Raw genomic sequence first — 55,518 nt, forward strand, 5'->3', positions numbered from 1 at the left:
GCGCCAGTTTACCGGAATCGTCCGACGGACGTCCAAAAACCGGCGCGTGTGAAGCAATCAAGCTGGCAGGGGCGGAATGCGTAGGCATCCCACCCCAGACGCATCATCAACGACGCATCACTTTCTCGGACGGGGTCAGCGCCTCGATGTAGGCCGGACGCGAGAAGATACGCTCGGCATACTTCATCAGCGGCGCAGCGGTCTTCGACAGCTCGATGCCGTAGTGGTCCAGGCGCCAGAGCAGCGGGGCGATCGCCACGTCCAGCATCGAGAACTCGTCACCCAGCATGTACTTGTTCTTCAGGAACAGCGGAGCCAGCGTGGTCAGGCGATCGCGGATTTCCGCACGCGCCTTGTCGTGGTTCTTGTCGTTCGCCTTGTTGCGCTCGCTTTCCAGCGTGTGCACGTGGACGAACAGCTCTTTCTCGAAGTTGAACAGCATCAGGCGGGCACGGGCGCGCATCAGCGGGTCGGCCGGCATCAGCTGCGGGTGCGGGAAGCGCTCGTCGATGTACTCGTTGATGATGTTCGATTCGTACAGGATGAGTTCGCGCTCGACCAGGATCGGTACCTGGCCGTATGGGTTCATCGTCGAAATATCTTCCGGCTTGTTGAACAGGTCAACGTCGCGGACCTCGAAGTCCATGCCCTTTTCGAACAGGACGAGGCGGCAGCGTTGGGAGAACGGGCACGTGGTGCCGGAGTAGAGAACCATCATGGTTTATAGTTCCTTAAGAAACAAAGGGGTGTAGCGCAGAGCACTCACCCCAGAGAAATGATTGCCCGTATTATAGCCAACCGGGCAATGAAAGCGAATTACTTCACTTGTTTCCAGTACGATTCGTTCAAACGCCAGGTCAAAAACACGAACACGGACAGGAACAACAGCACGATCACACCCAGCTTTTTGCGGGTAGCCTGGGCCGGTTCGGCCATCCAGACCATGTACGCGACCAGGTCGGCGGTGGCGGCATCGAAGTCCTGCTGGCTCATGGTGCCCGGCGATACTTGCTCGAAGCCGGCGAACTTGTGCACCGTTTTGCCTGGCTCATGCGGATCGGCTTCCTCGGCGAACCTGGCGGTGCGAATTCCCTGCTGCTGCCACATCGCATGTGGCATCGCAACATTTGGCACCACCATATTGTTCCACCCGGTCGGGCGGGTTTCGTCCTGATAGAAGCTGCGCAGATAGGTGTACAGGTAGTCGGCGCCCGAGCCGGCCGGCGAGGCTTTGGCGCGCGCGATCACCGACAGATCCGGCGGCACCGCGCCGAACCAGGCCGCAGCATCTTTCGGGCGCATCGCCGTTGTCATCATGTCGCCGACCTTGTCGGCAGAAAACAACAGATTGTCACGAATCTGGTCTTCCGACAGGCCCAGGTCGCGCAGGCGGTTGTAACGCATCGAGGCCGCCGCATGGCAATTCAGGCAATAGTTGACGAAGATCTTGGCGCCGTTCTGCAGCGAGGCCATGTCATTGCGGTCCGGTGCGCGGTCCAGCGGGATGCCGCCCTCGGCGGCGAAAGCCAGTCCCGGCACCAGCGCCAGGACTGCAATCAGTTTCTTTGCAAACAATTTCATGTCGTGTCCTTGTGCTCTTGTCCGGTGATCAATGCGGGGTGAAGGTGACACGGGTCGGCACCGGCTTGAAGGTGCCCATCGTGCTCCACCACGGCATCAGGAGGAAGAACGCAAAGTAAGCCAGCGTGCACACTTGCGACAGGATGGTGAAGGCCGGGGTCGGCAGCTGGGTGCCAAGGTAGCCCAGCGTCACGAACACCAGCGCAAAGAGGGCATAGATCCAGCGGTGCCAGCTCGGACGGTAGCGCAGCGATTTCGCCGGCGAGTGGTCGAGCCACGGCAGGCCGGCGATGATCATCACCGACGAACCGAACAGCACCACGCCCCAGAATTTCGCGTCCAGCACCTGCGGCAGCATGCCGATGATCAGCAGCAGGCCGACCACGGCGATGATCGCCTTGGTGCGGAAGGCCAGGCGCGATTTCAGCCAGATGAAGGCCACGTACAGGGCGACGCTGATCATCAGCACGTACATGAAGTCGGCCGTGGTCGCGCGCAGCACCGAGTAGAACGGGGTGAAGTACCAGGTCGGCGCGATGTGCGGCGGCGTCTTCATCGAGTCGGCCGGCAGGAAGTTGTTGTACTCCAGGAAGTAGCCGCCCATCTCGGGTGCGAAGAACACGACTGCCGAGAACAGCAGCAGGAATACCGACACGCCGAACAGGTCCTTGGTGGTGTAGTAGGGGTGCGACGGAATGGCGTCCAGCGGATGGCCGTCCGGGCCCAGATGCTCCTTGACTTCGATGCCGTCCGGGTTGCTCGAGCCGACTTCGTGCAGCGCCGTCAGGTGGGCGGCCACCAGGCCCAGGATCACCAGCGGCAGCGCGATCACGTGGAAGGCGAAGAAGCGGTTCAGGGTGGCGTCGGAGACGACGTAGTCGCCGCGGATCCACAGCGACAGGTCTTCGCCGATCACGGGGATGGCGCCGAACAGGTTCACGATCACCTGGGCGCCCCAGTACGACATCTGCCCCCATGGCAGCAGGTAGCCGAAGAAGGCCTCGGCCATCAGGCACAGGAAGATGCCGAAGCCGAACAGCCAGACCAGCTCGCGCGGCTTGCGGTAAGAGCCGTACATCAGCCCGCGCGCCATGTGCAGGTAGACCACGATGAAGAAGGCCGAGGCGCCGGTCGAGTGCAGGTAGCGCACCAGCCAGCCCCACGGCACTTCGCGCATGATGTATTCGACCGAGCCGAAGGCCAGCGCGGCGTCCGGCTTGTAGTGCATCGTCAGGAAGATGCCGGTGACGATCTGCAGCACCAGCACCAGGGCCGACAGCGAACCGAACAGATACCAGACGTTGAAATTCTTGGGAGCGTAGTACTTGCCCCATTGATCGTTCCACAGTTTCGATGCCGGGAAGCGGTCGTCGACCCAGGCCAGGGCTTTCTGGGCCACCGGTGCGTCGGCGGGTAGCTTGGTCTCCTTGAATGCGCCCATTGTTATGCCTCGCCTTTCTCGTCTTTGCCGATCACCAGCTTGTTATCGGACAGATACATGTACGGGGGGACATCCATATTCGTCGGCGCCGGCTTGTTCTTGAACACGCGCGCAGACAGGTCGAAGGTCGAGCCGTGGCAGGGGCACAGGAAGCCGCCCGGCCAGTTGTCGGGCAGGTTCGGCTGCGGGCCGGCGGAAAGGCGCGAGGAGGGCGAGCAGCCCAGGTGGGAGCAGATGCCGACAGTGACCAGCACTTCCTTGTGCTCGGCGCGCGAGCGGAACGGGTTCTTGGCGTATTCCGGCATCGGCAGCTGGAACACATTATCGGAGGCGGGATCGGCCAGTTCGCCCTGGTCCTTCTCGAGCGTGGCCATCATTGCGGGGGTGCGGCGCAGGATCCAGACCGGTTTGCCGCGCCATTCGACGACTTTCATTTCACCCGGAGCGACGTCGGAGATATCGACTTCAACCGGGGCTCCCGCCGCTTTTGCGCGTTCGGAAGGCTGGAAGGTGCTGACCAGGGCTCCCGCCGTGGACACGCCGACTACGCCGCCAGCCGCGCATGTCGCGACCAGCAATCCGCGTCGGCCCGGATCGACCTGCTTTTCATTACTCATACCAACCCCACTCCGTGAATATACGAATTTTAAGAATTAATAGCGAGCTTCCAGCATCCAAAATTATATGTGAACGGCAATACCTGAGGGAAAAAAATTGTCTGGGCTACACGCTTTAGCAGAATGGTCTTTTGTGCTCCTGCAGCATTCGGCCGAAAGACAGCCTCCGGAGCGTTCGGGTATCATGCAATTGCTTGTATCAATAACAATGGGAGAAGTCCAATGGCGATGCTGGAAGAGTTCAAGAAGTTTGCGATGCGCGGCAATGTCATCGACCTTGCCGTCGGCGTGATCATCGGCGGCGCGTTTGCGCGCATCACCGATTCGCTGGTCAAGGACGTGGTCATGCCGCCGATCGGCGCGGTCCTCGGTGGCCTCGACTTCGCCAACTATTATATTCCTCTCAATAACCAGGGCTATCACCTCCCCTTGGCAGAAGCGCAAAAGGCCGGTGCTGTATTGGCGTACGGTAATTTCCTGACCATTTTGCTGAACTTTATCCTGCTGGCCTTCATCATCTTCCAGATGGTGCGTGTGATTAACCGCCTGCGCGGCCCGGCCGAAGAGGCCAAACCTGCTGCTCCAGTGACGCCGGAAGACATCGTCCTGCTGCGCGAAATCCGGGATTCCCTTAAAAAGTGAAAGACGATCTGGTCCACGACATCCGGCGTCCGCAGCCCAAGCGGCCGCTTTTGCGACGCCTTTGGCTGCTGTTCGCGCAAGCGGTGACGATTGCGCTGGCGGCCTGGTTCGTGGTGGCCGCCATGCGGCCCGAATGGCTCGACAGGCCAGACACGGTCGCGGTCGGCACGCCGGGCAATCCGGTGCCGATGCTGCAGGCGCCGCCGCGGGCGGCGGGCGGCAGCTTCCGCAATGCCGCGGCCAAGGCGATGCCGGCCGTGGTCAATATTTACACGAGCAAGGCGTCGCGCCAGTCGCATCCACTGCTGCGCGACCCGTTCTTCCGCCGCTTCTTCGGCGACCGCGCGCCGCCCGACGAGCAACTGGCCAGCCTCGGCTCCGGCGTCATCGTCAGCAGCGACGGTTATATCCTGACCAATTTCCACGTGATCGACGGCGCCGACGCGATCGAAGTCGGCCTGGCCGATGGCCGCAAGGCCGCGGCGCGCCTGGTCGGCACCGATCCCGAGACCGACCTGGCCGTGATCCGCGTGAGCGAGCGCAACCTGCCGGTGATGGTGCTGGGCGATCCCGAGCAGGCGCGCGTGGGCGACGTGGTGTTGGCGATCGGTAACCCGTTCGGCGTCGGCCAGACTGTCACCCTGGGCATCATCTCGGCCCTGGGCCGCAACAACCTGCACATCAATCACTTCGAGAATTTCATCCAGACCGATGCCGCGATCAATTTCGGCAACTCGGGCGGGGCCCTGGTCGATACCGAAGGCAATTTGCTGGGCATTAACGCGGCAATCTATTCGCAGACTGGCGGCTCGGTCGGGATCGGCTTCGCGATTCCCGTGTCGACCGCCAAGACCGTGCTCGATTCGATCGTCAAGCACGGCAGCGTGGTGCGCGGCTGGATCGGCATCGAATCGCAGGACATCACGCCCGAGCTGGCCGACAGTTTTGGCCTGGCCAAGCGCAGCGGCGCCATCATCGCCGGCGTGGTGCGCGGCGGGCCGGCCGACCGCGCCGGCATCGTGCCGGGCGATATCCTGGTGGCCGTGGCCGGCGAGCCGATCGCGGACACCAGCGAGATGCTGAACCTGATCGCCCAGCTCGAGCCCGGCGCCAAGACGCAAATGACGATCCTGCGCAAGCGGCGCGAAGCCACGGTCGACGTGACGGTGGGCCGCCGGCCGCGCCAGGCGCCCTGAACTTTTCTTTCGACACCTGAACCACCATGCATCTGCGCGACCTGACGCAATTTCTCAGCGAACTGAGCGAAAACAATAACCGGCCCTGGTTTCTTTGGAATAAACCGCGCTACGACATCCTGCGCACCGAATTCGAAGAAACGGTCACGGAACTGATCAAGGCCCTGACGAAGTTCGACAAGCAGGTGGCGGCCTGCAATCCCAAGAAGGCGATGTTCCGGATCCACCGCGACACCCGCTTTTCGAAGGACAAGACGCCGTATAAAACCCGCTTCTCGGCCGGCATCACCCCGCACGACAAGCGCCGCCCGAGCGCGGGCGGCGGCTCGACCTATTATTTTCAACTCGAGCGCGACGGCACCCTGGGCTTCGGCGTGGGAGAGTACCTGCCGCCGCCGGCGCGCCTGAAGGCGATCCGCGAGCACGTGGTCAACGATGCGACGGGTTTCGCCAAAGTATTGAAGAATAAGAATCTTCGCGCCACCTATAACGACATGCTGGAAGAGGACAAGTTGCAGCGTCCACCCAAGGGCTTCGATCCCGATCATCCGCATGTCGATTACCTGAAACTGAAAAGCTTCTTCGTGTGGACCGAGGTGAAACTGGACCTGAATGCACCGGATCAACTGGTGCCGCGGTTGGCGCAAGGATTCCAGGACGCCTATGCGCTGGTCAGCTGGCTGCGCAGCGTGCCGGAACCGCAAGAGGAAGCGACAAGCACATAGAGGAGGGCGACATGGCCTTGCATCACGCAGTATCCGGCGAAAAGATTGCTTTGCAACGCGGCGACGACGACATCGCCCATTTCACCTCGGTGGCCCTGGTCAAGACCGAGCACATGGAACTGATCCGACTGGTGTTGCCGGTCGAACGGCCGATTCCCGAGCACCGGGTCGATGGCGAAGTGACCATCGTCTGCCTGGAGGGCGAGATCGCGATCGACGCCCACGACAAGACGACCACCCTGCAGCCGAACGAGATGGTTTATCTGGCGGGCAGCGTGCCGCACACGGTGCGCGCGCTGAAGGATGCGGTGGCCTTGATGACCATCCTGATGGGGCCGGAACGTTCGGGCGGCCCGAGCGACGACCCGAGCGGGGCGCCGCCGAAGTGAGGTACCGCGTGGACGGCAAAGCCGTCCACCACGGCTGCAATACCAATTACGCCAGCTCCACCCGCGGATCCCGCGCCAGCAACTGCGCCGCCATCTGCGCCGCATCCACGCCGTCGAACAGCACGCTGGCCACCGCCTCGGTGATCGGCATGTCGACCCCCATCCGGCGCGCCAGTTCGCGCACCGCCTTGGCGCAGGGCACGCCTTCGGCCACATGGCCCAGTTCCGCCACGATCGTGTCCAGCGCCTTGCCTTCGGCCAGCGCCAGGCCGACCCGCCGGTTGCGCGACAGGTCGCCGGTGCAGGTCAGGATCAGGTCGCCCATCCCCGACAGGCCCATGAAGGTGCCCGGCTGGGCGCCGAGCGCCAGCCCCAGGCGGGTGATCTCGGCCAGGCCGCGCGTGATCAGCGCCGCGCGCGCGTTCAGGCCCAGTCCCAGGCCGTCGGCGGCGCCGGTGGCGATCGCCATCACGTTCTTGACCGCGCCGCCCACTTCCACGCCGATCAGGTCGTCGTGCGAATAGACGCGCAGGTTGTCGCCATGGGCCGCGGCCACCACGCGTTCGCGCAGCTCGGCCGAGCTCGATGCCACGGTCAGCGCGCACGGCAGGCCGCGCGCGACTTCTTGCGCGAACGAAGGGCCGGACAGCGCCGCGCCCGGGACGCTGTCGCCCAGCACCTGCGCCACCACCTGGTGCGGCAGCAGGCCGGTGCCGGCTTCGAAGCCCTTGCACAGCCAGACGACGTTCGGGATCGGGCGGCCACGCAATTGCTCCAGCAGCGGACGCAGGCCGGCCACCGGGCAGGCCAGGATCAGCAGCGGCGCGTCTTGCGCGGCGCCGGGCGCCACGTGGGCAAGCGCCGCCTCGAAGTCGGCGCTCACGCGCAACGCTGACGGCAGCGGGTGGCCCGGCAAATAGGCCAGGTTGTCGCGCGCCGCGTCGGTATCCGCCATTTGTTGCGGATTGCGGCCCCACAGCAGCACGTCGTGGCGTGCGGCCAGCGCGATGGCGACGGCGGTGCCCCAGGCGCCGGCGCCGAGGACGGTGATCTTGGTAGTGGGTTTGTTCTGTTGCATGGAACTCCTGGAGTGGATTTACAGGCCCCAGATGTCCGAGACCTTGATATAGCCAATGACGCCGTCGCGATGGCGCACGCGCGCCCAGACAATGGCATGGGGATCGACCAGTTCAAGTAAAACGCCCTTGTCGGCCGTCATCAGGACCGCCGAGGTTGCGTCCGGGCCGGAATGGACCCGGCCGCCGGGCGTGCGTACCAGCACATTGCGTTGCGCGCTCAGCGACCTGGCTGGGGTCCAGGCCACGTCGCCGTTCATGTCGCGCACCTTGACCCAGTCGCCATAGGCGATCATGACCTGGAGCGGCATGCCGGGCGGCGCCAGATAGAGTTTGTTGCCCTTGGCCGATGGCGTTCCGTACAGGATCGCCGGGGCGGCGCCGACCGTCTTGAAATCGAAGGCGTGAGCACTCGGCGCGGCCAGCACTGTCATCGCCAACAGTGGAGCAGCTGCAAGTGGTCGGGGAAAGCGCATGGCGGGCCTGGATTGTGGGTGAACCGCGACGCCGGAAGGCTGGCGCGGACGCGGCCTTGGCCGCATCCGCGAGATGATGCTTAGTTTGCCGGTGCGGCGGCAGCTGCTTCGGCCATGGCCGCGGCGCGCTGCTGGTAGAACGCTTCGAAGTTGATCTCGGCCAGGTGCACTGGCGGGAAACCGGCGCGGCTGATCACGTCGGCGATGTTCGCGCGCAGGTATGGGTAGATGATGTTCGGGCAGCCGATGCCCAGCAGCGGATCCATCTGCTCTGCAGGGATGTTGCGGGCTTCGAAGATGCCAGCCTGCTTGCCTTCCACCAGGAACGCGACCTTGTCCTTGACCTTGGCGGTGACGGTGATCGTCACGGTCGACTCGTAGATGCCTTCGGCGATGCTTTCGGCGCCGACGTCGAGCGACACTTCGATTGCCGGCGCTTCCTGTTCCAGGAAGATCGATGGCGAATTCGGTTGCTCCAGCGACATGTCTTTCAGGTAGACGCGTTGGATTTGGAATACTGGTTGCAGGTTTTCGTCAGACATGGAACGCTTTCTAATAATAGTGGGGAGCAGGAGGCTACTCCGGGTGCTTTGGTCGAGCGCGGCTATGGGGCCGGGCCCGACTTCGGGTCAAACGCGACGACAATTGTAGCAAAACCAACTTGGAAGCAATAGCGGCTTTGCCGTCCGCCGCCGCGTTCAGCCCAATTAGCTTACTCGCCCTTGAGCATCGGGTCCAGGCGTCCGGCCTGGTCCAGCGCATACAAATCGTCGAAACCGCCGACGTGGGTGTCGCCAACGTAGATCTGTGGAACGGTGCGGCGGCCGGTGCGCTGCATCATGATCTGGCGCTGTTCCGGGTCGAGGTCGACGCGGATGCGTTCGATGTCATGCACGCCCTTGGCTTCGAGCAGGCGCTCGGCGCGCACGCAATAGGGGCAGGCTGCGGTGTGGTAGAGAACGACGTGGGCTGTCATGCTGAATCCTTTCATGTCTGCCGGCCCGGAACAGGGGCCGGCGGGTTTACTTGGTGACCGGCAGGCCTGCAGCCGTCCAGGCCGCCAGACCGCCTTCCAGGCTGTGGACGTCTTCGAAGCCGGCCGCCTGCAACTGGCGCGCGGCCTTGTCGCCACGGGCGCCGCTCTGGCACACCACCACGACGGTACGGTTCTTCGACTTGTCCAGTTCGCCGATGCGATTGCCCAAGTCTGCCAGCGGGATGTGTTTCGCGTCGCGCAGGTGGCCTGCCGCGAATTCTTCCGCGCTGCGTACGTCGACCACGGTGGTCTTGCCGCGGTTGATCATCTGCGTCACCTGCAGCGGCGTCGCGCGTTTTCCGCGCGGCGTCAGTGCCGGCCACAGCAGGGCGACACCCGAAATCACGGCGATCGCAACAACGAAGATATTATCGAGTAAGAAATTCACAAGGGTTCCGATTGGTTGAACTGAATCGGGGCATTATAAAATAGATGCCGGACCGGACTTCAACCAGAATTTTTTCGAGAAGAAGAGACTAATGTACAAGATCGTATTCATGCGCCATGGCGAATCCACCTGGAACCTGGAAAACCGTTTCACCGGCTGGACCGACGTCGACCTGACCGAAAAAGGCGTGGCCGAGGCGAAAACCGCCGGCCGCGTGCTCAAGGAAGCCGGCTTCACCTTCGACGTGGCCTATACCTCGGTGCTCAAGCGCGCCATCCGCACCCTGTGGCTGGCGATGGACGAGATGGACATGATGTACCTTCCCGTCAAGAACGACTGGCGCCTGAACGAGCGCCACTACGGCGCCCTCCAGGGCCTCGATAAAGCCGAGACCGCCGCCAAGTTCGGCGACGAGCAGGTGCTGGTCTGGCGTCGCAGCTACGACACCCCGCCGCCGGCGCTCGAGAAGGACGACGAGCGCACCTCGTTCGGCGACCCGCGCTATGCAGCGCTCACCGACGAGCAGATCCCGCTGACCGAATGCCTGAAGGACACCGTGGCGCGCGTGATGCCGGCCTGGAACGACGAAATCGCCCCCGCCATCCGCGCCGGCAAGAAAATCCTGATCTCGGCCCACGGCAACAGCCTGCGCGCCATCATCAAGATGCTGGACAATATCAGCGACGCCGACATCGTCGGCCTGAACATCCCCAACGGCCAGCCGCTGGTGTATGAGCTGGACGCCGACCTGAAGCCGATCAAGCACTACTACCTGGGCGACCAGGAAGCGATCGCCGCCGCCATGGCGGCCGTGGCCAACCAAGGGAAGGCAAAGTAAGTCTTGCATTTGCCATTCACGAAGGGAGCCGGTAGCGTACTCCTGGGTACGCTGCTGGCGGTCGCGCTGTCCGGCGCGTTCGCAACGGATGCATGGGCCCAGCGCCAGACCGAGCGCAGCCGCCAGAAGGCGGCGGCCGAGAAGCAGCGCGCCGGCATCCAGCAACAACTGCAGGCGATCAAGCGCGACATCAGCCAGACCGAAAGCGCCAAGGAAGACGCGGCCGACACGCTGGCCGAGTCCGAGGCCGCCATTTCCAACGCCAACCGGGCGCTGCGCGACCTGCAGGAAGAGCAGGGCGCCACCAACACGCGCCTGCAAGACCTGGCCGCGCAGCAGGAACAGCTGAACCAGACCATCGCCGCCCAGCAAAAGCAGCTGGCCAGGCTGCTGCGCGAACACTATGTGGCTGGCAACGAAGACCGGATCAAGCTGCTGCTGTCCGGCGACAACCCGAACCGCATCAGCCGCGACTTGCAGCTGATGGCCTATGTTTCGCAGGCCCAGGCGCGCCTGCTGGATTCGCTGCGCGGCAACCTGGCGCAAGTCGAGGCCAACCGCGACAAGGTCGAGAATGCCAAGCAAGAGCTGGAAGAAATCGCCCAGGAACAGCTCGACCAGAAGGCGCTGCTGGAAAAAGAAAAGGCCAAGCGCGCCGCGCTGCTCAACAACCTGTCGACCCGCCTGGCCGACCAGCGCAAGCAGGCCGACCGCCTGGAGCGCGACGAAGAACGCATGTCGGGGCTGGTCACCCGCCTCGAGCGCCTGATCCGCGAGCAGGAAGAAGCCGAGCGCAAGCGCCAGGCCGCCCTGGCGGCGAAACGCGCCAAGGCCAAGGCCGCCGCGGAAGCGCGAGCCAGGGCGCTGGCGGCGGCGCGCGCCAAGGCGGCGGCCGAGAAGGCCGAGCGCGACCGCGAACGCGAGCGCATCGCGCGCGAAAACGCCAAGCCGGGCGCCAAGCCGAAGCCGATGCCCGAACCGATCAAGGAAGCGCCGATCGTGGCCGAGGAGCCGGTCGAGGAAGACACCCGGTCGAACGAACCGGCGCCGCCGATGCTGGGGCCGGCCGCGCCGAGCGGCTCGTTCGCGTCGCTCAAGGGCCGCATGGCCAGCCCGGTCAACGGCAGCGTCGTGGCCCGCTTCGGTGGACGCCGCGGCGACGGCCCGACCTGGAAGGGCAATTTCATCAAGGCCGCGGAAGGCGCCGAGGTGCGCGCCGTGGCCCCGGGTCGGGTGGTGCACGCCGACTGGATGCGCGGCTTCGGCAACCTGATCATCGTCGACCACGGCGACGGTTACCTGTCGATCTACGGCAATAACCAGTCGCTGCTCAAGCGTCCCGGCGACAGCGTGCGCGCCGGCGAGGCGGTGGCCAGTGCCGGCAATACCGGTGGCAACGAGGAATCGGGGCTATACTTTGAGCTCAGGCATCGCGGCAAGGCCATCGACCCGGCGGGCTGGGTCCGGTTCTAGGTACAACAAGGGTCAACATGGGCATGAAAGCAAAGCATTTCGGGCTGGTCGGCGTGGGCGTCCTGGTCGGCGTGGCGGCATCGTTCCAGCTGTCGGCCCATGCGCAAAAGGCCGGCGCGCCCTTGCCGCTCGACGAGCTGCGCCAGCTGGCCGACGTGTATGGCCTGATCAAGACCGACTACGTCGAGCCGGTGGAAGATAAAAAGCTGCTGTCGGAAGCGATCGGCGGCATGGTCGCCTCGCTCGATCCGCATTCGGTCTACCTCGATCCCAAGGCCTTCCGCGACATGCGCGAAGCGGTGCAGGGCAAGTTCGTGGGCGTCGGCGTCGAGATCTCGAACGAGGACGGCTACATCAAGGTGGTGTCGCCGATCGAGGATACGCCTGCCTTCAAGGCCGGCATCAAGCCGGGCGACCTGATCACCCGCATCGACAACGTCCCCGTGCGCAATATGTCGTCCGACGAGGCGATCAAGCGCATGCGCGGCAAGGTCGGCAGCAAGGTCACGCTCACCATTGCCCGTCCCGGCGAAGACAAGCCCTGGGTGGTGCCGATCGCGCGCCAGGAAATCAAGGTGGTCAGCGTCAAGGCCAAGATGGTCGAGCCCGGCTATGCCTGGCTGCGCATCAGCCAGTTCCAGGAAAACACCCTGGACGAGCTGGCCAAGAAAACCAAGGAACTGTACGCCGAACAACCCGACATCAAGGGCCTGGTGCTCGACCTGCGCAACGACCCGGGCGGCCTGCTGCCGGGCGCGATCGGCGTCTCGGCCGCCTTCCTGCCGCAGCCGGACCAGGTGATCGTGTCCACCAAGGGCCAGGTGGCGGACTCGAACCAGGAATTCTATGGCCGGCGCGAGTTCTATGCCCAGCGCGGCGACCCGCTGGCGGGCTTGCCGGCCGGCCTCAAATCGGTGCCGATGGTGGTGCTGGTCAATGGCGGCTCGGCATCGGCTTCCGAAATCGTGGCCGGCGCGCTGCAGGATTACCAGCGCGCGATCGTGATGGGTAGCCGCACCTTCGGCAAGGGCTCGGTGCAGACCTTGCGGCAACTGTCGGAAGATACCGCGATCAAGCTGACCACGGCGCGCTACTACACGCCGAAAGGGCGGCCGATCCAGGCCACCGGCATCGAACCCGATATGCGGGTCGACGAGAGTGCCGAGGGCGACCTGCTGAACGCCCTGCGCGTGCGCGAAGCGGACCTGCAGCGCCACCTGGCGGCCGAAGGCGAGAAGAAAGAAGCGGCGTCCAGGGACCAGAACCCCAGCCTGGCGCAGCAGCAGCGCGCGCTGGCGCTGCTGAAGGACCGCAAGCCGATCGAGTTCGGCGGCCAGGACGATTTCCAGCTGGCGCAGGCGATCAAGCACTTCAAGGGCTTGCCGGTGCAACTGGCCAGGGGCGTGCCCGACGAAGACAAACCCGCGCCGGCGCCGTTGCCGGGGGCGGAGCATAAATTGCCCGAATTGAAGGCACCGCCGAAGAAATGATGTCGGGGTGACCCCATGAACGACAACCAGCTCCTGCGCTACTCGCGCCACATCCTGCTCGACGACATCGGCATCGAAGGCCAGCAGCGCCTGCTCGAGGCCCATGCCCTGGTGATCGGCGCCGGCGGCCTCGGTTCGCCGGCCGCGCTGTACCTGGCATCTGGCGGCATCGGCCGCATCACCCTGGTCGACGACGACACGGTCGACCTCACCAACCTGCAGCGCCAGGTCATGCACACGACCGAGCGCATCGGCCAGCCCAAGGTCGATTCCGGGCGCGCGGCCCTGCTGGCGATCAATCCCGAGATCGAGGTCGTCGCCCTGAACGAACGGGCCGGTCCCGAGCGCCTGCTGGCGCTGGCCCGCACGGCCACCGTCGTGCTCGACTGCAGCGACAACTTCGCCACCCGCCACGCCGTCAACCGCGCCTGCGTCGCTGCCGGCGTGCCGCTGGTGTCGGGGGCGGCGATCCGCTTCGACGGCCAGCTGTCCGTGTTCGACCCGCGCCAGCCCGACGCCCCGTGCTATGCCTGCCTGTTCCCTGAAGACAGCGGCTTTGAAGACGTTGCGTGCAGCACCATGGGGGTGTTCGCCCCGCTGGTCGGCATCGTCGGCGCGGTCCAGGCCGCCGAAGCGATGAAGCTGATCGCGGGCGTCGGCGCGCCCCTGGTCGGCCGCCTTCTCATGCTGGACGGGAAATTCATGGAATGGACTGGCGTCAAGGTGGCGCGCAATCCCGACTGCCCGGTGTGCGCCAGGCGCTAGCCAGGTTTGATGAGGACACGCTTAACGGCGCGGATCCAAGGTGTCGTGACGAGCGTAGGTAGCTTACAATTGCACACCCGCTGCCGGTAGCGATGTAATCGTTCGCACAGTAATTGTACGCAGATTCATCCGCAGTATTATCTTGTCATATTTCGGCCGTATACTGTCCCGGCTCTACCGATTCACCAGCCTACTCACACTGCATATGAATTTCCAACGTACACAACGTCGCGCCCGCGGCTTTACCCTGGTCGAGATCATGGTCGTCGTGGTCATCATCGGCATCCTCGGCGCCCTGGTCGTGCCTAAATTGCTGGGCCGCACGGGCGAGTCGCGCGTCACTGCCGCCAAGGTCGACATCGCCACCATGATGCAGGCCCTCAAGCTGTACAAGCTCGACAACCAGCGCTATCCGACCACCGAGCAGGGCTTGAATGCCCTGATCGCCAAGCCGACCTCCGGCCCGGCCGCCAACGGCTGGAAAGAAGGCGGCTATATCGAGAAGCTGCCGAAGGACCCGTGGGGCAACGCCTACCAATACCTGTCGCCGGGCGTGAAAGGCGAGATCGACGTGTTCTCCTACGGCGCCGACGGGCAGCCGGGCGGCAACGGCGAGGACGCCGACGTCGGTTCCTGGCACTAAGCCTTTCCCATGCCGGCCTGGCGCGCGCGGGGCGCATCCTCCGGCTTCACCCTGGTGGAGCTGCTGGTCGTGATGGTCATCATCGGCATCACGCTGGGACTGGCTACGCTGAACGCCATCCCGAGCCCGCGCCAGGATCTCGAAAACGAGGCCAGGCGCATCGCGCTGCTGCTGCAGCTGGCGCGCGACGAAGCCATCGTGCGCAACCGCCTGGTCGCGTTCGAGGCCAACGGCGAGCGCTACCGCTTCATGGTGCGCGGCGACACCGGCTGGGAACCGGTCACGCGCGACGACCTGCTGCGCGAGCGCAGCTTCAAGAATCCGCCGCTGCGGCTCGTGCTCGAGCCGTCCGGCACGGGGGGCCCGGATATGCTGCGCATCACCTTCGGACGCGAGCCGGTCGACCGTCCCTTCGTGCTGACCCTGGCCTCGGGCGCCAACGCGGTCGCGATCCGCGCCGACGGCGTCGGCCACTTTACCGTCGAATGAAGCACATCATGTTCTCTCGCCGCGCCTCGCGCCACGCCTTCGGATTCACCCTGCTCGAAGTGCTGGTGGCGCTGGTCATCGTCGGCACCGCGCTGGCCGCCGGCCTGCGCGCGGTGGGCAGCCTGACGTCCAACAGCGCCGGCCTGCGCGCCTCGATGATGGCGACCTGGTCGGCCGAGAACCGGCTGGTGCAGATCCGCCTGGGCCGCGAGTTTCCCGCGATCGGCAAGCGCAGCTTTCCCTGCCCGCAAGGCGACCTGAACCTGGTATGTGAAGAAGAAGTGCTGTCTAGCCCCAATCCACTGTTGCGCAGGATCGAAGTCTCGGTGTTCGACGCCGACAACCCGGGACGCCGCATTGTCAAACTCATCCAACTGGTCCTGAGGCCTTCCCCGATATGAACGCCAGGTCGCGGCATGCAGGCTTCACGCTGGTCGAACTCCTGGTGGCGATCGGCATCCTCGCCATGGTGGCCGTGCTCGGCTGGCGCGGGCTGGACGGCATCGTGCGCGCGCGCGTGGCGCTCACGCACGAAATGGAAATCACGCGCGGCATGCAGCTGGCCTTCGCCCAGATGCAGAACGATTGCGAGAACGCGGCCGGCAACGACATCATGCGCGGCCGCCCGGCCTTGCTGTGGGATGCCGACCGCCTGACCCTGGTGCGCAAGGTGTTCGTCGAACACGAGCCGTCGCGCCTGCAGGTGGTCAGCTACCGCGTGGTCAACGGCCAGCTGATGCGGCGCGAGTCGCCCGGCACGCGCGACCTCGACCACATCGCCCAGCTGTGGCAGGCGCTCGCGTCCGATGCGCCGGCCGAGAATGCGCCGTCGGTCGTGCTGCAGGTCGGCGTGGGCGGCATGCAGGTGCAGGGCTGGCAAAACAATGCCTGGCGTAATGAGCCGACCGCGGTCGGCGGCAATGGCGAGCAGGAACCCCCGCCTGTCGATCCGGGCCTGGGCCCGGCCCGCTCGCGCGAACCCACCGGCGTGCAGGTGGCGCTCACCGTGCAGGGCCTGGGCCAGCCGATGGTCAAGTCTTTCCTGCTGGGAGGCACCTGATGCGGCCCGTGCCCCTTCCGCGCCGCCAGCGCGGCGTCGCCGTGGTCACCGCACTGCTCCTGACCACGCTGGCGATCTCGATCGTCGCCAGCCTGTTCTGGCAGCAGCAGGTGCAGGTACGCTCGATGGAAAACCAGCGCTTGCAGTTGCAGACCAAGTGGATCCAGCGCGGCGCCCTCGACTGGGCCAGCGTGATCCTGCGCCAGCCTTTCGGCGGACGCATCTCGCTCGAGCAGGTGTGGGCCACGCCGCTGGCCGAAACCCGGCTCGACCAGTACATCGAACGCGAGCGGGTGCAGGGAGAAAATTTCAATGCATCCCTGTCGGGTCAGGTATACGACGCGACGGCGCGATACAATCTGAACAACCTGGCAACGGGCGGCAAGCGCGAACCGATCGAGACCGAGGTGCTCGGCCGCCTGCTGACCAATCTGCGGCAAGAGCCGCGGCTGGCGCGGCCGATTGCCGATTTCGTCGCCGCCGGCCAGGCGCTGACGGTGGATCCGGACGCGGCGGGCAACAATAACACTGCGCAGACGCCGCGCAAGGGCAACCCGATGCCGCTCATGCGGGTGGACGACCTGCTGGCGGTGCAGGGCGTCAAGCCCGAGACGGTCGAGGCCTTGCGTCCGTTCGTGATCGTGCTGCCGGCGCAAGGGACGACGGTGAACGTGAACACGGCGCCGGCCGAGGTGCTGGCGGCGGTCCTGGCTGGCTGTTCGACCTCCCAGGCCAATGCCCTGGTCGAGCAGCGCAAGCGGGTGCCGTGGAACGACGTCCAGCAGTTTTTGAGCGAAGTGCAATGCAGGGATGAAGCGGTGGAACAGCCAAAGATCAGCATCACCAGCAATTACTTCCTGGTGCAGAGCCGCATCCGCCTCGACCGCGCGGCGCTGGACGCGGAGTCGCTGGTGCAGAAAGGCAGCCTGGCCAACCTTGGCCCCGCCAATGGTGTGACCGTGATCTGGACCCGCCAGAACTAGAAGAAAGCGAGACGGTTTGACTACTCTTTATATCCGGCATCCGGCCAGGAGCGAAGGCGAAGGCGCCTTATGCCGGTTCGCGATGGTCGGCGATAACGGCGCCATCGGACAGCAGGGCGAAGGCGCGCTGCGCAACCTGGGCGATGTGGTCGCGGCCAGCCGGCGCGTGGTGCTGATCCTGGCCGCCAGCGACGTCACCCTGCTGGCGGTGCAGGCGCCGCCGCTGGCCGGCGCGCGCCTGCGCGCGGCGCTGCCGGCCCTGGTCGAAGAATATATCCTGGGCGATCCGCTCGATTGCGTGCTGGTGGCCGGCCCGGCCATGGCCGACGGCCGCCGTCCGGTGGCCGTGGTGCAGCAGGCCTGGCTCGAGCCGCTGGTGCGCAAGTTGCTGGAAATGGGCGCGCGCGCGGTGGTGGCCGTGCCCGAACAATTGTGCCTGCCCCTGCATCCAGGCAGCGTGAGCGCCGCCTTCGGCAAGGGCGAACTGATCCTGCGCCAGAGCCAGTACGAAGGCCTGGGCCTGGCGCTCGACGGCGCCCCGGTGGTGGCCCTGCAGACGGCGCGCGCGCTGGCGGGCGATGCGCCGCTGGTGCTGTATGTCGAGCACGAGCAACTGGGCGAGTACCAGGCGCTGCTGGCCGAGGCCGGCCCCGGCGTCACCCTCGAGAGCGACAACTGGGCGCACTGGATCGCCGGCGCCCGCGGCAGCAACAACGGCGGCGCCGTCGGCCCCGCGCTCGACCTGGTGCCCGGCCTGGGCACGGCCGGCGTGGCCCGGCGCGACTGGCGCCGCTGGCGCTGGCCGATCCGGCTTGTCCTGGCGGCGCTGGTGGTCAACGTCATCGGCCTGAACGTCGAGTGGCTGGGGCTGAAGCGCGAGGCCGACGCCGTGCGCCAGCAGATGAGCCAGACGTTCCGCTCGGTGTATCCGGGCCAGCCGGCGATCGACCCGGTGGCGCAGATGCAGCAGAACATCGCGCGCGCCAGGGCCGGCAGCGGCGAGGTGGGCGGCGACGAATTCACCTGGATGGCGGCTGCCTTCGGCGAAGCCATCGGCGGCCTCGGCGCGCCGCCTGCGATTGCATCAATGGAGTTTCGCGAACGCGCCCTCACGGTGCGCGTCAAACCCGAGTCTGCCAATCCCGGCGCCGCAGACCAGCTGCGCCCGGCCCTGGCGGCACGCCACCTCAGCCTGGAAGCGCCCGACGCCAACACCTGGTTGATCCGCAGCACTGGCGCCTCGCAACCTGGAGTTACGCAATGAATGTCGCCGGCAAAATCAGCGGGCTGCGCGAACGCGCCACCGCCTACTGGATCGCGCGCACCGAGCAGGAGCGCAAGTTCCTGCTGGTCGGCGGCGCCGTCGCCGCGCTGGCGCTGTTCTATCTCGTCCTGCTCGAGCCCGCGCTCGAAGGGCGCGAACAATTGCGCCGTTCCTTGCCCGAACTGCGCCAGCAGGCGGCCCAGCTCGAGGCGCTTGCCGGCGAAGCCCGGGCCGCCGCCAGCGAGCCGGCGCCCGCCGTCACGCCAGTCACGAACGAGTCGCTCACCGCCAGCATGGCGGGGCGCGGCCTCAAGCCGGCCTCGCTGTCGGTCAGCGGCGAGTTCACCAAGGTTCAGCTCAACAATGTTTCCTTTGCCAACCTGATGGCCTGGCTCGACGCCCAGCGGCGCGAGAGCCGCCTGATGGTGCAGGACGCCCAATTCAGCGCCCAGACCGCGCTGGGCCAGGTCGACGCCACGCTCACGCTGCGCCAGCGCAGCGATCCGGCTTCATGAGGCGGGCGCTGACGTGGGGCCTGCTGGTCATCCTGGCGGTAGTGGCGACGGTGCTGGCTTTCCTGCCGGCGGCCTGGCTCGGCCCGATGGTCGAGCGCCAGACCGGCGGTCGATTGACGCTGGGGGATGCGCAGGGTACGCTTTGGCGCGGCTCAGCCTTTATCGGCGGGGCGCCGGGACCGGGCGGGTCGGTCACGCCCTTGCTGCCGGGCCGTTTTTCCTGGACCTTGTCGCCGCTGGTGGTGCTAGGCCAGGTCAGCATGAGCCTGGAAAATCCCCAGGCGCTGGCCAACCCGGTGCGGATCGAAGGCAGCTGGTCGCGCTGGCAGGTCAATGCCGGCGAGCTGCTGCTGCCGGCCGAGGGCTTGTCGGGCCTGGGCGCGCCGCTCAATACGCTGGCGCCGAGCGGCCGCATCCGGCTGTCCTGGAACGCGCTCGACCTGTTGCGCCAGCAGAATACCGTGACGGTGCAGGGGCGCACCGTCCTGTCGATGAGCGATATGGGTGCGCGCATGTCGCCCATCAAGCCGCTTGGCAGTTATGAAATGATCATGGACTGGCGTGGACCGCAGGCCGATTTGACCCTGCGCACCGTGCGCGGCGCTTTGCTGCTGTCGGGCTCGGGTGTACTGCAAAATGGACGCCTGCGCTTTTCGGGCCAGGCCAGCGCCGCCGACGGCTATGAGGACCAGCTCGGGACCATGTTGAACCTGCTGGGCCAGCGCCGGATGGTGAACGGCAAAAACGTAATCGCACTCGAGTTCAGATAATGAAGAAAACAGACCGCTCCACCTTCGCGCACCTCGACTTTTCGGCCATGCAGCTGCCGGCCTTGCGCCGCCTTGCGGCCGGCGCCATGCTGTGCTGCGCCGCCACGATGGTCGCGCTGCCGCTGCCCGCGCTGGCCCAGGACAGCGCGAACGCCGCCGCTTTGAGCTTCGTCAATGCCGACATCGAGTCGGTGATCAAGGCCATCGGTCACTACACCGGCATGACCTTCATCATCGACCCGCGGGTCAAGGGCACGCTCACCCTGGTGTCCGAGAAATCGCTGAGCAAGACCGAAGCCTTCGGCCTGCTCACCTCGACCCTGCGCCTGCAGGGCTTCGCGGTGGTCACCAGCGGCGACGGCTACGCCAAGGTGGTGCCCGAGGCCGAGGCCAAGCTGCAGTCTTCGCCGACCCAGGTCGGCGGCGTGCGCTCCAGCAAGGCCACCGGCGACCAGATCGCGACCCAGGTGTTTTATCTGTCCTACGAGTCGGCCGCCAACCTCACCGCCGTGCTGCGTCCGCTGATTTCGCCCAATAACTCCATCATGGCGAACCCGGGCAACAACACGCTGGTCATCACCGACTATGCCGACAACCTGCGCCGCCTGGCGCGCATCATCGCCGCGCTCGACGCGCCGGTGGCGGCCGACCTCGACGTGATCCCGATCCGCAACGCGATCGCCAGCGACATCGCCCAGCTCGTCACGCGCCTGATGGAACCGGCCGCCGGCGGCGATTCGGGCCGGGTCACGGTGCTGGCCGATCCGCGCACCAACTCGGTCGTGATCCGCGCGCCGTCGCAGGCGCGCGCCAACCTGGCCAAGAGCCTGATCGCCCGCCTGGATCAAGAGAGCTCGAGCAAGGGCAATATCCACGTGGTCTATCTCAAGAACGCGGAAGCCACGCGCGTGGCCCAGACCCTGCGCGCCGTGGTGTCGCAAGACACCTCGGCCCTGCAGGTGCAGCAGGGCACCCAGGGCAGCTCGATCCAGTCCGGCATCGGCAGCCAGGCGGGCCAGGGCGGATTGGGCGGGCAGGGCGGCCTCGGCGGCCAACAGGGCCTGCAGGGCAGCACCGGCATTGGTGGTACTGGCAACAGCGCCGGCCAGCAGGGGCAGCAAGGAGCCCAGGGCGGCGGCCAGGGTTCGGGCTTCATCCAGGCCGACGCCTCGACCAACAGCCTGATCATCACCGCGCCGGATGCGGTGTACCGCAACCTGCGCTCCGTGATCGACCAGCTCGACGTGCGCCGGGCCCAGGTCTACATCGAGGCGCTGGTGGTCGAGGTCACGTCCAATAAAGCTTCCGAATTCGGCGTGCAGTGGGTCGGCGCCACCGGCGACTCCGACAGCAAATACCGTTTCGGCGGCCTGCAGAACTTCACCGGCGGCGGTTCCAGCAACAGCATCGTCAACCTGGCGCTGGCGGCGGCCCAGGGCACGAGCAGCACCACCGGCACCACGACGCCGGTCCTGCCGACCGGCCTGACCTTCGGCCTGTTCCGCCAGGTGGGCGGCGAGCTGGGCCTGGGCGCGGTGGCGCGTGCGCTGGAATCCGACGGCAACGCCAACATCCTGTCGACGCCGAACATGATCACGCTCGACAATGAGCTGGCGACCATCAAGGTTGGCCAGAACGTGCCGATCATCACCGGTTCGTTCGCCACCAACAGCACCACCGGCGGCGGCAACCCGTTCCAGACCGTCGACCGGCAAGACGTGGGCCTGCTGCTGCGCGTGCGGCCGCAGATCTCGGAAGGCGGTACCATCAAGATGGCGATCTACCACGAGAACTCGAGCGTGGACGCCTCGACCCGCAACGCCGAATCCGGCCTGACCACGAACGTGCGCGCGATCGAGAGCAATGTGCTGGCTGACGACGGCCAGATCATCGTGCTCGGCGGCCTGATCGAGGACAGCGAAGGCGATGGCGAAGAAAAAGTGCGCGGCCTGGGCGACATCCCGGTGATCGGCAACCTGTTCAAGTACCGCACCCGCAGCCGCGTGAAGACCAACCTGATGGTGTTCCTGCGGCCGGTCGTGGTGCGCAGCAAGGAAGCCTCGAATTCGATCGCGATGGACCGCTACGACTACATGCGCGCGGCCGGCGCCGCCGCCCAGCCCGAATCGTCGGCGCTGCTGCGCGACCTTGGCGCGCCGCAACTGCCGCCGCTGGTGAACGGCCAGCCGCCGGTCGGCGGCGGCATGGCGACCGTGCCGGTCCAGCGCCAGCCGGCGCCGAACGCGGCGCCGGGCGCATCCAACGATGGCGCGGCGTCGCGGCATCAGGGCACTGCGCCGGGAACCGCGCCGGGGGCGGGCGTGTCTGAACCAGGATCGGGCGCGGTCATGCCCGGCGCGGCAGTGCCAAACGCGCCAACCCGTCCGGTGCAGCAACCGAACGGAAATTAAATCATGAACAATCTCTTGCCCTACGCCTTCGCCCGCGACCACGGCGTGCTGGCGCGCGGTAATGGCGAACCGGGCCAGAGCGTCGAAGTGCTGGTGTCCAGCGCCACCGCGCCAGCGGCCATCGCCGAGGTCTCGCGCCGTTTCGGCCGCATCCAGCTGCGCCGCCTCGACCGTGACGAGCTCGACGCGGCCATCGCCGGCGCCTATGCCGGCGGCGGCGGCGACGCGTCGCAGGTGGTCGACGAATTCGACGCCGACCTCGACCTGACCAAGCTGCTGCAGGACGTGCCCGCCATCGAAGACCTGCTGGAATCGTCCGACGATGCGCCGGTGATCCGCATGATCAATGCGCTGCTCACGCAATCGCTGCGCGAAGGCGCGTCCGACATCCACATCGAGCCATTCGAGCAGACTTCGGTGGTGCGCTTTCGGATCGACGGCGCGCTGCGCGACATCGTGCGCCCCAAGAAGGCGATCCACGCCTCGCTGATCTCGCGTATCAAGATCATGTCGCAGCTCGACATCGCCGAGAAGCGCCTCCCGCAGGATGGCCGCATCACCCTGCGCGTGGGCGGTAAACCAGTCGACGTGCGCGTCTCGACGCTGCCGACCGGCCACGGCGAACGCGCCGTGCTGCGTTTGCTGGATAAAGAAGCAGGGCGCCTCGACCTGTCGCACCTGGGCATGGCCGAGGACATGCTGCCGCAGTTCGACCGCCTGATCAACCAGCCGCACGGCATCGTGCTGGTGACCGGCCCGACCGGTTCCGGCAAGACCACCACCCTGTACGCGGCGCTGTCGCGCCTGAACGCGTCCACCACCAATATCATGACGGTGGAAGACCCGATCGAGTACGACCTGAACGGCGTCGGCCAAACGCAAGTCAACGCCCGCATCGACATGACGTTCGCGAAAGCGCTGCGCGCCATCCTGCGCCAAGATCCCGATGTGATCATGATCGGCGAGATCCGCGACCTGGAGACGGCGCAGATCGCGGTGCAAGCCTCGCTCACGGGCCACCTGGTGCTGGCCACGCTGCACACCAACGATGCCGCCTCGGCGGTGACGCGCTTGCTGGACATGGGCATCGAACCGTTCCTGCTGTCCTCGTCGCTGCTGGGCGTGATGGCCCAGCGCCTGGTGCGCAAGCTCTGCTCGCAGTGCAAGACCTTCGACGGTTCCACCTGGCATGCGGTCGGCTGCGAGCGCTGCGGCCATACGGGCTATCATGGCCGGGTCGGCGTCTACGAGCTGCTCGAAACCACCGAGCAGATCCGTTCCCAGATCCACAACCGCGCCTCCGAAGCCGAGATCCGCGATGCGGCGCTGGCAACCGGCATGAAGACCATGCGCGACGACGGCGAACGCTGGCTGGCGGACGGCACCACCACGCGCGCCGAACTGGTGCGGGTGACAAAGGATTAAGATGCGGATGGGAACTGACTGATGCCGGCATTTCGCTACGAAGCCGTCGACGCCGGCGGCGCCACCCGCAAGGGCGTGGTCAACGCCGACAGCCCGCGCGCGGCGCGCGCCGACCTGCGCACGCAAGGCCTGACGCCGCTCAACGTCGAGGCGATCACCGCCCAGGTCGACGCCTCGGGCGTCACCCGCGCGCGCGGCATCGGCGAGCGCCTGTCGCAGAACGAGCTGGCCCTGTTCACGCGCCAGCTGGCCAGCCTGCTGGAGGCCGGCCTGCCGCTCGAGCAAGCCTTCACCGCGCTGCTGGAGCAGGCCGAGCGCGCCTATATGCGCGACCTGATCGCCTCGATCCGCTCCGAAGTCATCGGCGGCTCGCCATTCTCCACCGCGCTGTCGCACCACCCGCGCGACTTCGCCGAGATCTACCGGGCGCTGGTCGCCTCGGGCGAGCAGATCGGCCAGCTCTCGCGCGTGCTGTCGCGCCTGGCCGACTACATCGAGCGCCGCAACGCCCTGGTGCAGAAGGTGCGGCTGGCCTTCACCTATCCGGCGATCGTGACCGTGGTCGCGTTCGCGATCGTGATCTTCCTGCTCACCTATGTGGTGCCGCAGATCGTCTCGGTGTTCGCCAACACCAAGCAGAAGCTGCCCTTCCTCACCGTGGTCATGCTGGCCGTGTCCGACTTCGTGCGCGCCTACGGCATCTATTGCGCGATCCTGATCGGCGGCGCGTTCTGGCTGTGGCGGCGCGCGCTGCGCAATCCCGACCTCAAGCGGCGCTGGCACACCTGGCTGCTGACGGCGCCCATCTACGGCAAGTTCGAGCGCAGCCTCAATACGGCGCGCTTCGCCAGCACGCTGGCGATCACCACCGGTTCCGGCGTGCCCATCCTGCGCGCGCTCGACACCAGCCGCGAAACCCTGTCCAACGTGGCGATGCGCGAGCTGGTCGAGCAGGCCACCGGCAGCGTGCGCGAAGGCGTGAGCCTGGCGCGCGCGCTGTCGGCGCAAAAACATTTCCCGCCGATGCTGGTGCACATGATCCGCGCCGGCGAGATCACCGGCGAACTGCCGGCCATGCTCGAGCGCGCCGCCAATTCGCAGCAGGCCGACCTCGAGCGCCGCACGCTCACCATCGCCGGCCTGCTCGAGCCGGTGCTGATCCTGGCCATGGGCCTGGTCGTGCTGCTGATCGTGCTGGCGGTGCTGATGCCGATCATCGAAATCAACCAGCTGGTGCAGTAAAACAATGGCAGTCAATAATATGAACAAACGTTTGCCTCTTCTTCTCAGCCTGCTTGCCCTGATCCTGCTGGCGGCCTCGATCGCCTACTGGGTGCTGCAGCTGTACAAGCCGGAGCAGCGGCCGCTGGCGGCGGCGCCGGTCGCCACCCAGCCCCCGCCGAGCCCGGAGGCGGCGGCAACGCTGTTCGGCGGCCAGCCGACCGCGGTGATTTCCAATTTCCAGCTCACTGGCGTGGTGTCGGCCGGCGCCGACAGCGCGGTCATCCTGGTGGCCGACGGCCAGCCGCCGAAAGCGGTGCGCATCGGCCGCGAGATCGCGCCGGGCGTGACCGTGGCCGAAGTGCACCGGCGCTACGTGATGCTGTCGGATGGCGGCGTGATGAAGCGGGTGGAACTGGCGCCCGATACCGGCCAGTCGACGTCGATCATGCCGCCGGAACCGCGCGTGATGCCAGAGCAGATGCCGCAACCGATGACCGCGGCGCCTGGCGTGGAACCGCAAACCGCGCCGGGCGTGGTCAGCGCGCCGCCCACCATGCGCAGCGTGCCGCCGCCGGGCGGCGGTCCGCAGGGCACGCCGACCACGCCGGAGAATGCGCAAGTGGTGCAAGAGCAGCAGGCGCCACAAGACCAGCAGGCGCCGCAAGAGCCGCAGGATCCGCCGCCGGAGCAGGGCGATCCGACCCAGCAGAGCCGCAACAACGTGCAGATGCCGCCGAATGCGCCGCCGATGAACCAGACCCAGCAACCGATCACCCAGTAAGGGCGGCGGCGCGGCGGCAGGCTCTTATCGCCTCTTCACCGTACCGAGCCCATCAGCGTCGCAGTGCGGTAAACGCCGCCAGTTCCCACGACCTGAACCCCAGCAACAAGGTATAGCCCTCGCGTTCTCCGGCCGGCAGGCGCCGGTCGTTCAGGTGCAGCCGCGCCAGTTCCGCCGCCAGTTGCTCGATCTTGAGCGACAACTCTTTTGCGCTGGCAGGCGACAGCCGCGCCGGCAGGCACATCAGCGCCTCGCCCGCGCCGTCGAAGCGCCCGGCAAAATAATCCTCCACCACGTGTTCGCGGAAGAACTGCTGCACCGGGCCATCCGGCAGCCAGCGGAATGCGTTCGACACCCGCAGCTGGTAGCGGTTCAGCGGCTTGAGTTCGATCAGTCCCAGCCGGTCGAGTTCGGCGAGCAGGGTGATGCACTCGGCCTCGCTCAGCTTGTAGGTGTCGACGACCTGTTCCACGTTCCAGTGGCCGAGGCAGCAGATCGCCATCAGCAGCAGGCGCGGATTGGCCACCAGCGAGCGCTCCTGCGGCAGGCTCAGGGCATCCAGCCGGGGCCGGGTGTCGAGAGCCCCGCGCAACAACTCTTCCAGTGGGATGCCGGTCGCCTGGCAGATCTCGGCCAGCCGCGACAGCGCCATGTCCTTCTGGCCGAACATGCGTTTCACGCTCGATTCGCTCACACCGATGCGCTCGGCCAGCAGCTTGTAGGTGATGCCGGCCGCGCGCAGGCGGGCGCGCAGGGCGTCGAGGATCAGGTCGGGTGAACTCATGGTATCCGTAAAGAATGGCGACGCTTGACTCTACCGTTGAACGGGGACAGGGACAAGGCGCATGCGACGAATGGCACGCCGGGCCGATGGACGAAAAAAAGCGGACACCGAAGTGTCCGCAAGGAGAATGTCTTGATCAGGCTAACGCAGGCTCAGTCGTCCTCGTCCGCCACCAGCTTGGCCTTCTTGAGCGCCCGCTTGGCTTCATGCCGCTCGCTCGACAGCGGCTTGGCATGCGGCCCGGCCGACCGCGCCTTGGCCAGCGCCGCGATCGGGTTGCGCGGCTTGCCGAACTGCTGCGAGGGTTCGACCCGCAGGCGCATCTTCTGCCGTGTCGCCAATGCCTTGTTCGCCATGCGGGTCTCCGCCAGGATGGTTACAGCACGTAGCGCGACAGGTCTTCGTTGACCGCCAGCGCATCGAGCCGTTCGTTGACATAGGCCGCGTCGATCCGCACCACCTGGTCCTTCTCGGAGCCGGCGCTGAACGAGATCTCTTCGAGCAGCTTTTCCATCACCGTGTACAGGCGGCGTGCGCCGATGTTTTCGGTGCGCTCGTTGACCGAGAACGCGATCTCGGCCAGGCGATGGATGCCTTCGTCCACGAACTCGATCTTGACGCCCTCGGTCGCCAGCAGCGCCTCGTACTGCTTGGTCAGGCTGGCGTGGGTCGAGGTCAGGATGCTCTTGAAGTCGTCGATCGACAGCGATTCGAGCTCGACGCGGATCGGGAAGCGGCCCTGCAGTTCCGGGATCAGGTCCGACGGCTTCGACAGGTGGAAGGCGCCCGAGGCGATGAACAGGATGTGGTCGGTCTTGATCATGCCGTACTTGGTGTTCACCGTCGTGCCCTCGACCAGCGGCAGCAGGTCGCGCTGCACGCCGGCGCGCGAGACGTCGGCGCCGCCGTGTTCGGAACGGGTCGCGATCTTGTCGATCTCGTCCAGGAACACGATGCCGTTCTGCTCGACGTTGGCGATCGCCTTCTGCTTGAGTTCGTCCTCGTTGAGCAGCTTGCCCGCTTCTTCGTCGATCAGGAGCTTCATCGCTTCCTTGATCTTGAGCTTGCGCGGCTTCTTGCGCGCATTGCCCACGCCGGCGAACATCGACTTGATCTGCTCGGTCATTTCTTCCATGCCCGGCGGCGCCATGATTTCCATCTGCGGCGCGGCGTCGGCCACTTCGATCTCGATCTCGCGGTCGTCGAGCGAGCCTTCGCGCAGGCGCTTGCGGAAGGTCTGGCGCGTGGCTTCGCCTTCCTTCGTGTCGCCGTTGCCGCTGCTGGTGTTGAAGCCGAAGTCGCGCGCCGGCGGCACCAGGATGTCGATGATGCGGTCCTCGGCCGCGTCCTCGGCGCGCTGGCGCACCTTTTTCGCTTCGCTGGCGCGGGTCTGCTTGACGCCGATGTCGATCAGGTCGCGGATGATGGTGTCGACGTCGCGGCCGACATAGCCCACCTCGGTGAACTTGGTTGCCTCGATCTTGATGAAGGGCGCGTCGGCCAGCTTGGCCAGGCGGCGCGCGATCTCGGTCTTGCCGACGCCGGTCGGGCCGATCATGAGGATGTTCTTGGGCGTGATTTCATGACGCAGGCTCTCATCGACCTGCTGGCGGCGCCAGCGGTTGCGCAGGGCAATGGCGACCGCCTTCTTGGCCTTGCCCTGGCCGACCACGTGCTTGTCGAGCTCGGAAACGATTTCGGGTGGGGTCATGTTCATGATGCTGCTCATATCAATCCAGGGTCTCGATGATGTGGGACATATTCGTGTAGATGCACAGCTCGCCGGCGATGGTGAGCGCCTTCTTGACGACTTCGCTAGGGGCCATGTCGGTGTTCTCGTACAGCGCCTTGGCGGCGGACTGGGCATAGACGCCGCCCGAACCGATGGCGCCGATGCCGTCTTCCGGCTCCAGCACGTCGCCGTTGCCGGTGATGATCAGGGTCGACTCGCGGTCGGCCACCAGCAGCATCGCTTCCAGGCGGCGCAGCACGCGGTCGGTGCGCCAATCCTTGGCCAGTTCGACCGACGCGCGCAGCAGGTTGCCCTGGTGTTTTTCCAGCTTGCCTTCGAAGCGGTCCAGCAGCGTGAACGCGTCGGCGGTGCCGCCCGCGAATCCGCACAGGACCTTGCCCTGGTACAGCTTGCGCACCTTGCGCGCCGAGCCCTTCATGACGACATTGCCCAGCGTGACCTGGCCATCGCCACCCAGCGCGACCTGGTTGCCGCGCCGCACACTGACGATGGTTGTACCGTGAAATTGTTCCATTTTGACCTCGTGATGTTCTAGCCAACAGCAGGTGGGGATCGTGCGCGGGATTGCAAGATTAGCTCAGCCTTAAATGCTCGAGGCCAAATGTGCGCCCGGCGCGGGCAGCGGCCTGTACGCTGTCCCTACGCCGCTGAATGGAGCCGTTAAACGATGTTCTTATTTTTTTCCAACAAGCTTGGTTGCCTTGGCTCGATCCTGGTGTCGCTGGTCGTGACCTTGCTGCTGTTGCTGGCCTTCGGCTGGCTCTGATCGGTCAGTAGCGGTGCGGATACAGCCGCACGCCATCGCCCGCGCCGAGCAGGCGCAGCAGGGTGGCGACGAGATGGTTCAGTTCGCGCAGCTCGACCGCGCGGCCGGCGGCGCCATGCGCATCCAGCCGCGCCAGCAGGCTGGCGGCGCCGGCATAGTCGATGCGCGCCAGGCGCGAGCAATCCAGCACCAGCGTCTCGCGCTCCTGGGCATAGGCGTCGATGGCCGCCAGCAGGGCGCCGTCTGGACCGCTCACAATGGCAGGCAACATGAAGCGGTCGCCATGGCCGGGCGCCGGCGCGGCGGTGGACACGCGCAGAGGCGCCTCGAACGAGGGCGGCGACACCTCGTAGGTGACGCAGTAATCCATCGCCGCTTCCTCGAATTGTTTTTCGCGACCGGTCAACAGCAGCAGCTCGAGCAGCAGCAGCCAGGGCGCCGGGCTGGCGCCGCGCTGGCCGATCGCCAGCATCGGTCGCAGGGTCGCCAGCAGGGTGTCGGCGCCGGCCAGCACCAGCTCGCGGCCGGCGCCGCGTAATTGTTGCAGCGCCGCCAGCAGGCAGGCGGCGCCGTCGGCGTCGATCGCCGTCACCCGGCCGAAGTCCAGGCGCACGACCGGCGCCGGCGCATCCAGCACGCGCTTGAGCGGCGCCGCGACGCTGGCGTCGATCCTGGGGGCGAAGGCCTCGACCGCAGCCAGGCCGGGACCGGGAAGGGCCGCAGCGGTTGCGGCGAGCGCGGCGGGCAGCGGCTTCCAGGCCGGCGGCGAGGTCTCGAAATGGCTGGCGTAGTCGATGGCCACGCTTTCGAAGGCTTCTTCGCGGCCATCGGCCTGGTACAGGTCGAACAGCATCCACCACGGCAGGCGCTCGGCGCGGCCAAGGGTCGGCAGGCAGGCGCGCAGCAGCTGTTCGGCCGCGTCTGGCTGGCCGTTGGCGTACAGGATGGCGCTTTCGTCGATGGCCGGGGCGCTGGCGGGCGCCGCGGCCTGCGGCGCAGTGTCATGTTCCGGAGACGCGACGCCAGCGGCCGGGCGCCGCACGCCGCTGCCCCAGGCCGGCTCGTCGTCGAACATGTCGGAAGCGAATGCGAGTTCGATCTCGTCGATCTTGGCGGCGGTGGCGCGCGCGATCTCGCGCTGGCGTTCGCGCTCGGCCTCGGTGTCCAGGCGCGACGGCTCGCCGCGCAGGCGCGACTCGGGCGGCGGCCAATCGCGCACCCCCGCATCGTCGTTCTTTCTCTTCAGGAAGGAGAAAAGCCCCATGCTCACCGTTGTCAATTAGGCCAGCCGTGCCAGACCATAGCACGAACCTTCGGCCAGTGTGCTGTGCACACGCCGCTCGGCCTAGTGTATCCGATGGGAAACGATAGCATATGCATGGCGCGTGAAGCGTGCGCAGTCATGCCGGGAGACGGGCGCGCAAACAAAAAAAGCATGCGATCCCTCGCATGCTTTTCTCGATGGCGTCGGCGATAAATCAGTCGCCGTACAGTTTTTGCTTCAGCTCACGGCGCTGCTGGGCTTCCAGCGACAGCGTGGCGGTCGGGCGGGCGATCAGGCGTGGAATGCCGATCGGCTCGCCGGTTTCTTCGCACCAGCCGTATTCGCCGCCGTCGATCGACTGCAGCGATTGCTGCACTTTCTTGAGCAGCTTGCGTTCGCGGTCGCGGGTGCGCAGTTCCAGCGCGTGTTCTTCCTCGATCGTCGCCCGGTCGGCCGGGTCGGGAACCAGGACGGTTTCGCGCAGGTGTTCCGTGGTTTCGCCGGCGTTCTTCAGCAGTTCCTTCTCGAGTTCCTGCAGACGGTTCTTGAAGAACGCGAGCTGGGCCGGATTCATGTAGTCGTCATCGCTCATCGCCCGAATCTCTTCTTCCGTCAGGAGGCGTTCTTCGGGCTGGGCGGTATTCGGTTTCGTTGTTTTAGTCATGATGCCTTCGATACGACAGAGGTTTTCATTTTATCAGCTTGCCAACTTTATACCCGATAAAGGTGTGCGTGAGGCAAGCTGCCTTGATAGCGACCTGGCGCCATCCCTTCTCTGGCCGCGCCGCATATGCAGCAAGGACAGTTCGCTACAGCAGGCTGGCGGCTAGTATATAGCGCACCGGTCGGTCCGGCGAGTCGGCCGCGACAAACTGTCGCGGCGGGTCGTCATGCGATCTGAGAGCCTACCCCGGCAGGTGGGAGTCGCGCCTGGCGCGCCTGGCAGGCGTGTGCTGCGTTGCTCGTCGTTGCATGGCGCCGCCATGCGTCCTCCTCGCGCCTTGCTCACGCCAGCCATGCATCGCCATGCGCTTCCCCCCACCTACCGGGATAGGCTCTTAACACGCCGGTCAAACCGATGTAGTTTATACCAAACATTGTTCAAGTCCGCGGACAAATACGTCTTTTGGTAAATTTTTACCAATAAAGACCATCTTGGTGGCAGGCGTCTCGTTTTCGCCCCATTTCGGTCCCACGTCGCTGCCCATGATCTGGTGCACGCCCTGGAACACCACCTTGCGGTCGACGCCTTCCATCCGCAGCACGCCTTTGTAGCGCAGCATTTGCGGACCGAAGACTTGCACCAGGCTGCCCAGGAATTGTTCCAGGCGTTCCGGGTCGAAGGCGCGCTCGCTCTTGAACACGAAGGCGGCGATGTCGTCGGTGTGGTGGCCGTGGTGGTGGTCGTGATTGCAGGCTTCGCCATGCGCATGGTCGTGGCCGCAGTGGGCGTGATCGTGGTCGTGATCATGGTCATGGGCTTCCTCGACCTTCAGGAAATCCGGATCCAGTTCCAGCTTGTCGTTCAGGTTGAAGCCGCGCAGGTCGAGCACGTCCGAGATCGGCGCGCGGCCGAAGTCGCTGGTCGCGATCGGCGCGCGCGGATTGATACGGTGCAGGCGCGCCTTCAGGGTCTCGACGGCGGCGGCGTCGACCAGGTCGGTCTTGGACAGCAGGATCTTGTCGGCGAAACCGACCTGGCGCTGGGCTTCCTCGTTCTGGGTCAGCTGGTCCATCGCATGGCGGGCGTCGACCACGGTCACCACGGCGTCGAGCAGGTAGTTGGCGCCCACTTCTTCGTCGACGAAGAAAGTCTGGGCCACCGGGCCGGGGTTGGCCAGGCCGGTGGTTTCGATCACCACGCGGTCGAAACTGATTTCGCCGGCGGCGCGCTTTTGCGCCAGGTTGGTCAATGCCACGATCAGGTCGCCGCGCACGGTGCAGCAGATGCAGCCGTTGTTCATCTCGACGATCTGCTCGCTCGAATCCTGCACCAGGATTTCGTTGTCAATATTCTCCTGGCCGAATTCGTTCTCGATGACGGCGATGCGCATGCCGTGCTCTTCCTGCAGGATACGGTTGAGCAGGGTGGTCTTGCCCGCGCCGAGGAAGCCGGTCAGGATGGTGCTGGGAATCAGGTCCATTGGTACGCTACTCGTGTTGGGGGTTGGACAAAAGAACCGGGGGATTATGCCGCAATTCTTGCAAGCTCACCATCAACAGTGTCCGGGCTTGATCGAGTTCAAACCATCAACCCGGGGATGTGGCCAGAATGGCGCGCCTGCGTCGGTCAGGCGATTACTTGGCCTTGGCGCGCGGATGGGCCGCGTCATACACCTTCGACAGGTGCTGGAAATCGAGTGCCGTATAGATCTGGGTCGAGGTGATGCTGGCGTGGCCGAGCAATTCCTGCACCGCGCGCAGGTCGCCCGAGGATTGCAGCAGGTGCGAGGCGAACGAGTGGCGCAGCACGTGCGGATGCACGTGGACCGGGGCGCCGGCGCGCAGCGCATGCTGCTTGAGCCGGTTCTGCACCACGCGCGGCGAGATGCGGGTGTCGCGCGCCGACAGGAACAGGGCGGCGCTGCCGTCGCGCGCGGCGGGACGCACCGCCAGCCAGGCCGCCAGCGCCTCGCGCGCCGGGCCGCCGACCGGCACCCGGCGCATCTTGCCGCCCTTGCCGGTGACCACCACTTCGCCGGCCTGCAGGTCGAGCCAGCCGAGCGAGGCCGGCTGGCCGGCGCGCGCATCCTGCCAGGCGATATCGAGGCCGGCCAGTTCCGATACCCGCAGCCCGCTCGAATACAGCAGCTCGAACATGGCGCGGTTGCACAGCTCGAAAGGTTCGGCGTGGCCGCGCGTATTTGCATCCATCAATTGCACGGCATCGTCGACGGCCAGCGCCTTGGGCAGGCTCCTGGGGCGTTTCGGGGCGTGCACGCCGTCGACCGGGTTGGCGGCCAGCGGGGTGTGGTTCGACAGCCAGGCATAGAAACCGCGCCAGCCGGACAGCTTGCGCGCGATCGTGCGCGCCGACTGGCCGCCGGCATGCAGCCTGGCGGCGTAGCGGCGGATATCGAAGTGGGTCAGCCGCGGCCAGTCGGCGTGGCCGGCCAGTTCGGCCAGCTCGGCCAGGTCGCGCCGGTAGGCGTCGACCGTGTGCGGCGACAGCTGGCGCTGGGTAGCCAGCTCGGCCAGGTAGCGTGCGGCCCAGTCCATGGCCGCTGGCTCAGGCGCGCAGCGGCGCCAGCGCGGTGGTCGAGGTGGCGGCGATGTGGACCAGGAAATCGGTCGACATCGCGGTCGTGAAGCGCGCCGGATCGGGCGAGCCCAGCACCAGCAGGCCGAAGCTCTGGCCCGGCTGGCCCAGCGGCAGCATGACGGTCGAGCGGATCGATTCCGCATCGTCCAGCCAGCGCACCGCCTCGAAATCGTTGTTCGGGCCGCAATATGGCGCGCGCAGGCTGTTGGCGAAGATGCGCGCGTCGTCCGACACGCCCTGGGCGAACCATTCGCCGGCATGCTCCGGCGCCACATTCCACAGGCGCAGGGTGACTTGCGGCACGATGAAATGGGTGCGCAGGCCGTCGGCCAGGTCGCGCGCCATGGCGGCGCCACCCTTTGACACCAGCAGGGCCTGGGTCCAGGCGTGGAAACGGTTGGCGATGCCGGCATTTTCTTCGGCGCGGCGCGACAGCTCCGACAGGCGCAGCTCGAGCGCGCGGAATTTGTCGCGCATCACTTCCATCTGGCGCTCCTGCAGCGACACGGCGCGGCCGGTCAGCGGGCTGGAGAGCTTCACTTCGCCCAGCAGGCCGGCATGCTCCTGGAAAAATTGCGGATGATCGATCAGGTATTGCGCGACTGCGTTGGCGTCCAGTGGTGCGATGCTCATGTGATGGGAGGTCCGGCGTGAAAATGATTCTCCCATTCTACCCGACCCAGGCATGGCGCCGGCGAACAAACATGCCGCCGGCGCCATCCTGCCACGCGGCTTGCCGCAGCAGGGACAGGTCGTCCCGGCCAATGGGATAGAGGCAAAATCGATGTTCGAAAATTTCGATGAAATGTTGATATTTTTTCCGTTTTTCCTTGGCGTTTCAGCACCGCATAATGGCTCCATCGCATCGAACACGAAGCAACGGAACAGGCAGAAGGCCTCGATCCAGCGTCGATCAGTTCGATGGTTTATACATACACAACCTGGGAGAACCATCATGCACAATCCGAAACTCGACGTCCTGACCCCGCAAAACTCGCAGCTGATCATCATCGACCACCAGCCGCAGATGGCGTTCGGCGTGCAGTCGATCGACCGCCAGACCCTGAAGAACAATGTCGTCGGACTGGCCAAGGCGGCCTCGGTCTTCGATATCCCGACCATCATCACTTCGGTCGAGACCGACAGCTTCTCGGGCCATACCTATCCGGAGCTGCTTGACGTATTCCCGGGCAAGCCGATCCTCGAACGCACCTCGATGAATTCATGGGACGACCAGAAAGTGCGCGATGCGCTGGCTGCCAACGGCCGCAAGAAAGTCATCGTGGCCGGCCTGTGGACCGAGGTGTGCAACACCACCTTTGCGCTGTGCGCCATGCTGGAAGGAGATTACGAGATCTACATGGTGGCCGACGCCTCGGGCGGCACCACCAAGGATGCGCATGACTTCGCCATGCAGCGCATGGTGCAGGCCGGCGTGGTGCCGGTGACCTGGCAGCAGGTGCTGCTGGAATGGCAGCGCGACTGGAAGAACCGCGACACCTACGACGCGGTCATGAAGATCGTCACCGAGCATTCGGGCGCCTACGGCATGGGCGTCGACTACGCCTACACCATGGTGCACAAGGCGCCGGCGCGCAATCGCGGCGACAACCCGGTGCTGGCGCCGGTTGCTGCTCCGGTTGCTGCAGCGAGCGCGGCGCCGCTGCGCTGATCCGGCGATCAAAAAAAAACCGCGGCCGTGGCCGCGGTGTGCATGCCTGCGCGGACCGCGTCAGAAACGATGACGGATGCCCAGCTGCAAGGCGCGGCCGTCGGCGCCCGGCGCTTCGGTGAAGCCGCCCGGATTGCCCGAGGTGCCCGGCGCATACTGCGCCTCGTTGTCGTTCTTGATGAAGGCCAGCGCGGTGTACAGGTCGGTGCGCTTGGACAGGTAGTAGTTGTAGCCCACCGCATACAGGTCGGCGTCGCTGTTGGAGGCCAGGCGGTCGTTCTGGTGCGCGTACGAGGCCACGATGCGGCCGTTGCCGACACGATAGTGGACGCCGACCTGGTAGCTGTTCGCGTCCTGTTGGGTGTTGGCGGTGATATTGGTCTGGAAGATCCTGAGCAGGGCGGCCTGGGTCGCCTGCGGGACGCCTTGCGCCACCAGCGCCGGCACCACGGCCTGGTTCCAGCCAGCCAGGTAATCCGGCAGCAGCGCCGAATTCTGGTTGCGCTGGCTGTGGAAGCCGGCGAAGAATTTCCAGCTGTCGTTCAGCGTGTAGGAACCGCCGACCGTCAGGGTGCGCAGGCTCGGCCGGTTCTGCATGTCGTAGCCGTGGTTGTAACCGATGCCGACGTCGAAGCCGTTGGCCTTATAGGTGACGGCGCCGGCGCGGAATTTGTAATAGCGGCCGAGGTAGCCGGAATTGCGGGCGCCATACATGACCGAGCCGCCCAGGCCGTTCGGCAGGGCGATGCGGTACTGGATCGCTTCCTGCGAGCGGATGTCGGCGCCCAGCGCGGTGAAGCCGGCGGTGCCGCCGGTGACGTGGCCCCAGGTGCCGGCGGTGCCCGATTCGAAGGCGTCGGCCATGTTGAACACTTCGTAGCCCGGGGTGTACATGCGGCCCAGCATGACGGCGCCGATCGGCGTGATCAGGCCGACCATCGCGGTGCGGTCGAACAGGGCTTTTTCCTGATTGACGGCCGGCGCGCCCGGCGGCTGGATCGCCGCCTGCAGGCGGTCGCGGATGGCTTGCGGGATCTGGTCCATGCCGCGCAGCAGGTAGACGCCCGGATTGTCGTTCATCAGGGCCGGCTGCTGCGAGCCGTTATCGAGTTCGACGCGGGCTTCGAGGTTGAAGATGGCCTTGTAGCCATTGCCCAGGTCTTCGCTACCCCGGATGCCGAGGCGCGAGCCGTCGGCGCCGCCACTATAGATCTTGGTCGGTCCACCTTTTTGCCACATCACGCCGGCATCGGCGATGCCGTAGATCTGGACGCTGGTCTGGGCCAGGGCGGAGCATGCAAACGTAGCGCCGAGCAGGGCGGCGATCAGGCTTTTCTTCATCGTGTCTCCATATTATTTTCTTGTCGCGATGCTTGAGCTCGCTCCACCAATATGCCATTGCCATGGCGCACTGTACAGAACGCTCGTTCGCGGACACGCCGAGGGTAGATTGGCGTTGTGAAAACACTACATGGATGATGGACGACAGGGACAACGCTGGTTGCGCCAGGTCGCCTCAAGCCAGAACGTCTAGAACGAATGGTGGATGCCGATGTCGTACTGGTTGACGTTGCCCGGATTGGTCAGCAAGCCTTTTTTGCGCGAAGCGTCGATGTACAGATAGGTGCGCTTCGACAGGCTGTATTCATAGCCCAGCGACAGCTGCCTGACCTTCTCCAGTCCATCGGTGTCCTTCTGCCCGTAGCCGGCCAGGAACCTGCCCGGGCCCAGCGTGTAGTTGGCGCCCAGCACCCATGAACTGGTATCGTTGTTGAACAGGCGGGTGTGGTCTTCGTCCAGCCTGGTAAAGGTGCCCATGAGCTTGAGTTCCGGGGTTGCCTGGACCGAGGCGCCGACCGACCAGACCTTCGACTCGATCGCGTTGCGCTCGTAGGCCGCCATCAGGGCGGCGGGGCCGTTGTTGTAGGTGGCCGAGACCGAGAACGGATTGGCCGAGGCTTCGGCGCCGACCGGATACTGCGGCGCGCCGGCGCTGCCGCGGCCGATCACGGCGACGCCGCCATTGTTTTCCCTGGTCGCGATCGCGGTGTTGAGCTGGAAGCCATTGACGATCGGTGAGTTGTACCAGATGGCGTTCGACCAGCGGTTGCCAGATGCGCCAACCGGGTCGAGCGGCTGCGAGCTGTAGCCGGCGACGCTCAGGTCGGTATAGAAGCCGCCCGCGGTCGGGATCGCATGAAAGGGTTCGAAGTTGCCGATGGTTTCATGGAACGGGGTCAGGCCGCGGCCGATGCGCAGCATGCCGAAGTCGCCTTGCAGGCCGACCCGGCTCTGGCCCTGGAACAGCTGGCGCTGATTGCCGTCGGGACCGATCTCGCTGCTGCCGGTATCCGGCTCGTAACGCATTTCAAGGTGGAACAGCGCTTTGAAACCATTGCCCAGGTCTTCGGTGCCGCGGATGCCGAGGGTGTTGGCGGCGCGCTTGCCGATGCTGACGTTCTCGCCACTGCGCTTGACGATGCCGGCATCGACATTGCCGTAGAGCTGCACCGACGTCTGCGCATGGGCCGCGCCGGCGCAAGCGCCAAACAGTGCGACGGCCAGGAGAGATTTCTTCATTATCGGTGTTCCCAGGATCGAGGTGAGCGCATGCAGAACGTCGAGGCCGGCCGCTCGGGTCACCTTGATTGTTTCAAACTTCAGGGCTGGCTATTTGGTCAATTATCAGTGGCGCGCTTGGTAGATCGCTAATAAATCCAATCGTGCTGTTGTATTTTTGAAACGTATGCCTGATGCATGACACAAAGCCGGCGGTTTTTGCGTCCGGGAAAAGGGACCGCAGCGTTCATCCATGAAGCGAGCGCGAGCATGCGTTGATGTCGTGCGGCCAGGGTGGCCGGTTTCATCCGCTTGAACCAGCTTTGCGCCCCGTCAACTCACCCCGGAATCGAATCGAATCGCCGGCTGCAGCGGCTTAGACTTTGGCCAAATTTGCATGAGCGGCGACAGGCCCTGTCAATACCTTGTATATTGGCAACCTCGCCAGGCCGGCTTGCGCCATGGGGCCGGACGGCCGTGATGCCGTCGCCGCTGCGTGTTGCCGACTCACTTTTTTTACGTATTCCAACGATGGCTAACCGCGAAGAATTGGCGATCATTCGCAACGCCCGCGCCGGGCAGGTGGCGGCCCAGCTGGAGCTGGGCAAGCTGTATTTGTTCGGCAGCGCCGGACTCCCGCAGAGCCTGCCGACGGCGCTCCACTGGCTTGAACGTGCGGCTCGACAAGACTGTCCACCTGCCTGGCAGTTGATCGGTAACCATATTCCTCTTGAGCTTGCCCAACATAACGCCGGCGCCGTCGCCCAGTGGTACGAGCGCGCCTATGACGACGGCAGCCTGCATGCCGGCCTGGTGTTCGCCCAGCTGGTGCTCGATCCGGCGGCAGCGCCATCCCAGCAGCATCCGAAGGCCGTGCGGGCGCTCGAGGACGCGGCGCGCGCCGGCTTCCCGCACGCGCAATGGTTGCTGTCGCAGCGGCAGGGCAGGCAGCCCGCGGCCCAGCCCGGTACGCGGGCGGCGCCGCCGAGCGGCGCGGCGCAGCCGGCGTCCGCGGCCGGCGCCGCCGGGCGTCCGCCGGCGCGCCCGCCGGTGTCCGAGTCCGGCCAGGAACGGTCGCCGCGTCCGCCAGGCGCCGGCGTGGCGCAGTACGCCGCGCTCGACGAGGCATGGACGGCGCGCCGCTGGGACGACTACCTCGAGCGCGCACTGCCGCAGGCGCGCGCGCTGGTCAGCGAGCGCGGCGAACAAGGAGAAATGCGTCGTTTCGCCCCCGACGAGATCACCCTGCTGTCGCGTTGTGCGCGCCTGATCGACCCGGCCCTCGATGGCGTCAGCGGCCTGCAGGCGCTGGACGCCGGCGCGGCGGCGGCGCGCTGCCAACCGGGCGAACCGGCCGTGTTCTGGGAGCTGGCCGCGGCCGAGCATGACGCCCATGCACAGCTGGCGCTGGGCCTGCGCTGTGCGCGCATGCGGGTCGATGGCAGGCGTTGCAGCAATGGCCAGGTCGCGGATGCGCATGTCGCGAACGCGCATGTCGCCAACGCGCACGTCGCGAACGCGCATGTCGCCAACGCGCATGTCGCGAACGCGCATGTCGCCAACTTCAAGAAAGCGATCCGGTGGCTGAACCTGGCCGGAGAGCAGGGCCTGGCCGAGGCCTGGTATGCGCTGTCGCGCATCTATATCAAGCCCGAGTTTTCGCAGCGTAACGTGGCCGATGCCCAGCGCTACCTGCAGCGGGCCGCCGAGATGGGGTATCGCGACGCCCAGCTCGAATGCGGCCACAACGCCTGGCGCGCGCGCCGCGAGAACGAGAACAACGACGTGCGCGCCGTGTACTGGCTGCAGAAGGCGGCGGCCCAGGGCTCGCACGAAGCCGTCGAGCTGCTGCGCAAGATCGCGCCGCGCGCCACGGCCGCGCCGTACACCGAAACCGGGCGGCTGCTGGCCAGCCACACCGACGCGCTGGCGGCGCATCCCTTGCTGGCCGCGCGCATCGAGCTGGCGGCGCTGTTCGGCCTGTCGCGCGCCGAGGCGCTGCTGCTGGACGTGGGGGCCGCCGACCAGGGCCATTGCCTCGTCATCGACATCCGCGCCAGTTACGGGCGCAGCAAGCGGCGACTGGTGATGGTGGAATCGGCGCAGGAACGCGAGGCGCTGGATCGCATCGTGCGCCTGTTCGAGCAGGTCGACTGCGGTCCGGCTGGGCCGGAAGGAAATTATCGGCAGCGCCTGTACCGGCTGCGCACCCTGCTCAATGTGGCGATCCCCGGCAACGACGCCGACGGCGGCGCCGACATCGAGCTGGCGGCCTGAAAACAGACAGGACTGCGAATGGAAAGGGCGCCAACGGCGCCCTGGACGTGGTGACGGCGGCGTCAGATCTCGACTTCGCCCTCGAACACCGACACCGCCGGTCCGCTGAGGTAGACCGGCTGGCCCGCTCCCGCCCAAGCGATGCTGAGCTCGCCGCCGCGGGCGGACACGCGCACCGGCGAATCGAGCAGGCCGCGCCGGATGCCGGCGACCACCGCCGCGCAGGCGCCGGTACCGCAGGCCAGCGTCTCGCCGGCCCCGCGTTCATGCACGCGCAGGCGAATATGATGGCGATCGACCACCTGCATATAGCCGGCGTTGACGCGTTTCGGAAAGCGCTCATGGTGTTCGATCAGCAGGCCGGTCTGCTCCACCAGCGCCGTGTCGACGTTGTGCACCACCTGCACCGCATGCGGATTGCCCATCGAGACCACCGAGATCTGCGTGGCCTCGCCGCCGACCGGCAACGGCCACAGCGTGTCCTCGCCTTCGGGCTTGCCGTCCAAGCCGGCGCTGTCGAACGGCACCTCGGCCGGATCGAGGCGCGGAGCGCCCATGTCCACCGTCACGTTGCCGTCGTCTTCCAGGCGCGGGTTGATGACGCCCGACATGGTCTGCACGCGGATGCTGCGTTCCCGCGTCAAGCCTTTCTCGACCACGAAACGCACGAAGGCGCGCGAACCGTTGCCGCACTGCTCGACTTCGCTGCCGTCGTTGTTGAAGATGCGATAGCGGAAGTCCACGCCGGCGTCGACCGGGCGCTCGACGACCAGGATCTGGTCGGCGCCGATGCCGAAGCGGCGGTCGGCCAGGCGCTGCCACCCGTCGGCGCTCATGCCGTCGACGTCGATCTTCTGGTTGATGGCGTCGATCACGACAAAGTCGTTGCCCGCGCCGTGCATCTTGGTGAATTTCAGTTTCATAAATTAATCATACAGCGAAGGTTCACCCGGGGGACGGGTCTTGAAGCGCTTGTGGGTCCAGAAATATTGCTCCGGCGCTTCGCGCACGCGCTCTTCGATGAAGGCGTTCATGCGGCGGGTCGCTTCGACCATGTCGTCGCCCGGGTAGTTTTCCCATGCAGGGTAGAAGCGCACGCGCCAGCCCTGGTAGTTCGGCAGATAGGTCGCGATCACCGGGATCACCTTGGCGCCGGTGGTGGCGGCGATGCGCCCCAGCGCGGTCAGGGTCGCGGCCTGCACGCCGAAGAAGGGCACGAATTCGGCATCCTTTTCGCCGAAATCCATGTCCGGCAGCATGAAGTAGGGCAGGCCGTCGCGCAGCGCGCGCAGGATCGGCTTGATGCCTTCCTTGCGCGTCACCAGGCGCACCGGGCCGTAGCGTTCGCGGCCGTGGCGCAGCAGGCGGTCGAAGGCTTCGTTTTTTTGCGGCACGTACATGCTGCACACCGGGATCACGCGCGAGGCGACGCCGGCCACGTCCAGGCACACGAAGTGCGGGCACAGCAGGATCGTGGGGCCGGCTTCCATCTCGGCCTGCGGCACCGCCGGCTCGACCTGGATCAGGCTGCGCACGCGTTCCTCGGGCGCCCACCACAGGATCGAGCGCTCGACGATGCTGCGCGCATAGGCGCGAAAGTGCCGGTGCGCGATGCGGCGCCGTTCCCGCTCGTCCAGTTCGGGCATGGTCAGGCGCAGATTGGTCAGCGCGATGTGGCGGCGCCGGCCCATGATCATGAACATCAGGCTGCCGATCGATTCGCCGATGCGGCCGAGGATGGGCAGCGGCAGGAAATGCAGCAGCCACAGGATTCCGAGCAACACCCTCATGCCGCGACCTCGCTTTCCGGACCGGCCACGCCTTCCGGCTGCTTGTAGCGGTTATAGCTCCAGAAATACTGACTCGGCGCACGCGCGATCAGCTGCTCCATGGCGCGGTTGATCGCCGCCGCCTGCTCGGCGGCGCTGCCGCTCAGGTCACCGTCGAACGGCACGAAGCGCACGATGTAACCGGCGCCGTGCGGGCGCCGCTCGGCGTACACCAGCAGGATGTCGGCCTTGCCCAGCTGGGCCAGCTTGGCCGGCAGGGTCATCGTATAGGCGTTGCGGCCGAAGAAGGGCGCCCACACGCCTTCGCCTTCCTGTGGCACCTGGTCGGGCAGCAAGCCGATCGGCTGGCCACCCTTGAGGGTCTTGGCCAGGATGCGCACGCCGGACAGGTTGGCCGGCGCCAGGTGCAGGTTGTGGCGCGCGCGTGCGCCTTCGACCAGCGGCCGCAGCGCGTCCTTGCGCGGCGGACGATACATGACCGTCAACGCCGTCTTGAGCGCGATCTGCTGCGCCGTCATTTCGAAGCAGCCCAGGTGTGGCGTCAGGAACACAATGCCGCGGCCGGCGTCGAGTTTTTCCTGGACCAGTTCCCAGTTTTCCACCGTGGCATGCCTGGCAACCCGCTCCGGTTTGGCGCACCACACGAAGGCGAGCTCGATCGCGGCCTTGCCGGCCTCGGACACGGCCTGTTTCCAGTGCGCGTCATAGCCGGCCTGGGCCAGGTTGGCGCGCAGGCGGCGCTTGTACGACGGCGACAGCCAATAGACCAGCCAGCCCAGCGCGGCGCCCAAGGCGTGCAGGACTGGCAACGGGAAAATAGATAAGATACGGAAAATGACTACTAACATGTCGATTGATGGGTGTCGGATCGCGTTGCGTTTGCGCGTGCGTTTCCACACCAAAATTCCAAGGAAGCGTAAAATACCACTTTATGCTGGATCCGCCGAGTTAACAGACAACTTGCGAAGCGGAATATAAATGTCGCTAAAGCGTCGCAGGCAACAGTTTGCTGCGGCAATTCATGTGAACAGTAACTGGAGCCTACATGTCGAACGACTACCTCTTCACTTCCGAATCCGTCTCCGAAGGCCACCCGGACAAGGTCGCTGACCAGATTTCCGACGCCATCCTCGACGCCATCCTCGAGCAAGACCCGACCGCGCGCGTCGCCGCCGAAACCCTGTGCAACACCGGCCTGGTGGTGCTGGCCGGCGAGATCACCACGCACGCCAACGTCGACTACATCCAGGTGGCGCGCAACACCATCAAGCGCATCGGCTACGACAATACCGATTTCGGCATCGATTACAAGGGCTGCGCCGTCATGGTCTGCTATGACAAGCAGTCGCCCGACATCGCGCAAGGCGTGGACGAAGGCGCCGGCATCGATCTGGACCAAGGCGCGGGCGACCAGGGCCTGATGTTCGGCTATGCCTGCGACGAAACGCCAGAGCTGATGCCGGCCGCCATCTATTATTCGCACCGCCTGGTCGAGCGCCAGTCGCAGCTGCGCAAGGATGGCCGCCTGCCATGGCTGCGTCCGGATGCAAAATCGCAAGTCACCCTGCGCTACGTCGACGGCCGTCCGGTCGCGGTCGACACCGTCGTGCTGTCGACCCAGCACCACCCCGACGTCACCCATTCGCAGATCGAAGAAGCCGTCATCGAAGAGATCATCAAGCCGACCCTGCCGCGCGAGTGGCTGGATAAAACCCGCTTCCTGGTCAACCCGACCGGCCGCTTCGTCATCGGCGGTCCGCAGGGCGATTGCGGCCTGACCGGCCGCAAGATCATCGTCGACACCTACGGCGGCGCAGCCCCGCACGGCGGCGGTGCGTTCTCCGGTAAAGACCCGTCCAAGGTCGACCGCTCGGCCGCCTACGCCGCGCGCTACGTCGCCAAGAACATCGTCGCCGCCGGCCTGGCGCGCCAGTGCCAGGTGCAGGTCAGCTACGCGATCGGCGTGGCGCGTCCGATCAACATCACCGTGTACACCGAAGGCACCGGCGTGATTTCGGACGAAAAAATCGCGGCCCTGGTCAACGAGCACTTCGACCTGCGTCCAAAAGGCATCGTCCAGATGCTCGACCTGCTGCGCCCGATCTATTGCAAGACCGCGGCCTATGGCCACTTCGGTCGCGAAGAGCCGGAATTCAGCTGGGAACGCACCGACAAGGCGGCCGAACTGCGCGCCGCTGCCGGCCTGGCATAAGCGTCAACGACCGTGGGGCGGCGGCATGGCCGCCGACCCCACGCGCCATCCCGCGATCCAACAAGCATTCCCCCCGCCATCCAGGCGTGCTAAACTACCCCGTTCCGAGGAGCGTTGCGACAGAGAGGTCCCTCTTTGCCAGGCTCGGATATCCAAGCAACTGCGCTCACGTTACTTTTTTCTAAACATTGAAAGGAGGGCGTGATGAGCGCCGTACTCAAAGACTCCCAAGACTACATCGTCGCCGACATCTCCCTGGCTTCCTGGGGCGAGAAGGAAATCCGCATCGCCGAAACCGAGATGCCGGGCCTGATGGCGATCCGCGAAGAATACGCCGCGACGCAGCCGCTGAAGGGCGCGCGCATCGCCGGTTCGCTGCACATGACCATCCAGACCGCGGTCCTGATCCGCACCCTGGAAGCCCTGGGCGCCACCGTGCGCTGGGCATCGTGCAATATCTACTCGACGCAAGACCACGCCGCCGCGGCCATCGCCTCGGTCGGCACTCCGGTGTTCGCCATCAAGGGCGAGACCCTGGACGAGTACTGGGAATACACCCACCGCATCTTCGAATGGCCAGGTGACAACCACGCCAACATGATCCTGGACGACGGCGGCGACGCGACCCTGCTGCTGCACCTGGGCGTGCGCGCCGAGAAAGACATCTCGGTGCTGGACAAGCCGGGTTCGGAAGAAGAAATCTGCCTGTTCAACGCGATCAAGGGCCGCCTGGCGCGCGATCCGTCGTGGTACTCGAAGCGCCTGCCTGAAATCAAAGGCGTGACCGAAGAAACCACCACCGGCGTGCACCGCCTGTACCAGATGCATCAAGAGGGCAAGCTGGCCTTCCCGGCGATCAACGTCAACGATTCCGTCACCAAGTCGAAGTTCGACAACCTGTACGGCTGCCGCGAATCGCTGGTCGACGGTATCAAGCGCGCCACCGACGTGATGGTCGCGGGCAAGATCGCCGTCATCGCCGGCTACGGCGACGTGGGTAAAGGTTCGGCCCAAGCCATGCGCGCGCTGTCGGCGCAGGTGTGGGTCACCGAGATCGATCCGATCTGCGCACTGCAGGCGGCGATGGAAGGCTACCGCGTCGTGACCATGGACTACGCCGCCGAACACGGCGACATCTTCGTCACCTGCACCGGCAACTATCACGTCATCACCGAGCAGCACATGCTCAAGATGAAGGACCAGGCGATCGTCTGCAATATCGGTCACTTCGACAACGAAATCGAAGTCGCCGCGCTCAAGAAGTACCAGTGGGACAACATCAAGCCGCAAGTCGACCACGTCATCTTCCCTGATGGCAAGCGCATCATCCTGCTGGCCGAAGGCCGCCTGGTGAACCTGGGTTGCGGCACCGGCCACCCGTCGTACGTGATGAGCTCGTCGTTCGCGAACCAGACCATCGCCCAGATCGAGCTGTTCATGAACACCGCGCAGTATCCGGTGGGCGTGTACACGCTGCCGAAGAAGCTGGACGAGAAAGTGGCGCGCCTGCAGCTCAAGAAGCTCAACGCCCAGCTGACCACGCTGACCGAAGAGCAGGCGAACTACATCTCGGTGAGCCAGGAAGGCCCGTACAAGCCGGAACACTACCGTTATTGATCGGTAGCGGCTTGTAGTCATGTGAAACGTCCTTCGGGACGTTTCGCTTATCTAAACACCGTGCGCCGTACCTTTTTTGCGTGCGGCGTACGCGTACCACGAAAGTCTGTACCGATGCGCTTGCTGGTTACCTGGCTGATCAATGCCGCGGCCCTGATGGCCCTGCCTTACCTGATGCACTCCGTCGAAGTTTCCAGCATCGGCACCGCCCTGATCGCGGCGCTGGTGCTCGGACTGGTCAATACCCTGATCCGTCCGGTGCTGGTGCTCCTGACCCTGCCGGTCACCCTGGTCTCGATGGGCCTGTTTATCCTGGTCATCAATGCCTTGCTGTTCTGGCTGGTGTCGAATGTGGTCGGTGGATTCGAGGTGGCGGGTTTCTGGTCGGCCTTCCTGGCAGCCATCCTGTACAGCATCATTTCGTGGGCGCTCTCTACCTTGCTTCTTTCCGACAAAGATGGAAACTCCTGATTTCAGTATCGAGTTCTTCCCGCCCAAGACGCCGGAAGGCGCGGAGAAACTGCGCATCGCGCGCGAAAAGCTGGCCGACCTCAATCCGAAGTATTTTTCGGTGACCTTCGGCGCCGGCGGCAGCACCCAGCAGGGCACGCTGGCGACGGTGCGCGAGATCCAGGCCGCCGGCCACGAGGCCGCGCCCCACCTGTCCTGCGTCGGCGCCACGCGCGAATCGATCCGCGACGTCCTCAAGCAATACCAGGACAGCGGCATCCGTCGCGTCGTGGCCTTGCGCGGCGACCTGCCGAGCGGCTATGGCGGCGCGGGCGAACTGCGCTATGCCAGCGAGCTGGTGGAATTCATCCGCCAGGAAACCGGCGACTGGTTCCACATCGAGGTCGCCGCCTATCCCGAGATGCACCCGCAGGCGCGTTCGCCGCAAGACGACCTGCAGGCGTTCGCGCGCAAGGTGCAGGCCGGGGCGAATGCCGCCATCACCCAGTATTTCTACAATGCCGATGCGTACTTCCAGTTCGTCGACAATGTGCGCAAGCTGGGTGTCGATGTGCCGGTCGTGGCCGGCATCATGCCGATCACGAACTATATGCAGCTGATGCGTTTCTCGGATATGTGCGGCGCCGAGATTCCGCGCTGGGTGCGCCTCAAGCTGGCCAGCTTCGGCGACGACAGCGCCTCGATCAAGGCCTTCGGGCTGGACGTCGTGACGGGGCTGTGCGAACGCCTGCTGGCGGGCGGCGCGCCGGGGCTGCATTTCTACAGCATGAACCAGGCGGCGCCGACGACGGCGATCTGGCAACGCCTGCGTGCCTGATGCAATGACGGCCGGGTCCAGGCCCGGCCGTCATTCTTCGGTAATCACGCCATCCAATGGTATGTCGTGGGCGTCGCCCGCGAATTCCACCCGCTGGCATCCATACGCGATCCCCACCGTCGCCGGCCTCGGCTCCGGCGCCAGCGTGCGGTCATAAAACCCCCCGCCATATCCCACCCGATACCCTAAAGCATTGAAGCCCAGGCAGGGCACCAGCAAAGCCGGTGGCCGTTCGACCATCCGCAGCTCGGCCGGCACCGCCACGCCCAGCCGGTCCGTCACCGTCGGTTCACCAGGCAGCCACTCGGCGAATCCCAACGGCGCATCGCGTTCGACCACCACCGGCAATGCCAGCCGTACGCCTGCTTGAGCCAATTCCGCGTAGGCTGGACGCAAGTCCGGTTCGCCGGCCAGCGGCCAGTACACGCCCAGCGTTTCGTGGGAATGCGCCCGGCACCAGGCAATCACCCGCGCGCCGATGCGGTCGTCCCAGGCGTGTCTGGTGGCCGGATCGATCGCGCGCCGCAGCGCCTTGAGTGTGTTGCGCAACAGTGCCTTGTCCTGTTGCTGGGCAAGTTTGCTCGCTGCCGTGTCTGGTGGAGGCGCGGAGGCGCGTGGTATTCTTTGATCGCCGGTCATGGTTTCAATGCAGCGTAATGTGAGAGTTGTGGATGTTTCAATCGAAATTGTCAGCCGGCTTGTGGCCGGCCGCTATTGCCCTTGTTCTGTCCTGCGCACTGCCTGCAGGTGTGATGGCCCAGGAAGACCCCGATGCACCCGCGCCCGACGTGGCGCTGCCGCCCATCCCGGCCGGTGCGCCGTCCGTTCCCGGCGCCGGCACCGTGGGCGTTCCCGCTGCCGGGCCGGCGCTGGTGGCCGACAGCCGCGCCGATGACGACAATTTCTTGCTGCTGCGCGAAGCGGCGCGCCAGAACGACGGCGCGCGCGTCAATGCGATCGCCTCGCGCCTGCCGTCGAATTACTCGCTGGCATCCTACGTCGACTATTATCGTCTGAAACCGCGCTTGCGCGATGCCATCCAGGATGAGGTGCTGCAGGTGCTGCGCCGGCACGACGGCACGGCGGTGGCCGAGCAGCTGCGCGCCGAGTGGCTGCTGGAACTGGGCAAGCGGCGCGAATGGAATACCTTCGAGCGCGAAGCCGGCGCGCTGGCCGGGACCGGCAGCCTGCAGATCCGCTGCTACGCCTTGCTGGCGCGCGCCGAACGCGGCGAGCGGGTGGCCGACGAAGCGCGCGCCTTGTTGAAAACGCCAGCCGGCTATGGCGACGCCTGCAGCGGCCTGATCGCGCAACTGGCCGGCAACGGCCAGTTCACCCAGGCCGACCTGCTGTGGCAGCTGCGTATTGCCGGCCTGGACAATACCACCGGGCCCGCGCGCCGCGTCGCCGTGCTGCTGGGCCTGCCCGAAACGCGCGCCGCCCAGGCGGTCGACCTGCCGGCGGTGGCGCTGGCGCGCGGCGTCGGCAAGACCCGCGCCGAACGTGAGCTCTACCTGGTGGCGGTCGGCCGCATGGCGCGCACCACGCTCAAGATCGCCGTCGCGAGCCTGGAAAAGAACGGGCCGCAACTCTCCAGCGAAGAGCGCGCCATCGGCTGGGCCAGCGTGGCGCTGGCGGCCTCGATCGCGCTGGCGCCCGAGGCGCACGGCTACTGGGACCGCGCCAAGGGCGCCACGCTCACCGAATTCCAGATGCAGTGGAAGACGCGCATGGCGCTGCGCCGCGGCGACTGGAAACAAGTGCGCGCCACCATCGAGGCGATGCCGCCGAACCTGCGCGCCGAGTCGACCTGGATCTACTGGCTGGGCCGCGCCCTGCAGGCCGAAGGCCGCACGCAAGAGGCGCGCGCGTTGTGGCAGGGCATCGCCGCCCAGACCACCTTCTATACCCAGCTGGCGCATGAAGAGCTGGGCAACCAGATCGTCGCGCCGCCACCGGTGGCGCCGATCACGGCGCCGGAACTGTCGCAGGCGACCAATAATGCGAGCCTGCAGCGGGCGCTGAAATTTTACCGTTTGAGCCTGCGCGCGGAAGGCAACCGTGAATGGAACTGGGGCTTGCGCGGGCTGTCTGAACGTCAGCTGCTGGCCGCCGCCGAGCTGGCGCGCCGCAACGAGCACCTCGACCGCATGGTCGAGACCTCGCTGCGCACACGCACCGAGCTGAGCTACGACCAGCGCTTCCCGGCGCCCCATCTCGAGGTCCTCAAGCCCACCGCCCAGGGCCTGAGCCTCGATAAAGCCTGGGTGTATGGCCTCATCCGGCAAGAGTCGCGCTTCATCCGCGACGCCCGTTCCGGCGTCGGCGCCTCGGGCCTGATGCAGGTGATGCCCGCCACCGGCAAGTGGGTGGCGGCCAAGATTGGCCTGGATAACTTCGTGCACACCATGCTCAACGACCTGCATACGAATATCACGCTCGGCGCCAACTACATGAATATGGTGCTCGAGAACTTCGAAGGCTCGCAGGTGCTGGCCACGGCGGCCTACAACGCCGGCCCGGGCCGATCCCGCACCTGGCGCGGCCGGCTCGACGCGCCGATGGAAGGCGCGATCTTCGTCGAGACCATCCCCTTCACCGAGACGCGCGGCTATGTCCGCAACGTCATGGCCAATGCCACCAACTATGCCTCGATCTTCGAGGGCAAGCCGCAATCGCTGAAGGCGCGCCTGGGCACGATCAGCCCGCGCCCGGGCAGCGCTTCGGTCCTGGACTGAGCCGGGGAGGACGAGCGTGAGCGTGCGGCCACCGAACGTGGTGCTGATCGGCGGCACCGGCTTCATCGGCCAGCACCTGGCCGCGCGGCTGTCCGACGACGGCGTGGGCGTGCTGGTGCCCGTACGCCACTACGAAAGCGCGAAGCAATTGACCATGCTGCCGGGCGTCGACGTCGAGGTGGCCAATATCCACGACGACGCCGTGTTGCGCAAGCTGCTGGCCGGGCGCGACGCCGTGATCAACCTGGTCGGCGTGCTGCATGGCGGCCACGGCCGGCCCTATGGCGAGGGTTTCCGCCACCTGCACGTGGAGCTGCCGCGCCGCATCGCCGCCGCCTGCGCCGACGTGGGCGTGCCGCGCTACCTGCACATGAGCGCGCTCGGCGCCAGCGCTTCCAGCTCCTCGATGTATGGCCGCTCCAAGTCCGACGGCGAACTGGCCGCGCGCAGCCAGCCGACGGTCGCGGCCACCGTGTTCCGTCCCTCGGTGGTGTTCGGTCCCGGCGACCACTTCCTGACCATGTTCGCGCGCCTGCAGCGCCACCTGCCGCTGGTGCCGCTGGCGGCCAGCCGCGCGCGCTTCCAGCCGGTGTACGTGGGCGACGTCGCCGCCGCCTTTTCGATCGCCCTGGCCCGGCCCGACCTGCGCGACGCCACGATCGAGCTGGGCGGCCCGGCCGTGTACACCCTGGGCCAGCTGGTGCGGCTGGCGGGCCGCTTCGCCGGCCGCGAGCGTCCGGTGCTGGGCTTGCCCGACTGGGCGGCGCGCCTGCAGGCGCGGCTGTTCGAGCTGTTGCCGGGGGATCCCCTCGTCAGCCGCGACAACCTCGATTCGATGCTGGTCGACAATGTCGTGGCCGCCGACACCCATGCCTTGACAGCCGAGTCGCTCGGGATCAAGCTCACGGCGATCGAGTCGGCCGCGCCGCACTACCTCAACCGGCACGACCGCCTCGACGCCTATCGCACCCATGCCGGGCGCTGAAAAATAAACGACAAACCATGCAGACCATCGAACGCGACCCCATCCTTGCCCGCACGCTCGACGCAACCCGACACCCCGGTTTAACCCTCATCATCGGCAACAAGAACCTGTCCTCGTGGTCGATGCGGCCCTGGGTCGCGGCGGTCGCCTTCGGCATTCCATTCACCGAAGTGAAAGTCCTGCTCGACCAGCCCGACACCGCCAACGAGATCGCGCGCTACTCGCACGCGGGACGGGTGCCGGTCTTGATGTCGGGCGACATGACGGTCTGGGACAGCCTGGCGATCGTCGAGTACCTGGCCGAGCAGTTCCCCGATAAACATCTGTGGCCGCAAGACGTGGCCGCGCGCGCGCTGGCGCGCTCGATCGTGGCCGAGATGCACTCCGGCTTCGGCGAGCTGCGTAACAGCATGCCGATGAACATCCAGGCGCGCCTGCCGGGCCGCGGACGCACGCCCGGCGCCCAGGCCGACATCGGCCGCATCTGCGAGATCTGGGAAGACTGCCTGTCGCGCTTCGGCCACCACCAGTACCTGTTCGGCGAGTTCTCGATCGCCGACGCCTTCTATGCGCCGGTGGTGTGCCGCTTCAAGACCTATGGCGTGGCGCTGGCCCCGGCATTGCAGGCCTATTGCGACCGCGTGCTGGCCCACCCGGCGGTGGCGCGCTGGGTGAATGAAGCCATGGCCGAGACCGATCCGACCCCGCTGCACGACGCCGATCTGCCGGGCGAATGACGATGCGCAGTTATATCGTCGGCGGCGCCGTGCGCGACGCCCTGCTGGGCCTGCCCGTGAAGGACCATGACCACGTGGTGGTCGGCGCCACTCCCGAGCAGATGATCAAGGCCGGTTTTCGCGCCGTCGGCAAGGATTTCCCGGTCTTCCTGCATCCGCAAACGCAAGAGGAATACGCGCTGGCGCGCACCGAGCGCAAGACCGCGCCCGGTTACCACGGCTTCGTGTTCCACGCCGCGCCCGACGTCACCCTGGAGCAGGACCTCGTGCGGCGCGACCTGACCATCAACGCCATGGCGCAGGCCGAGGACGGCAGCATCGTCGACCCGCACAACGGCCGGCAAGACCTGCAGGCGCGCCTGTTCCGCCACGTGTCCGATGCCTTCGCCGAAGACCCGGTGCGGATCCTGCGCATCGCCCGCTTCGCCGCGCGCCTGCCCGACTTCACGGTGGCGGACAGCACCAACGCCCTGATGCGCCGCATGGTCGACGAGGGCGAGGTCGACGCCCTGGTGCCCGAGCGCGTCTGGCAGGAGCTGGCGCGCGGCCTGATGGAGCGCCAGCCGTCGCGCATGCTCGAGGTGCTGCGCGACTGCGGCGCGCTGGCGCGCATCCTGCCCGAACTGGACGCGCTGTGGAACGAGCCGGCGCTGCGCACGATCGACCGCGCCGCCACACTCGGCCACCCGCTGGAAGTGCGCTTCGCGGTGCTGATGCGCACTCTGGCGGCCGTCGAGCCGATCCAGGCCGTGTGCAAGCGCCTCAAGGTGCCCAACGAGTGCCGCGACCTGGCCGTGATGACGGCGCGCGAGCAGGACGAGGTCGGGCGGGCGCTGGCGCTGCCCGCCGACGCCATCGTCACGCTGTTCGAACGCTGCGACGCCTTCCGTAAGCCGGAGCGCTTCGCCCAGATGCTGCTGGCGGCCGGTTGCGGGGAAGGCGAGCGGCCCCAGGGACCGCACCTGGCGCGCGCGCTGGACGCGGCGCGCGCCGTCAACGCCGGCGAGGTCGCGGCCCGCCACGCCGAGCGCAAGACGGAGATTCCGGGGGCCGTGCATGCTGCGCGCGTCGAAGCCGTCCGGCAAGTGTTGCATCAAGACAACTAATTCACATGTATTGACAGGGTTTGGTTACATGTAGTTACACGGTTCGTGCGGTGCGGCCAAACGTTTTGCTATCCTTCAGTAACTGTAAATTGTTGCGTTGGAGAAAAACGATGTTCACCTTGCTGGCACGGCGTGTTGCAAGTTGGTGCCGGCGCCGTCGTGTGCTTCTGGCAAGCCTGGCGGTCATCTTCATGAGCGCGGTGCTGGTGTTTCTCTATGTCCGCACCGAGACGGTGGACCCGGAAATCCGCAACAGTGTCATGCTGAACCTGCGCGAGCTCGAAAAGCTCGACGCCGAATGGGATGCCAACATCCTGCGCGCGCATACGGGACGCGCCGCCACGCCGCTCGACCTCGCTTCGCAACTGCCGCGCATGCACGACCTGATGGCGCGCCTGGGCGACACCCTGCCGCTCACCGGCGATAGCGACGCCCAGTCCGCCTACGCCGAGTTGCAGGAGGCGCTGCAGGGCAAGGAGCAGCTGGTTGCCCAGTTCGCCAAGCACAATCCGCCGCTGCGCGCGGCGCTGCTGCACATGCCGCCGGCCGTGGCCGACCTCAAGACCGAGATTTCGGGCATCGAAGGCGCGCTGGCGCCGGGCCGCATCGTGGTGCGGCTCGACACCACCCTGAACGCGCTGCTGACCGAGACCCTGCGTTACAACATCGCGCCGAGCCCGGCGCTGGCGGCGCGCATCGACGAAATCCTGGGCGACGTGGCGGCCCAGCAGATCGCGTTCTCGCCGGCCGTGAACGACAAGATGGATGCCGTGATCGCCAGCTGCCGCGTGATCCTGGAAAAGCGTCCGCTGGAAAACCTGCTCGAGGCGCAGATCGCCGCCGCCGGCAGCGCCGCCGCGCTCGACCGCCTGGAGCGCGAGTTCGACCGTTCCTTCGACGCCGTGCTGCTGGAGCGCCAGCGCTTTCGCGGCTACCTGTTCGCCTACAGCGCCGTGCTGATGGTGCTGCTGGTGTACGCCGGCGCGCGGCTGCGCCGCAGCTACCGCATCATCGGCGTGGTCAACCGCCGCCTGCAGTCGGCCAACGAGACGCTGGAACAGCGCGTGGCCGAGCGCACCGCCGAGCTCGAAGCGCAGTCGCGCCAGCTCGAGCGCCTGGCCCAGCATGACAGCCTGACCGGCCTGATCAACTATCGCCAGCTGACCCGCCTGCTGGAGCGGGCGCTGGCGCGCGCCGACCGCCGCGACAGCGTGGTGGTGCTGATGTTCATCGACCTGGACGGTTTCAAGGCGGTCAACGATACCTGGGGCCATGCCGCCGGCGACCTGGTGCTGCAGATGGTCGCGCGCCGGGTGCAGGCCAAGCTGCGCGCCGAGGACGCGCTGGCGCGCCTGGGCGGCGACGAATTCGTGATCCTGCTCGAAGACGTGGCCTCCGAGGCCGGCGCGCTGCGCGTGGCGCGCCTGGCCCTGGCCGAAATCGAATCGATCACCGAGGCCGATGGCCACGCGGTGACGATCTCGGCCAGCATCGGCATCGCCAGCGCGCGCGGCCAGGCGGGCGCCGCGCGTGGGCAGGAAGCGCTGCTGGCGGACGCCGACAAGGCCATGTACGCGGCCAAGCAGGCCGGGAAGGGGCGGTTCGTGGTCAGTCCGCAATCGCAATGGCTGGGCCTGGACCATCCTGCGGGACTGGCGCTGGAAGGCGCCGCGCGCGACAATACCGATCGCGCCGCCAATGCCGACCCGATCGGCTAGAATCCGAATGTTGCAGTACGTGAAGGTATCGAGATGCTGGACAATCCCTTACGCCGCTGGATCCAGGGCCTGAGAGGCAAGAAGGGCCAGCCGCCGGTGCTGGTCAAGGAACTGGGCGAACGCGACCGCCGTCGCGTGCTGCGCCATCTGCTGGCGCTGGACAGCAATGACCGCCTGCTGCGCTTCGGCAGCATGATCCCGGACGAACAGATCGCGGCCTACGTCGCGAAGATCGATTTCTCGCGCGACATCTTGTTCGGCGTGGTCAACAACGTGTTCCAGCTGGTCGGGATGGGCCATCTTGCCTTCGCCTCGGCCGACGGGCGCAAGTCGACGACCAAGCAGCAGGTGGCCGAGTTCGGCGTCTCGGTGTCGAAGTCGGCGCGCGGCCAGGGCGTGGGCACGCGCCTGTTCCAGCGCGCGGCGATCCACTGCCGCAACTCCGACGTCGACACCCTGTATATGCAATGCCTGACCTCGAACCAGACCATGATGCACATCGCCAAAAAGGCCGGCATGCGCATCAAGCGCGAGTACGGCGAGGCCGACGCCCACCTCGAACTGCCGCCGCCCAGCCCGGGCAGCGTGATGGCCGAGGCGCTGGAAGAGCAGTTCGCGGCGATCGATTACACGGTCAAGGCCAATGCCCGCGCGGCGGTGAAATTTTTTACACCGAAAAAATAGCTCACACCAACGGCATCGCCGTCGTTTCCTTGATGCGCTGCAGCGCAAAGCTCGACTTCACGTCCAGCACCGCCGGATGCTTGAGCAGGGTGCCCATCATGAAGCGCGAGAAGTGGTCCATGTCTTCGACGTGCACGCGCAGCAGGAAATCCATGTCGCCGGTCATCGCATAGCAGGCCACGACCTCGGGCCAGGTGCCCACTGACACCGCGAAATCGTTGCGCGGCGACGTCGCCGGCAAGCCCGGCTGGCGGGTGGCGCTCGCCACCTCGCTGTGCTTTTCCAGCCGCACATTCACATACGCCAATAGCCCAAGGCCGATCTTGTCCGGGTCGAGCAGCGCCACGTACTGGCGGATGACACCTGCTTCTTCCAGGCGTTTGATGCGACGCAGGCAGGGCGAGGGCGACAAGTTTACCCTTTCGGCCACGTCCTGGTTCGACAGCCGGCCATCGCTTTGCAAGATTTCCAGAATCTTGCGGTCTGTTTTATCCAGCTCAATCTTTGACATACCCACCCCATTGCAGACTTTTGTATGGCAATTTTATTGCGCAATTCAAGAAGACGGGGGAATTGTTTGGAATTTAATGCTTGGGGGGCAGGACTAT

Annotated in this window: 57 protein-coding genes and 1 riboswitch; of the genes, 32 read left to right on the forward strand and 25 right to left on the reverse strand. The window is 66.0% G+C overall.

Going from position 1 to position 55,518, the window contains the following annotated elements; genetic code table 11:
* Nucleotides 1-106: 106 nt before the first annotated feature.
* From ABIB42_RS09870 to petA, 4 genes are all read right to left on the reverse strand, one after another.
* On the reverse strand, nt 107-718 hold the full coding sequence (locus ABIB42_RS09870; RefSeq protein WP_005663771.1) for a glutathione S-transferase N-terminal domain-containing protein: 612 nt from the start codon (nt 716-718) through the stop codon (nt 107-109).
* Between the two features lie 98 nt (nt 719-816).
* Nucleotides 817-1,581, reverse strand: coding sequence for a cytochrome c1 (locus tag ABIB42_RS09875; RefSeq protein WP_219862043.1), 765 nt, complete (start codon nt 1,579-1,581; stop codon nt 817-819).
* A gap of 28 nt (nt 1,582-1,609) precedes the next feature.
* Nucleotides 1,610-3,022 (reverse strand): cytochrome b, encoded by a 1,413-nt coding sequence (locus tag ABIB42_RS09880; protein WP_219862045.1) that lies wholly within the window; start codon nt 3,020-3,022, stop codon nt 1,610-1,612.
* A 2-nt stretch (nt 3,023-3,024) separates the two neighbouring features.
* Nucleotides 3,025-3,639, reverse strand: a complete 615-nt coding sequence (gene petA, locus ABIB42_RS09885; RefSeq protein WP_005663766.1) for a ubiquinol-cytochrome c reductase iron-sulfur subunit — start codon at nt 3,637-3,639, stop codon at nt 3,025-3,027.
* Between the two features lie 222 nt (nt 3,640-3,861).
* Here petA and mscL point away from each other — a divergent pair, with 222 nt between their 5' ends.
* Genes mscL through ABIB42_RS09905 form a run of 4 tightly spaced genes read left to right on the forward strand, consistent with a single transcriptional unit; the run spans nt 3,862 to nt 6,591 of the window.
* Entirely contained in the window at nt 3,862-4,281 is a 420-nt protein-coding gene (mscL, locus tag ABIB42_RS09890; RefSeq protein WP_005663765.1) for a large conductance mechanosensitive channel protein MscL, read from the forward strand.
* A 50-nt stretch (nt 4,282-4,331) separates the two neighbouring features.
* Entirely contained in the window at nt 4,332-5,477 is a 1,146-nt protein-coding gene (locus tag ABIB42_RS09895) for a Do family serine endopeptidase (protein ID WP_040775530.1), read from the forward strand.
* A gap of 26 nt (nt 5,478-5,503) precedes the next feature.
* On the forward strand, nt 5,504-6,202 hold the full coding sequence (locus tag ABIB42_RS09900) for a DUF2461 domain-containing protein (protein WP_005663762.1): 699 nt from the start codon (nt 5,504-5,506) through the stop codon (nt 6,200-6,202).
* Nucleotides 6,203-6,213: 11 nt separating this feature from the next.
* Nucleotides 6,214-6,591, forward strand: coding sequence for a cupin domain-containing protein (locus tag ABIB42_RS09905; RefSeq protein ID WP_005663760.1), 378 nt, complete (start codon nt 6,214-6,216; stop codon nt 6,589-6,591).
* Nucleotides 6,592-6,637: 46 nt separating this feature from the next.
* On the opposite strand, the gene ABIB42_RS09910 is transcribed toward ABIB42_RS09905, so the two are convergent.
* The 5 genes from ABIB42_RS09910 to ABIB42_RS09930 all read right to left on the reverse strand — a co-directional run bounded on the left by ABIB42_RS09910 (nt 6,638) and on the right by ABIB42_RS09930 (nt 9,567).
* Entirely contained in the window at nt 6,638-7,669 is a 1,032-nt protein-coding gene (locus ABIB42_RS09910; RefSeq protein WP_219862047.1) for an NAD(P)H-dependent glycerol-3-phosphate dehydrogenase, read from the reverse strand.
* 18 nt (nt 7,670-7,687) lie between these two features.
* Nucleotides 7,688-8,143 (reverse strand): SH3 domain-containing protein, encoded by a 456-nt coding sequence (locus ABIB42_RS09915; RefSeq protein ID WP_040774942.1) that lies wholly within the window; start codon nt 8,141-8,143, stop codon nt 7,688-7,690.
* 80 nt (nt 8,144-8,223) lie between these two features.
* Nucleotides 8,224-8,685 carry a protein-export chaperone SecB gene (gene secB / locus ABIB42_RS09920; protein WP_005663756.1) on the reverse strand — a complete coding sequence of 154 codons (462 nt, stop codon included), beginning with the start codon at nt 8,683-8,685 and terminating at the stop codon, nt 8,224-8,226.
* Between the two features lie 170 nt (nt 8,686-8,855).
* Nucleotides 8,856-9,119: a glutaredoxin 3 gene (gene grxC / locus ABIB42_RS09925; RefSeq protein WP_005663754.1), complete on the reverse strand. Its 264-nt coding sequence runs from the start codon at nt 9,117-9,119 to the stop codon at nt 8,856-8,858.
* Between the two features lie 46 nt (nt 9,120-9,165).
* Complete coding sequence (locus ABIB42_RS09930; protein ID WP_005663752.1) at nt 9,166-9,567, reverse strand: rhodanese-like domain-containing protein; 402 nt, start codon at nt 9,565-9,567, stop codon at nt 9,166-9,168.
* A gap of 91 nt (nt 9,568-9,658) precedes the next feature.
* Between ABIB42_RS09930 and gpmA the strand changes: the two genes are divergently transcribed.
* The 16 genes from gpmA (at nt 9,659) to ABIB42_RS10010 (ending at nt 25,698) form a co-directional block, all read left to right on the forward strand.
* Nucleotides 9,659-10,405, forward strand: a complete 747-nt coding sequence (gene gpmA, locus ABIB42_RS09935; protein ID WP_219862048.1) for a 2,3-diphosphoglycerate-dependent phosphoglycerate mutase — start codon at nt 9,659-9,661, stop codon at nt 10,403-10,405.
* Nucleotides 10,406-10,414: 9 nt separating this feature from the next.
* Nucleotides 10,415-11,878 (forward strand): murein hydrolase activator EnvC family protein, encoded by a 1,464-nt coding sequence (locus ABIB42_RS09940; protein WP_229520545.1) that lies wholly within the window; start codon nt 10,415-10,417, stop codon nt 11,876-11,878.
* A gap of 17 nt (nt 11,879-11,895) precedes the next feature.
* Nucleotides 11,896-13,368: a S41 family peptidase gene (locus tag ABIB42_RS09945; protein WP_429248277.1), complete on the forward strand. Its 1,473-nt coding sequence runs from the start codon at nt 11,896-11,898 to the stop codon at nt 13,366-13,368.
* 15 nt (nt 13,369-13,383) lie between these two features.
* Nucleotides 13,384-14,133, forward strand: a complete 750-nt coding sequence (locus ABIB42_RS09950) for a HesA/MoeB/ThiF family protein (protein WP_429248278.1) — start codon at nt 13,384-13,386, stop codon at nt 14,131-14,133.
* 205 nt (nt 14,134-14,338) lie between these two features.
* Nucleotides 14,339-14,776, forward strand: a complete 438-nt coding sequence (gene gspG, locus ABIB42_RS09955) for a type II secretion system major pseudopilin GspG (RefSeq protein ID WP_184238452.1) — start codon at nt 14,339-14,341, stop codon at nt 14,774-14,776.
* Nucleotides 14,777-14,785: 9 nt separating this feature from the next.
* Nucleotides 14,786-15,265: a GspH/FimT family pseudopilin gene (locus ABIB42_RS09960; RefSeq protein ID WP_005663746.1), complete on the forward strand. Its 480-nt coding sequence runs from the start codon at nt 14,786-14,788 to the stop codon at nt 15,263-15,265.
* 8 nt (nt 15,266-15,273) lie between these two features.
* Nucleotides 15,274-15,666 (forward strand): type II secretion system minor pseudopilin GspI, encoded by a 393-nt coding sequence (gene gspI / locus ABIB42_RS09965; protein ID WP_040774939.1) that lies wholly within the window; start codon nt 15,274-15,276, stop codon nt 15,664-15,666.
* Nucleotides 15,663-16,325, forward strand: a complete 663-nt coding sequence (locus ABIB42_RS09970; protein ID WP_005663744.1) for a PulJ/GspJ family protein — start codon at nt 15,663-15,665, stop codon at nt 16,323-16,325. The genes gspI and ABIB42_RS09970 overlap by 4 nt, the downstream gene beginning before the upstream one ends.
* The gene (gene gspK, locus ABIB42_RS09975; protein WP_071360814.1) at nt 16,325-17,308 is read left to right on the forward strand and encodes a type II secretion system minor pseudopilin GspK; all 984 of its coding nucleotides are present in this window, start codon (nt 16,325-16,327) and stop codon (nt 17,306-17,308) included. Before ABIB42_RS09970 ends, gspK begins: the two co-directional genes overlap by 1 nt.
* Nucleotides 17,309-17,324: 16 nt before the next feature.
* Entirely contained in the window at nt 17,325-18,572 is a 1,248-nt protein-coding gene (gene gspL / locus ABIB42_RS09980) for a type II secretion system protein GspL (RefSeq protein WP_429248279.1), read from the forward strand.
* Nucleotides 18,569-19,087 (forward strand): type II secretion system protein GspM, encoded by a 519-nt coding sequence (gspM, locus tag ABIB42_RS09985; RefSeq protein ID WP_005663740.1) that lies wholly within the window; start codon nt 18,569-18,571, stop codon nt 19,085-19,087. Before gspL ends, gspM begins: the two co-directional genes overlap by 4 nt.
* A complete protein-coding gene (gspN, locus tag ABIB42_RS09990; RefSeq protein WP_313632299.1) occupies nt 19,084-19,857 on the forward strand; it encodes a type II secretion system protein N in 774 nt (257 codons plus the stop codon). Before gspM ends, gspN begins: the two co-directional genes overlap by 4 nt.
* On the forward strand, nt 19,857-22,268 hold the full coding sequence (gene gspD, locus ABIB42_RS09995; protein WP_429248280.1) for a type II secretion system secretin GspD: 2,412 nt from the start codon (nt 19,857-19,859) through the stop codon (nt 22,266-22,268). The genes gspN and gspD overlap by 1 nt, the downstream gene beginning before the upstream one ends.
* Nucleotides 22,269-22,271: 3 nt before the next feature.
* Nucleotides 22,272-23,693 carry a type II secretion system ATPase GspE gene (gspE, locus tag ABIB42_RS10000; protein ID WP_005663735.1) on the forward strand — a complete coding sequence of 474 codons (1,422 nt, stop codon included), beginning with the start codon at nt 22,272-22,274 and terminating at the stop codon, nt 23,691-23,693.
* Nucleotides 23,694-23,714: 21 nt separating this feature from the next.
* Entirely contained in the window at nt 23,715-24,935 is a 1,221-nt protein-coding gene (gene gspF / locus ABIB42_RS10005) for a type II secretion system inner membrane protein GspF (protein WP_071360811.1), read from the forward strand.
* 19 nt (nt 24,936-24,954) lie between these two features.
* Nucleotides 24,955-25,698: a hypothetical protein gene (locus ABIB42_RS10010; RefSeq protein WP_229520314.1), complete on the forward strand. Its 744-nt coding sequence runs from the start codon at nt 24,955-24,957 to the stop codon at nt 25,696-25,698.
* A gap of 52 nt (nt 25,699-25,750) precedes the next feature.
* On the opposite strand, the gene ABIB42_RS10015 is transcribed toward ABIB42_RS10010, so the two are convergent.
* From ABIB42_RS10015 to ABIB42_RS10055, 9 genes are all read right to left on the reverse strand, one after another.
* Nucleotides 25,751-26,482: a helix-turn-helix domain-containing protein gene (locus ABIB42_RS10015; protein ID WP_184238442.1), complete on the reverse strand. Its 732-nt coding sequence runs from the start codon at nt 26,480-26,482 to the stop codon at nt 25,751-25,753.
* A gap of 152 nt (nt 26,483-26,634) precedes the next feature.
* On the reverse strand, nt 26,635-26,838 hold the full coding sequence (locus ABIB42_RS10020) for a hypothetical protein (RefSeq protein WP_005663727.1): 204 nt from the start codon (nt 26,836-26,838) through the stop codon (nt 26,635-26,637).
* A gap of 20 nt (nt 26,839-26,858) precedes the next feature.
* The gene (gene hslU, locus ABIB42_RS10025) at nt 26,859-28,199 is read right to left on the reverse strand and encodes an ATP-dependent protease ATPase subunit HslU (RefSeq protein ID WP_040775527.1); all 1,341 of its coding nucleotides are present in this window, start codon (nt 28,197-28,199) and stop codon (nt 26,859-26,861) included.
* Between the two features lie 13 nt (nt 28,200-28,212).
* Complete coding sequence (hslV, locus tag ABIB42_RS10030; RefSeq protein ID WP_071360808.1) at nt 28,213-28,749, reverse strand: ATP-dependent protease subunit HslV; 537 nt, start codon at nt 28,747-28,749, stop codon at nt 28,213-28,215.
* 256 nt (nt 28,750-29,005) lie between these two features.
* Entirely contained in the window at nt 29,006-30,265 is a 1,260-nt protein-coding gene (locus tag ABIB42_RS10035; RefSeq protein ID WP_219862058.1) for an STAS domain-containing protein, read from the reverse strand.
* Nucleotides 30,266-30,479: 214 nt separating this feature from the next.
* A complete protein-coding gene (dksA, locus tag ABIB42_RS10040) occupies nt 30,480-30,929 on the reverse strand; it encodes an RNA polymerase-binding protein DksA (protein ID WP_005663718.1) in 450 nt (149 codons plus the stop codon).
* A gap of 421 nt (nt 30,930-31,350) precedes the next feature.
* Nucleotides 31,351-32,409 (reverse strand): CobW family GTP-binding protein, encoded by a 1,059-nt coding sequence (locus ABIB42_RS10045; protein WP_071360807.1) that lies wholly within the window; start codon nt 32,407-32,409, stop codon nt 31,351-31,353.
* A gap of 154 nt (nt 32,410-32,563) precedes the next feature.
* A complete protein-coding gene (gene xerC / locus ABIB42_RS10050; protein ID WP_219862060.1) occupies nt 32,564-33,484 on the reverse strand; it encodes a tyrosine recombinase XerC in 921 nt (306 codons plus the stop codon).
* A gap of 10 nt (nt 33,485-33,494) precedes the next feature.
* Complete coding sequence (locus tag ABIB42_RS10055; protein ID WP_005663712.1) at nt 33,495-34,160, reverse strand: DUF484 family protein; 666 nt, start codon at nt 34,158-34,160, stop codon at nt 33,495-33,497.
* 322 nt (nt 34,161-34,482) lie between these two features.
* On the opposite strand from ABIB42_RS10055, the gene ABIB42_RS10060 reads away from it, so the two are divergent.
* Nucleotides 34,483-35,199, forward strand: coding sequence for a hydrolase (locus tag ABIB42_RS10060; RefSeq protein ID WP_005663710.1), 717 nt, complete (start codon nt 34,483-34,485; stop codon nt 35,197-35,199).
* 60 nt (nt 35,200-35,259) lie between these two features.
* Here ABIB42_RS10060 and ABIB42_RS10065 read toward each other — a convergent pair whose 3' ends face one another.
* Together ABIB42_RS10065 and ABIB42_RS10070 are read right to left on the reverse strand one after the other, a co-directional pair.
* The gene (locus ABIB42_RS10065; protein WP_005663709.1) at nt 35,260-36,540 is read right to left on the reverse strand and encodes a porin; all 1,281 of its coding nucleotides are present in this window, start codon (nt 36,538-36,540) and stop codon (nt 35,260-35,262) included.
* A 189-nt stretch (nt 36,541-36,729) separates the two neighbouring features.
* Nucleotides 36,730-37,779: a porin gene (locus ABIB42_RS10070; RefSeq protein ID WP_219862062.1), complete on the reverse strand. Its 1,050-nt coding sequence runs from the start codon at nt 37,777-37,779 to the stop codon at nt 36,730-36,732.
* A 510-nt stretch (nt 37,780-38,289) separates the two neighbouring features.
* Between ABIB42_RS10070 and ABIB42_RS10075 the strand changes: the two genes are divergently transcribed.
* A complete protein-coding gene (locus ABIB42_RS10075) occupies nt 38,290-40,035 on the forward strand; it encodes a hypothetical protein (RefSeq protein ID WP_429248281.1) in 1,746 nt (581 codons plus the stop codon).
* Nucleotides 40,036-40,097: 62 nt separating this feature from the next.
* Here the strand turns inward: ABIB42_RS10075 and dapF are convergent, their stop codons facing one another.
* Genes dapF through ABIB42_RS10090 form a run of 3 tightly spaced genes read right to left on the reverse strand, consistent with a single transcriptional unit; the run spans nt 40,098 to nt 42,724 of the window.
* Nucleotides 40,098-40,958, reverse strand: coding sequence for a diaminopimelate epimerase (gene dapF, locus ABIB42_RS10080; RefSeq protein WP_219862066.1), 861 nt, complete (start codon nt 40,956-40,958; stop codon nt 40,098-40,100).
* A 3-nt stretch (nt 40,959-40,961) separates the two neighbouring features.
* Nucleotides 40,962-41,825 (reverse strand): hypothetical protein, encoded by an 864-nt coding sequence (locus ABIB42_RS10085; RefSeq protein ID WP_005663698.1) that lies wholly within the window; start codon nt 41,823-41,825, stop codon nt 40,962-40,964.
* Nucleotides 41,822-42,724 (reverse strand): lysophospholipid acyltransferase family protein, encoded by a 903-nt coding sequence (locus ABIB42_RS10090; protein WP_219862067.1) that lies wholly within the window; start codon nt 42,722-42,724, stop codon nt 41,822-41,824. The genes ABIB42_RS10085 and ABIB42_RS10090 overlap by 4 nt, the downstream gene beginning before the upstream one ends.
* A gap of 146 nt (nt 42,725-42,870) precedes the next feature.
* Here ABIB42_RS10090 and metK point away from each other — a divergent pair, with 146 nt between their 5' ends.
* From metK to metF, 4 genes are all read left to right on the forward strand, one after another.
* On the forward strand, nt 42,871-44,037 hold the full coding sequence (gene metK / locus ABIB42_RS10095) for a methionine adenosyltransferase (RefSeq protein ID WP_005663694.1): 1,167 nt from the start codon (nt 42,871-42,873) through the stop codon (nt 44,035-44,037).
* 100 nt (nt 44,038-44,137) lie between these two features.
* Nucleotides 44,138-44,212, forward strand: a riboswitch (S-adenosyl-L-homocysteine riboswitch).
* Between the two features lie 29 nt (nt 44,213-44,241).
* The gene (gene ahcY, locus ABIB42_RS10100) at nt 44,242-45,654 is read left to right on the forward strand and encodes an adenosylhomocysteinase (protein ID WP_005663692.1); all 1,413 of its coding nucleotides are present in this window, start codon (nt 44,242-44,244) and stop codon (nt 45,652-45,654) included.
* Between the two features lie 114 nt (nt 45,655-45,768).
* Nucleotides 45,769-46,125 carry a phage holin family protein gene (locus ABIB42_RS10105; protein WP_005663690.1) on the forward strand — a complete coding sequence of 119 codons (357 nt, stop codon included), beginning with the start codon at nt 45,769-45,771 and terminating at the stop codon, nt 46,123-46,125.
* Complete coding sequence (gene metF, locus ABIB42_RS10110) at nt 46,112-46,942, forward strand: methylenetetrahydrofolate reductase [NAD(P)H] (RefSeq protein ID WP_219862069.1); 831 nt, start codon at nt 46,112-46,114, stop codon at nt 46,940-46,942. Before ABIB42_RS10105 ends, metF begins: the two co-directional genes overlap by 14 nt.
* A gap of 30 nt (nt 46,943-46,972) precedes the next feature.
* Here the strand turns inward: metF and ABIB42_RS10115 are convergent, their stop codons facing one another.
* Nucleotides 46,973-47,581, reverse strand: a complete 609-nt coding sequence (locus ABIB42_RS10115; RefSeq protein ID WP_219862071.1) for a 5-formyltetrahydrofolate cyclo-ligase — start codon at nt 47,579-47,581, stop codon at nt 46,973-46,975.
* A 113-nt stretch (nt 47,582-47,694) separates the two neighbouring features.
* On the opposite strand from ABIB42_RS10115, the gene ABIB42_RS10120 reads away from it, so the two are divergent.
* The 6 genes from ABIB42_RS10120 to ABIB42_RS10145 all read left to right on the forward strand — a co-directional run bounded on the left by ABIB42_RS10120 (nt 47,695) and on the right by ABIB42_RS10145 (nt 54,910).
* Nucleotides 47,695-49,680: a lytic transglycosylase domain-containing protein gene (locus ABIB42_RS10120; protein ID WP_219862073.1), complete on the forward strand. Its 1,986-nt coding sequence runs from the start codon at nt 47,695-47,697 to the stop codon at nt 49,678-49,680.
* Between the two features lie 16 nt (nt 49,681-49,696).
* A complete protein-coding gene (locus tag ABIB42_RS10125; RefSeq protein WP_219862075.1) occupies nt 49,697-50,665 on the forward strand; it encodes a complex I NDUFA9 subunit family protein in 969 nt (322 codons plus the stop codon).
* 17 nt (nt 50,666-50,682) lie between these two features.
* Complete coding sequence (locus tag ABIB42_RS10130; RefSeq protein WP_005663679.1) at nt 50,683-51,402, forward strand: glutathione S-transferase family protein; 720 nt, start codon at nt 50,683-50,685, stop codon at nt 51,400-51,402.
* 2 nt (nt 51,403-51,404) lie between these two features.
* Complete coding sequence (locus ABIB42_RS10135; protein ID WP_219862077.1) at nt 51,405-52,508, forward strand: multifunctional CCA addition/repair protein; 1,104 nt, start codon at nt 51,405-51,407, stop codon at nt 52,506-52,508.
* A 161-nt stretch (nt 52,509-52,669) separates the two neighbouring features.
* Complete coding sequence (locus tag ABIB42_RS10140) at nt 52,670-54,226, forward strand: diguanylate cyclase (protein ID WP_229409711.1); 1,557 nt, start codon at nt 52,670-52,672, stop codon at nt 54,224-54,226.
* Nucleotides 54,227-54,259: 33 nt separating this feature from the next.
* Nucleotides 54,260-54,910, forward strand: a complete 651-nt coding sequence (locus tag ABIB42_RS10145) for a GNAT family N-acetyltransferase (RefSeq protein WP_219862079.1) — start codon at nt 54,260-54,262, stop codon at nt 54,908-54,910.
* A 1-nt stretch (nt 54,911) separates the two neighbouring features.
* Here the strand turns inward: ABIB42_RS10145 and ABIB42_RS10150 are convergent, their stop codons facing one another.
* Nucleotides 54,912-55,421 carry an Lrp/AsnC family transcriptional regulator gene (locus ABIB42_RS10150; protein WP_071360791.1) on the reverse strand — a complete coding sequence of 170 codons (510 nt, stop codon included), beginning with the start codon at nt 55,419-55,421 and terminating at the stop codon, nt 54,912-54,914.
* Nucleotides 55,422-55,518: the final 97 nt, after the last annotated feature.

The organism is Massilia sp. UYP32 (assembly GCF_050434365.1).
Taxonomy (GTDB): domain Bacteria; phylum Pseudomonadota; class Gammaproteobacteria; order Burkholderiales; family Burkholderiaceae_D; genus Telluria; species Telluria timonae.

Bases quoted from the DNA above. Each gene is read 5' to 3' on its own strand.
- ABIB42_RS09870 (WP_005663771.1), bottom strand. From the start codon at position 718: ATGATGGTTCTCTACTCCGGCACCACGTGCCCGTTCTCCCAACGCTGC.
- ABIB42_RS09875 (WP_219862043.1), bottom strand. From the start codon at position 1,581: ATGAAATTGTTTGCAAAGAAACTGATTGCAGTCCTGGCGCTGGTGCCG.
- ABIB42_RS09880 (WP_219862045.1), bottom strand. From the start codon at position 3,022: ATGGGCGCATTCAAGGAGACCAAGCTACCCGCCGACGCACCGGTGGCC.
- petA (WP_005663766.1), bottom strand. From the start codon at position 3,639: ATGAGTAATGAAAAGCAGGTCGATCCGGGCCGACGCGGATTGCTGGTC.
- mscL (WP_005663765.1), top strand. From the start codon at position 3,862: ATGGCGATGCTGGAAGAGTTCAAGAAGTTTGCGATGCGCGGCAATGTC.
- ABIB42_RS09900 (WP_005663762.1), top strand. From the start codon at position 5,504: ATGCATCTGCGCGACCTGACGCAATTTCTCAGCGAACTGAGCGAAAAC.
- ABIB42_RS09905 (WP_005663760.1), top strand. From the start codon at position 6,214: ATGGCCTTGCATCACGCAGTATCCGGCGAAAAGATTGCTTTGCAACGC.
- ABIB42_RS09910 (WP_219862047.1), bottom strand. From the start codon at position 7,669: ATGCAACAGAACAAACCCACTACCAAGATCACCGTCCTCGGCGCCGGC.
- ABIB42_RS09915 (WP_040774942.1), bottom strand. From the start codon at position 8,143: ATGCGCTTTCCCCGACCACTTGCAGCTGCTCCACTGTTGGCGATGACA.
- secB (WP_005663756.1), bottom strand. From the start codon at position 8,685: ATGTCTGACGAAAACCTGCAACCAGTATTCCAAATCCAACGCGTCTAC.
- grxC (WP_005663754.1), bottom strand. From the start codon at position 9,119: ATGACAGCCCACGTCGTTCTCTACCACACCGCAGCCTGCCCCTATTGC.
- gpmA (WP_219862048.1), top strand. From the start codon at position 9,659: ATGTACAAGATCGTATTCATGCGCCATGGCGAATCCACCTGGAACCTG.
- ABIB42_RS09945 (WP_429248277.1), top strand. From the start codon at position 11,896: ATGGGCATGAAAGCAAAGCATTTCGGGCTGGTCGGCGTGGGCGTCCTG.
- ABIB42_RS09950 (WP_429248278.1), top strand. From the start codon at position 13,384: ATGAACGACAACCAGCTCCTGCGCTACTCGCGCCACATCCTGCTCGAC.
- gspG (WP_184238452.1), top strand. From the start codon at position 14,339: ATGAATTTCCAACGTACACAACGTCGCGCCCGCGGCTTTACCCTGGTC.
- ABIB42_RS09960 (WP_005663746.1), top strand. From the start codon at position 14,786: ATGCCGGCCTGGCGCGCGCGGGGCGCATCCTCCGGCTTCACCCTGGTG.
- gspI (WP_040774939.1), top strand. From the start codon at position 15,274: ATGTTCTCTCGCCGCGCCTCGCGCCACGCCTTCGGATTCACCCTGCTC.
- ABIB42_RS09970 (WP_005663744.1), top strand. From the start codon at position 15,663: ATGAACGCCAGGTCGCGGCATGCAGGCTTCACGCTGGTCGAACTCCTG.
- gspK (WP_071360814.1), top strand. From the start codon at position 16,325: ATGCGGCCCGTGCCCCTTCCGCGCCGCCAGCGCGGCGTCGCCGTGGTC.
- gspM (WP_005663740.1), top strand. From the start codon at position 18,569: ATGAATGTCGCCGGCAAAATCAGCGGGCTGCGCGAACGCGCCACCGCC.
- gspN (WP_313632299.1), top strand. From the start codon at position 19,084: ATGAGGCGGGCGCTGACGTGGGGCCTGCTGGTCATCCTGGCGGTAGTG.
- gspD (WP_429248280.1), top strand. From the start codon at position 19,857: ATGAAGAAAACAGACCGCTCCACCTTCGCGCACCTCGACTTTTCGGCC.
- gspE (WP_005663735.1), top strand. From the start codon at position 22,272: ATGAACAATCTCTTGCCCTACGCCTTCGCCCGCGACCACGGCGTGCTG.
- gspF (WP_071360811.1), top strand. From the start codon at position 23,715: ATGCCGGCATTTCGCTACGAAGCCGTCGACGCCGGCGGCGCCACCCGC.
- ABIB42_RS10010 (WP_229520314.1), top strand. From the start codon at position 24,955: ATGAACAAACGTTTGCCTCTTCTTCTCAGCCTGCTTGCCCTGATCCTG.
- ABIB42_RS10015 (WP_184238442.1), bottom strand. From the start codon at position 26,482: ATGAGTTCACCCGACCTGATCCTCGACGCCCTGCGCGCCCGCCTGCGC.
- ABIB42_RS10020 (WP_005663727.1), bottom strand. From the start codon at position 26,838: ATGGCGAACAAGGCATTGGCGACACGGCAGAAGATGCGCCTGCGGGTC.
- hslU (WP_040775527.1), bottom strand. From the start codon at position 28,199: ATGAACATGACCCCACCCGAAATCGTTTCCGAGCTCGACAAGCACGTG.
- hslV (WP_071360808.1), bottom strand. From the start codon at position 28,749: ATGGAACAATTTCACGGTACAACCATCGTCAGTGTGCGGCGCGGCAAC.
- ABIB42_RS10035 (WP_219862058.1), bottom strand. From the start codon at position 30,265: ATGGGGCTTTTCTCCTTCCTGAAGAGAAAGAACGACGATGCGGGGGTG.
- dksA (WP_005663718.1), bottom strand. From the start codon at position 30,929: ATGACTAAAACAACGAAACCGAATACCGCCCAGCCCGAAGAACGCCTC.
- ABIB42_RS10045 (WP_071360807.1), bottom strand. From the start codon at position 32,409: ATGGACCTGATTCCCAGCACCATCCTGACCGGCTTCCTCGGCGCGGGC.
- xerC (WP_219862060.1), bottom strand. From the start codon at position 33,484: ATGGACTGGGCCGCACGCTACCTGGCCGAGCTGGCTACCCAGCGCCAG.
- ABIB42_RS10055 (WP_005663712.1), bottom strand. From the start codon at position 34,160: ATGAGCATCGCACCACTGGACGCCAACGCAGTCGCGCAATACCTGATC.
- ABIB42_RS10060 (WP_005663710.1), top strand. From the start codon at position 34,483: ATGCACAATCCGAAACTCGACGTCCTGACCCCGCAAAACTCGCAGCTG.
- ABIB42_RS10065 (WP_005663709.1), bottom strand. From the start codon at position 36,540: ATGAAGAAAAGCCTGATCGCCGCCCTGCTCGGCGCTACGTTTGCATGC.
- ABIB42_RS10070 (WP_219862062.1), bottom strand. From the start codon at position 37,779: ATGAAGAAATCTCTCCTGGCCGTCGCACTGTTTGGCGCTTGCGCCGGC.
- ABIB42_RS10075 (WP_429248281.1), top strand. From the start codon at position 38,290: ATGGCTAACCGCGAAGAATTGGCGATCATTCGCAACGCCCGCGCCGGG.
- dapF (WP_219862066.1), bottom strand. From the start codon at position 40,958: ATGAAACTGAAATTCACCAAGATGCACGGCGCGGGCAACGACTTTGTC.
- ABIB42_RS10085 (WP_005663698.1), bottom strand. From the start codon at position 41,825: ATGAGGGTGTTGCTCGGAATCCTGTGGCTGCTGCATTTCCTGCCGCTG.
- metK (WP_005663694.1), top strand. From the start codon at position 42,871: ATGTCGAACGACTACCTCTTCACTTCCGAATCCGTCTCCGAAGGCCAC.
- ahcY (WP_005663692.1), top strand. From the start codon at position 44,242: ATGAGCGCCGTACTCAAAGACTCCCAAGACTACATCGTCGCCGACATC.
- ABIB42_RS10105 (WP_005663690.1), top strand. From the start codon at position 45,769: ATGCGCTTGCTGGTTACCTGGCTGATCAATGCCGCGGCCCTGATGGCC.
- metF (WP_219862069.1), top strand. From the start codon at position 46,112: ATGGAAACTCCTGATTTCAGTATCGAGTTCTTCCCGCCCAAGACGCCG.
- ABIB42_RS10115 (WP_219862071.1), bottom strand. From the start codon at position 47,581: ATGACCGGCGATCAAAGAATACCACGCGCCTCCGCGCCTCCACCAGAC.
- ABIB42_RS10120 (WP_219862073.1), top strand. From the start codon at position 47,695: ATGGCCCAGGAAGACCCCGATGCACCCGCGCCCGACGTGGCGCTGCCG.
- ABIB42_RS10130 (WP_005663679.1), top strand. From the start codon at position 50,683: ATGCAGACCATCGAACGCGACCCCATCCTTGCCCGCACGCTCGACGCA.
- ABIB42_RS10135 (WP_219862077.1), top strand. From the start codon at position 51,405: ATGCGCAGTTATATCGTCGGCGGCGCCGTGCGCGACGCCCTGCTGGGC.
- ABIB42_RS10145 (WP_219862079.1), top strand. From the start codon at position 54,260: ATGCTGGACAATCCCTTACGCCGCTGGATCCAGGGCCTGAGAGGCAAG.
- ABIB42_RS10150 (WP_071360791.1), bottom strand. From the start codon at position 55,421: ATGTCAAAGATTGAGCTGGATAAAACAGACCGCAAGATTCTGGAAATC.